The sequence below is a fragment of the Arthrobacter sp. B10-11 genome (genome assembly GCF_033142195.1).
In the GTDB taxonomy this organism is placed as follows: domain Bacteria; phylum Actinomycetota; class Actinomycetes; order Actinomycetales; family Micrococcaceae; genus Arthrobacter; species Arthrobacter oryzae_C.
The window spans coordinates 55,505-112,275 of record NZ_JAWMTH010000001.1; the positions used below are offsets into that span (position 1 = coordinate 55,505).

General features: G+C 65.7%; 53 protein-coding genes, 2 tRNA genes, 1 pseudogene and 1 riboswitch (2 of these 57 running past the window's edge). Of the genes and pseudogenes, 9 read left to right on the forward strand and 47 right to left on the reverse strand.

Annotation, left to right across the window (positions count from 1 at the left end):
• The 4 genes in view from RW112_RS00305 to RW112_RS00320 are tightly spaced (at most 36 nt apart) and all read right to left on the reverse strand, a layout consistent with a single transcriptional unit that may run on beyond the window.
• A protein-coding gene (locus RW112_RS00305; protein WP_317779936.1) for a dienelactone hydrolase family protein crosses the window boundary here: on the reverse strand, positions 1-526 show its 5' portion. Its footprint begins 458 nt before the window's first position; only the first 526 of its 984 coding nucleotides appear in the window; its start codon is at positions 524-526; its stop codon lies off the left edge, out of view.
• 29 nt (positions 527-555) lie between these two features.
• Complete coding sequence (locus RW112_RS00310) at positions 556-1,386, reverse strand: amino acid ABC transporter ATP-binding protein (protein WP_317779937.1); 831 nt, start codon at positions 1,384-1,386, stop codon at positions 556-558.
• Positions 1,373-2,038, reverse strand: coding sequence for an amino acid ABC transporter permease (locus RW112_RS00315; RefSeq protein WP_317779938.1), 666 nt, complete (start codon positions 2,036-2,038; stop codon positions 1,373-1,375). The genes RW112_RS00310 and RW112_RS00315 overlap by 14 nt, the downstream gene beginning before the upstream one ends.
• Before the next feature lie 36 nt (positions 2,039-2,074).
• The gene (locus tag RW112_RS00320) at positions 2,075-2,896 is read right to left on the reverse strand and encodes an amino acid ABC transporter substrate-binding protein (protein WP_317779939.1); all 822 of its coding nucleotides are present in this window, start codon (positions 2,894-2,896) and stop codon (positions 2,075-2,077) included.
• A 264-nt stretch (positions 2,897-3,160) separates the two neighbouring features.
• Here RW112_RS00320 and RW112_RS00325 point away from each other — a divergent pair, with 264 nt between their 5' ends.
• The 4 genes from RW112_RS00325 to RW112_RS00340 all read left to right on the forward strand — a co-directional run bounded on the left by RW112_RS00325 (position 3,161) and on the right by RW112_RS00340 (position 5,058).
• Positions 3,161-3,457 carry a hypothetical protein gene (locus tag RW112_RS00325; protein ID WP_317779940.1) on the forward strand — a complete coding sequence of 99 codons (297 nt, stop codon included), beginning with the start codon at positions 3,161-3,163 and terminating at the stop codon, positions 3,455-3,457.
• Between the two features lie 80 nt (positions 3,458-3,537).
• Entirely contained in the window at positions 3,538-3,963 is a 426-nt protein-coding gene (locus RW112_RS00330) for a VOC family protein (RefSeq protein WP_317779941.1), read from the forward strand.
• A 111-nt stretch (positions 3,964-4,074) separates the two neighbouring features.
• Positions 4,075-4,473, forward strand: a complete 399-nt coding sequence (locus tag RW112_RS00335) for a nuclear transport factor 2 family protein (protein WP_317779942.1) — start codon at positions 4,075-4,077, stop codon at positions 4,471-4,473.
• 72 nt (positions 4,474-4,545) lie between these two features.
• The gene (locus RW112_RS00340; RefSeq protein WP_317779943.1) at positions 4,546-5,058 is read left to right on the forward strand and encodes a DUF2087 domain-containing protein; all 513 of its coding nucleotides are present in this window, start codon (positions 4,546-4,548) and stop codon (positions 5,056-5,058) included.
• Positions 5,059-5,100: 42 nt separating this feature from the next.
• On the opposite strand, the gene RW112_RS00345 is transcribed toward RW112_RS00340, so the two are convergent.
• Positions 5,101-5,337 (reverse strand): hypothetical protein, encoded by a 237-nt coding sequence (locus tag RW112_RS00345; RefSeq protein WP_317780840.1) that lies wholly within the window; start codon positions 5,335-5,337, stop codon positions 5,101-5,103.
• Positions 5,338-5,361: 24 nt separating this feature from the next.
• Here RW112_RS00345 and RW112_RS00350 point away from each other — a divergent pair.
• A pseudogene (locus RW112_RS00350) lies at positions 5,362-6,249 on the forward strand (DUF222 domain-containing protein); the annotation flags it as partial.
• Between the two features lie 678 nt (positions 6,250-6,927).
• On the opposite strand, the gene nrdF reads toward RW112_RS00350, so the two are convergent.
• The 8 genes from nrdF to RW112_RS00390 all read right to left on the reverse strand — a co-directional run bounded on the left by nrdF (position 6,928) and on the right by RW112_RS00390 (position 16,175).
• A complete protein-coding gene (gene nrdF / locus RW112_RS00355; RefSeq protein ID WP_305941265.1) occupies positions 6,928-7,902 on the reverse strand; it encodes a class 1b ribonucleoside-diphosphate reductase subunit beta in 975 nt (324 codons plus the stop codon).
• 91 nt (positions 7,903-7,993) lie between these two features.
• A complete protein-coding gene (nrdE, locus tag RW112_RS00360; protein WP_305943641.1) occupies positions 7,994-10,150 on the reverse strand; it encodes a class 1b ribonucleoside-diphosphate reductase subunit alpha in 2,157 nt (718 codons plus the stop codon).
• A 2-nt stretch (positions 10,151-10,152) separates the two neighbouring features.
• Positions 10,153-10,581 carry a class Ib ribonucleoside-diphosphate reductase assembly flavoprotein NrdI gene (nrdI, locus tag RW112_RS00365; protein WP_317780794.1) on the reverse strand — a complete coding sequence of 143 codons (429 nt, stop codon included), beginning with the start codon at positions 10,579-10,581 and terminating at the stop codon, positions 10,153-10,155.
• Between the two features lie 111 nt (positions 10,582-10,692).
• Positions 10,693-10,938, reverse strand: coding sequence for a glutaredoxin-like protein NrdH (nrdH, locus tag RW112_RS00370; protein ID WP_011692201.1), 246 nt, complete (start codon positions 10,936-10,938; stop codon positions 10,693-10,695).
• 437 nt (positions 10,939-11,375) lie between these two features.
• Positions 11,376-12,644: a cyclopropane-fatty-acyl-phospholipid synthase family protein gene (locus RW112_RS00375; RefSeq protein ID WP_317779944.1), complete on the reverse strand. Its 1,269-nt coding sequence runs from the start codon at positions 12,642-12,644 to the stop codon at positions 11,376-11,378.
• Positions 12,641-14,080: a class I SAM-dependent methyltransferase gene (locus tag RW112_RS00380; protein WP_411709839.1), complete on the reverse strand. Its 1,440-nt coding sequence runs from the start codon at positions 14,078-14,080 to the stop codon at positions 12,641-12,643. The genes RW112_RS00375 and RW112_RS00380 overlap by 4 nt, the downstream gene beginning before the upstream one ends.
• Positions 14,077-14,808, reverse strand: a complete 732-nt coding sequence (locus RW112_RS00385; RefSeq protein WP_317779945.1) for a DUF1365 domain-containing protein — start codon at positions 14,806-14,808, stop codon at positions 14,077-14,079. The genes RW112_RS00380 and RW112_RS00385 overlap by 4 nt, the downstream gene beginning before the upstream one ends.
• Positions 14,808-16,175: an NAD(P)/FAD-dependent oxidoreductase gene (locus tag RW112_RS00390; protein WP_317779946.1), complete on the reverse strand. Its 1,368-nt coding sequence runs from the start codon at positions 16,173-16,175 to the stop codon at positions 14,808-14,810. Before RW112_RS00390 ends, RW112_RS00385 begins: the two co-directional genes overlap by 1 nt.
• A gap of 210 nt (positions 16,176-16,385) precedes the next feature.
• Between RW112_RS00390 and RW112_RS00395 the strand changes: the two genes are divergently transcribed.
• The gene (locus RW112_RS00395; protein WP_305941269.1) at positions 16,386-17,306 is read left to right on the forward strand and encodes a LysR family transcriptional regulator; all 921 of its coding nucleotides are present in this window, start codon (positions 16,386-16,388) and stop codon (positions 17,304-17,306) included.
• Here the strand turns inward: RW112_RS00395 and RW112_RS00400 are convergent.
• Positions 17,303-18,739 (reverse strand): aldehyde dehydrogenase family protein, encoded by a 1,437-nt coding sequence (locus tag RW112_RS00400; RefSeq protein ID WP_317779947.1) that lies wholly within the window; start codon positions 18,737-18,739, stop codon positions 17,303-17,305. The genes RW112_RS00395 and RW112_RS00400 overlap by 4 nt on opposite strands.
• Before the next feature lie 100 nt (positions 18,740-18,839).
• Between RW112_RS00400 and RW112_RS00405 the strand changes: the two genes are divergently transcribed.
• A complete protein-coding gene (locus RW112_RS00405) occupies positions 18,840-19,346 on the forward strand; it encodes a DUF2004 domain-containing protein (RefSeq protein ID WP_317779948.1) in 507 nt (168 codons plus the stop codon).
• A gap of 129 nt (positions 19,347-19,475) precedes the next feature.
• Here RW112_RS00405 and metE read toward each other — a convergent pair whose 3' ends face one another.
• The 9 genes from metE to RW112_RS00450 all read right to left on the reverse strand — a co-directional run bounded on the left by metE (position 19,476) and on the right by RW112_RS00450 (position 29,632).
• On the reverse strand, positions 19,476-21,821 hold the full coding sequence (gene metE, locus RW112_RS00410) for a 5-methyltetrahydropteroyltriglutamate--homocysteine S-methyltransferase (RefSeq protein ID WP_317779949.1): 2,346 nt from the start codon (positions 21,819-21,821) through the stop codon (positions 19,476-19,478).
• A 140-nt stretch (positions 21,822-21,961) separates the two neighbouring features.
• On the reverse strand, positions 21,962-22,933 hold the full coding sequence (locus RW112_RS00415) for a methylenetetrahydrofolate reductase (RefSeq protein ID WP_317779950.1): 972 nt from the start codon (positions 22,931-22,933) through the stop codon (positions 21,962-21,964).
• A 361-nt stretch (positions 22,934-23,294) separates the two neighbouring features.
• On the reverse strand, positions 23,295-24,197 hold the full coding sequence (locus RW112_RS00420) for a CPBP family intramembrane glutamic endopeptidase (RefSeq protein WP_317779951.1): 903 nt from the start codon (positions 24,195-24,197) through the stop codon (positions 23,295-23,297).
• 123 nt (positions 24,198-24,320) lie between these two features.
• Complete coding sequence (locus tag RW112_RS00425) at positions 24,321-25,112, reverse strand: hypothetical protein (protein ID WP_317779952.1); 792 nt, start codon at positions 25,110-25,112, stop codon at positions 24,321-24,323.
• Entirely contained in the window at positions 25,109-26,119 is a 1,011-nt protein-coding gene (locus tag RW112_RS00430; protein WP_317779953.1) for a VWA domain-containing protein, read from the reverse strand. The genes RW112_RS00425 and RW112_RS00430 overlap by 4 nt, the downstream gene beginning before the upstream one ends.
• Positions 26,116-27,129, reverse strand: coding sequence for a vWA domain-containing protein (locus tag RW112_RS00435; RefSeq protein WP_317779954.1), 1,014 nt, complete (start codon positions 27,127-27,129; stop codon positions 26,116-26,118). The genes RW112_RS00430 and RW112_RS00435 overlap by 4 nt, the downstream gene beginning before the upstream one ends.
• On the reverse strand, positions 27,120-27,644 hold the full coding sequence (locus tag RW112_RS00440) for a hypothetical protein (protein WP_317779955.1): 525 nt from the start codon (positions 27,642-27,644) through the stop codon (positions 27,120-27,122). The genes RW112_RS00435 and RW112_RS00440 overlap by 10 nt, the downstream gene beginning before the upstream one ends.
• Complete coding sequence (locus RW112_RS00445) at positions 27,634-28,530, reverse strand: DUF58 domain-containing protein (protein WP_317779956.1); 897 nt, start codon at positions 28,528-28,530, stop codon at positions 27,634-27,636. The genes RW112_RS00440 and RW112_RS00445 overlap by 11 nt, the downstream gene beginning before the upstream one ends.
• A 10-nt stretch (positions 28,531-28,540) precedes the next feature.
• A complete protein-coding gene (locus RW112_RS00450) occupies positions 28,541-29,632 on the reverse strand; it encodes an AAA family ATPase (RefSeq protein ID WP_411709840.1) in 1,092 nt (363 codons plus the stop codon).
• A 78-nt stretch (positions 29,633-29,710) separates the two neighbouring features.
• Here RW112_RS00450 and RW112_RS00455 point away from each other — a divergent pair, with 78 nt between their 5' ends.
• On the forward strand, positions 29,711-29,914 hold the full coding sequence (locus tag RW112_RS00455; protein ID WP_305941280.1) for a hypothetical protein: 204 nt from the start codon (positions 29,711-29,713) through the stop codon (positions 29,912-29,914).
• 8 nt (positions 29,915-29,922) lie between these two features.
• On the opposite strand, the gene RW112_RS00460 is transcribed toward RW112_RS00455, so the two are convergent.
• The 20 genes from RW112_RS00460 to RW112_RS00555 form a co-directional block, all read right to left on the reverse strand.
• Positions 29,923-30,753, reverse strand: coding sequence for a carbohydrate ABC transporter permease (locus RW112_RS00460; RefSeq protein WP_317779958.1), 831 nt, complete (start codon positions 30,751-30,753; stop codon positions 29,923-29,925).
• Positions 30,750-31,631, reverse strand: a complete 882-nt coding sequence (locus tag RW112_RS00465) for a sugar ABC transporter permease (RefSeq protein ID WP_317779959.1) — start codon at positions 31,629-31,631, stop codon at positions 30,750-30,752. The genes RW112_RS00460 and RW112_RS00465 overlap by 4 nt, the downstream gene beginning before the upstream one ends.
• Positions 31,632-31,634: 3 nt before the next feature.
• The gene (locus RW112_RS00470) at positions 31,635-32,990 is read right to left on the reverse strand and encodes an extracellular solute-binding protein (protein WP_317779960.1); all 1,356 of its coding nucleotides are present in this window, start codon (positions 32,988-32,990) and stop codon (positions 31,635-31,637) included.
• Positions 32,991-33,106: 116 nt separating this feature from the next.
• Complete coding sequence (locus RW112_RS00475; RefSeq protein WP_317779961.1) at positions 33,107-34,309, reverse strand: ROK family transcriptional regulator; 1,203 nt, start codon at positions 34,307-34,309, stop codon at positions 33,107-33,109.
• A gap of 138 nt (positions 34,310-34,447) precedes the next feature.
• Complete coding sequence (locus tag RW112_RS00480; RefSeq protein ID WP_317779962.1) at positions 34,448-35,596, reverse strand: class I SAM-dependent methyltransferase; 1,149 nt, start codon at positions 35,594-35,596, stop codon at positions 34,448-34,450.
• 119 nt (positions 35,597-35,715) lie between these two features.
• Positions 35,716-36,873 carry an NAD(P)-binding domain-containing protein gene (locus RW112_RS00485; protein ID WP_317779963.1) on the reverse strand — a complete coding sequence of 386 codons (1,158 nt, stop codon included), beginning with the start codon at positions 36,871-36,873 and terminating at the stop codon, positions 35,716-35,718.
• Complete coding sequence (locus tag RW112_RS00490) at positions 36,874-37,224, reverse strand: zinc ribbon domain-containing protein YjdM (protein ID WP_317779964.1); 351 nt, start codon at positions 37,222-37,224, stop codon at positions 36,874-36,876.
• A gap of 83 nt (positions 37,225-37,307) precedes the next feature.
• Positions 37,308-37,380 (reverse strand) — tRNA-Ala (locus tag RW112_RS00495).
• 204 nt (positions 37,381-37,584) lie between these two features.
• Positions 37,585-37,657: transfer RNA gene (locus tag RW112_RS00500), tRNA-Ala, on the reverse strand.
• 139 nt (positions 37,658-37,796) lie between these two features.
• Positions 37,797-38,198, reverse strand: coding sequence for a ribosome silencing factor (gene rsfS, locus RW112_RS00505; protein WP_305941288.1), 402 nt, complete (start codon positions 38,196-38,198; stop codon positions 37,797-37,799).
• Positions 38,199-38,301: 103 nt separating this feature from the next.
• Complete coding sequence (locus RW112_RS00510) at positions 38,302-39,594, reverse strand: hypothetical protein (protein WP_317779965.1); 1,293 nt, start codon at positions 39,592-39,594, stop codon at positions 38,302-38,304.
• 8 nt (positions 39,595-39,602) lie between these two features.
• Entirely contained in the window at positions 39,603-40,235 is a 633-nt protein-coding gene (gene nadD, locus RW112_RS00515; protein WP_317780796.1) for a nicotinate-nucleotide adenylyltransferase, read from the reverse strand.
• Positions 40,236-40,275: 40 nt separating this feature from the next.
• A complete protein-coding gene (locus RW112_RS00520) occupies positions 40,276-40,500 on the reverse strand; it encodes a hypothetical protein (protein ID WP_305941291.1) in 225 nt (74 codons plus the stop codon).
• Positions 40,501-40,580: 80 nt separating this feature from the next.
• The gene (locus RW112_RS00525; RefSeq protein WP_317779966.1) at positions 40,581-41,930 is read right to left on the reverse strand and encodes a glutamate-5-semialdehyde dehydrogenase; all 1,350 of its coding nucleotides are present in this window, start codon (positions 41,928-41,930) and stop codon (positions 40,581-40,583) included.
• 26 nt (positions 41,931-41,956) lie between these two features.
• The gene (gene proB, locus RW112_RS00530; RefSeq protein ID WP_317780797.1) at positions 41,957-43,054 is read right to left on the reverse strand and encodes a glutamate 5-kinase; all 1,098 of its coding nucleotides are present in this window, start codon (positions 43,052-43,054) and stop codon (positions 41,957-41,959) included.
• Positions 43,055-43,118: 64 nt separating this feature from the next.
• A complete protein-coding gene (gene obgE / locus RW112_RS00535; protein ID WP_305941293.1) occupies positions 43,119-44,708 on the reverse strand; it encodes a GTPase ObgE in 1,590 nt (529 codons plus the stop codon).
• 116 nt (positions 44,709-44,824) lie between these two features.
• On the reverse strand, positions 44,825-45,088 hold the full coding sequence (rpmA, locus tag RW112_RS00540) for a 50S ribosomal protein L27 (protein WP_009372867.1): 264 nt from the start codon (positions 45,086-45,088) through the stop codon (positions 44,825-44,827).
• 61 nt (positions 45,089-45,149) lie between these two features.
• Positions 45,150-45,458 (reverse strand): 50S ribosomal protein L21, encoded by a 309-nt coding sequence (rplU, locus tag RW112_RS00545; RefSeq protein ID WP_011692233.1) that lies wholly within the window; start codon positions 45,456-45,458, stop codon positions 45,150-45,152.
• A gap of 321 nt (positions 45,459-45,779) precedes the next feature.
• Positions 45,780-47,387: a bifunctional hydroxymethylpyrimidine kinase/phosphomethylpyrimidine kinase gene (gene thiD, locus RW112_RS00550; protein ID WP_317779967.1), complete on the reverse strand. Its 1,608-nt coding sequence runs from the start codon at positions 47,385-47,387 to the stop codon at positions 45,780-45,782.
• Positions 47,370-47,467: riboswitch (TPP riboswitch) on the reverse strand. (Overlaps the previous gene by 18 nt.)
• A 112-nt stretch (positions 47,468-47,579) precedes the next feature.
• Positions 47,580-50,975, reverse strand: a complete 3,396-nt coding sequence (locus tag RW112_RS00555; RefSeq protein ID WP_317779968.1) for an Rne/Rng family ribonuclease — start codon at positions 50,973-50,975, stop codon at positions 47,580-47,582.
• A 470-nt stretch (positions 50,976-51,445) separates the two neighbouring features.
• Here RW112_RS00555 and RW112_RS00560 point away from each other — a divergent pair, with 470 nt between their 5' ends.
• Complete coding sequence (locus RW112_RS00560) at positions 51,446-52,117, forward strand: vitamin K epoxide reductase family protein (protein WP_411709841.1); 672 nt, start codon at positions 51,446-51,448, stop codon at positions 52,115-52,117.
• A 97-nt stretch (positions 52,118-52,214) separates the two neighbouring features.
• Here the strand turns inward: RW112_RS00560 and ndk are convergent, their stop codons facing one another.
• The 4 genes in view from ndk to ileS are tightly spaced (at most 39 nt apart) and all read right to left on the reverse strand, a layout consistent with a single transcriptional unit that may run on beyond the window.
• Complete coding sequence (ndk, locus tag RW112_RS00565) at positions 52,215-52,634, reverse strand: nucleoside-diphosphate kinase (protein WP_305941296.1); 420 nt, start codon at positions 52,632-52,634, stop codon at positions 52,215-52,217.
• Positions 52,635-52,673: 39 nt separating this feature from the next.
• A complete protein-coding gene (locus tag RW112_RS00570) occupies positions 52,674-53,117 on the reverse strand; it encodes a DUF4233 domain-containing protein (protein WP_317779969.1) in 444 nt (147 codons plus the stop codon).
• A 2-nt stretch (positions 53,118-53,119) separates the two neighbouring features.
• Positions 53,120-54,478: a bifunctional folylpolyglutamate synthase/dihydrofolate synthase gene (locus RW112_RS00575; RefSeq protein WP_317779970.1), complete on the reverse strand. Its 1,359-nt coding sequence runs from the start codon at positions 54,476-54,478 to the stop codon at positions 53,120-53,122.
• Between the two features lie 3 nt (positions 54,479-54,481).
• A protein-coding gene (gene ileS / locus RW112_RS00580) for an isoleucine--tRNA ligase (protein WP_317779971.1) crosses the window boundary here: on the reverse strand, positions 54,482-56,771 show its 3' portion. 1,091 nt of this gene lie beyond the right edge of the window; 2,290 of the gene's 3,381 nt are visible here — the last part of the coding sequence; its start codon lies beyond the right edge, outside the window — the gene reads right to left on this strand; its stop codon occupies positions 54,482-54,484.

Genomic DNA, 56,771 nt, shown 5'->3' on the forward strand with positions numbered 1-56,771 from the left:
GGTCCAGGCTTGCCGTTCCGCCCTCCCTGCTCAGCAGGTCCAGCGCCAGCGCCGCATAGCCGGCTTTGGCGAAGCGCCGCGCCACGTCCTGGATGTGCGGTGTCAGCCCGCGGTTTTCGTGGCAGATGAGCACGGCGGGTCCGGCCTCGTCCCCGTCCGGCCGGGCCAGGTAAGCGCTGATGTCCGTTCCGTCGGACGGAAATTGCACCGTTGCGGTGACCAGGCCGGGCGCGCCCTCGGGAACGGACAGCGGGCTCTTGGCGCCGGCTACTGCGCCTGCGGGGGCGCCCGAAGCGGTGCCGGCCGAAGACCCGGACGGAGTGGGCGTCGGCATGGGGTCCGTGCTGCGCGGCAGTTCCTGGGGCGTGCAGCCGACCAGCGCCATGGCGGCCGCGGCGGCGGCCATGCTGCCGGTGATGAACGCCACCCTGCGCGTGAACGTGTGCCGGCTCATGGCACCGGCACGGTAATCGTCGAAGAATTCCTCAATCAGGTATTTCTCAAACTTGCCAAGCTGCTGCGTCATGGCGGGTCTCCTGCCGTTTACTCAATAGCCTAGAACGGGTTAAGCAGCCGGTCCACGAATTGGCGGGTGCGCTCCTCCCGCGGGTCGCGCAGCACGGTGTCGGGATGGCCGCGCTCAACGACCACGCCGCCGTCCATGAAGATGACTTCGTCGGCCACCTGGCGGGCGAACGCCAGCTCATGGGTGACCACCACCATGGTCCAGCCTTCGTCCGCCAACTCCTTGATCACGGTCAGGACGTCACCCACCAGCTCAGGGTCCAGGGCCGACGTCGGCTCGTCAAAAAGCAGGAGCTGCGGCCGACGGGCGAGCGCACGGACGATGCCGACACGCTGCTGCTGCCCGCCGGAGAGCTCGAACGGGTAGCTCTTCTCCTTGGCTGACAGTCCGACGCGGGCCAGAAGGTCCCTGGCTTCAGCGATTGCCTCCGCTTTGGGCCGTTTTTGCACCTGGACGGGGCCTTCGATGATGTTCTCAAGGACGGTCTTGTGCGGGAAGAGGTTGTAGTGCTGGAACACCATGGCGCTGCGGTCCCTTAAGGCGGCGAGCTGCTTCTTGGTCACCGGTGCGGAAAAGTCGACGGCGAGCTGGCCCGTAAAGTCCACCACGCCGTCGTCGGGTATTTCGAGTCCGTTGAGGCACCGCAGAACCGTCGTCTTGCCGGATCCTGAGGGCCCGATCAGGGCCACGACTTCGCCCCGGCGGACGTCCACGTCCACGGATTTCAGCACTTCATGGCTGCCGAATGCCTTACGCAGCCCGCGCACGGTGAGCAAAGCGGCGTCACCCGGGAGTGCTGGTCCAGCGGGCGAGGGTTCAGTGGGCGACGGTTCAGTGGGCGAGGGTTCAGTGGGCGACATAGCGGTCCAATCTCTTCTCCAGGACGGACTGCCCGCTGGCGAGGACCAGGCAGATGATCCAATAGATGACCGCTGCCTCCAGGTACAGGAGCATGAATTCCTGGCTGAAGGCCGCCACCTGCTGCGCCTGGCGGAACAGCTCGGTGACGAGGATCAGGGAAGCGAGCGACGTGTCCTTGACCAGGCTGATGAAGGTGTTGGACAGGGGCGGGACCGAGACGCGCGCGGCCTGCGGCAGGATGATGCGGACCAGCGACTGGCGGCGGGACATGCCGATCGTGTGGCCGGCCTCCCACTGTCCTTTGGGAACGGACAGGATGGCCGCCCGGATGACCTCTGCTGCGTAGCCGCCCACATTCAGGGAGAAGGCGATGATGGCGCTGGGCCATGGACTGATGGTGACGCCGACCGAGGGGAGCCCGTAGAAAATGACGAACAGCTGCACCAGCAGGGGTGTGCCTCGGATGACGGAAATGTACATTCGCGCAATGGCGGAAAAGACGGGATTCCGGCTGAGCCGCATCAGTGCGATCAGCAGGGCCAGCAGCAGTCCGAGGCCGAAAGACGCCAGGGCCAGCGGAATTGTGCCGGAAACGGCGCCGATGAGGATGGGCCCCAGTGAGCTCCATACGAGGTCCCAGTTGATAGTCATGCGCTGAAGCTGCGTCCGCCGCCGGCCTCCGATCCGCTACTTCGTGACGTCAGCGTCGAAGTATTTCTGGGAGATTTTGGCCAGGGTGCCGTCGGTCTGCAGCTCCCCCAGGGCCGTGTTCACGGCCTGGGCCAGGCTGGTCGATCCCTTGCGGAAGGCGAGGGCGCTGAGCGACTTGTCCGTCGTCTCGGCGGCGATCTTGATCTCGTTGTCCTTCGCGGTCTTCTGATAGTCCAGGTAAGTCAGTTTGTCGTTGATGGTGGCGTCCACCCGCCCCTGCTTGAGCAGGGTTACGGCCTGCGCCCAGCCCTCCACGGCCTCCACGTTCGCGCCGCTCTCCTGCGCCAGTTTGTACCAGTTGCTGGTCAGCGACTGCGCGGTGGTCTTGCCCTTGAGGCTCTCGAAGGAGCTGACGCTGTTGTCGTCGGCCTTGGTGACAATGACGCCGGTGCTCACCGTGTACGGCTCGGAAAATTCGTACTTCGCCTTGCGTTCGTCGGTGATAGAGACCTGGTTGGCCACGACGTCGAACCTCTTGGCCTCAAGGCCGGCGGAGATGGCGTCGAACTGGGTTTCCTGGAAGGAGGGTTTCACCCCGAGTTTCCCGGCGACGGCGGTGATGATCTCGACGTCGTATCCGGTCAGTTCGCCGCTGCCGTCCGCGTGGAAGGAGAAGGGTTTGTACGTGCCCTCCGTGCCGATCTTGAGCTCGCCTGCGCTCTTGACGTCGGCGAGGGAGGTGTCCGCTCCTCCGGCCGGCGCCGAACCGGACGGCGTGGTGGACCCGGACCCGCAGCCGGCCAGGGCGAGTGCTGCGGCGGCGATGAGGCCGAATGCGGAAAGACGTGTGCGCATCATGTTGAACCTTCGTCCTCTAGGCGGAAGGGCTCGCCAGCTGCACCGCACGCCGGCAGTCCACTTCAGACGATAGCAAGTTCCGGCTTCGGGGAATACAGGGTGTGGATTCCTTCCGTCCCCGGACGTGTGCTGCCGCCAGTTGCCGAATTGATGAATTCCTTAACTTACTTCCCGGTAAGGGTTATGCCTGCACGGCGCAGCGGCTAGCCTGTCATAGATGCCGGGGGGAGGTTCCCGGCTGGAGGCTACAAAGGACCAGCGAAAATGCCAAGCACAGTGACCTTTTCGGTGACAACCATGCCCAGCAGCGGCTCAGAGGGGCGCTTCCGGGAAATCGTCCGGAACCTACGGACGGACGAACTTGAGGACTGCTTCCTGACGGTCTTCCACGTTGGCGATTCGTACGCCCTGCTCAGCGGTGAAGCCATCCACAGCGCGCACACCGCCACCAACGATGCCCTGCGCTCGTACCTGCTTGGCCGCCTCTCGGGCAACGGCGCCGGCCTGGACTTCGACGTGAGGATCGACCGGGACTCAGAAGCGGCCCGCTCCCGTTCGTGACCCGGACGGGGCGCCTGGGACCCGAGGCCGGTTTGAGTTCGGGTGGCATAGTTGTTGCATCCGAAACGGAAGGCGACTCTGTGTCCTACTCGTTCCAAGTCACCTTTGACTGCCACGACATCCAGTCGATGACTCGGTTCTGGGCGGTGGCCCTGAATTACAGCATCCAGCAGCCGCCGGACGGATTTGCCAGCTGGCCGGAATTTGCCGCGGCACGAGGCATCCCGAGGGAGCTTTGGCGTGGAGCTGTCATTGACCCTGCCGGCCCGGGCCCCCGCTTGTTCTTTCAGCCGGTTCCCGAGGGCAAGACGGCAAAGAACCGAGTGCACCTGGACATCAATGTCACCGAGGGCGCAGAGTCGACGGCTGATGGACGCCTTCTGGCCCTTGCCCACGCTGACCGCTGCGTTGAGGCCGGGGCCACGGTCGCGGGGGTGTTCGACGGCGGGGTCGGCTGGCACATCTCGATGCTCGACCCCGAGGGGAACGAGTTCTGCATCCAGTGACTACGCTTCTCCCCTACCTCATAGTGTCCGGTCACCCGCGCCGGTTCCATGATTCAGAGGACCAATTTTGGCAGCCCTGTGCAACGCACTGAGCTGGATCCATACTGAAGTATGAGCGAGGCCGATGACTTCATAGCCTGGGTAAATTCTTCGCTGCGCCAGGCGGAAGTCGCGCTTCATGACGGCGACTCGGCGCCCCGCCGGGCGCTTTGGTCCCGGCAGGAGCCTGTGAGCATCCTGGGCGCGTGGCGGAATGCGTTTGGGCAGCAGGAGGTGGACGAGGCCTTCGCTGTCCTTGAGACAGCATTCTCCAACTGCACGTCCTACACTTTCGAACTGCAGGCCTACGACGTCGTCGGTGACATGGCCTATACCGCCGGCCTGGAGCATATTTCGACCTCCGTCGACGGTCAGCCGCGCAGTTACACCCTGCGCGTCACCCAGGTCTATCGCCGCGAAGACGGCGAGTGGAGGGTGGCGCATCGGCACGCCGACACCGTGGCTGAATGACGCCGACGTGTCTCTTTGCCGCCTTGGACCGCTGCCTGCACACAGGGTGGGGAGAAGGCTGTGACCGGAGGAATGAGGCATAGCGGACCGCACTGGCGGCGTGTCATGGCGGCCCTCGCCAACAACGACACGCGGACCGCATACGCCCGGATTGTGCTGGGCGCCAAACTCCCCGAAGCGGTCGCTGGTCTAAAGGATCACCGGCGAAACCGGGCCGCGTCCGCCCTTCTTGAGTCCGGGCTCGTTGACCGGAACGCTGCCGGCGAACTGGTGGCGTCCGAGGCGGTCTTCCGTGACCTTCTCACACAGCAACCACGGCGGCAGCCGCAGGAGGGCGTGGCCCGGTTTATGCGCTTGGGCAGGATCGACAGGTATCCGGCCAACAAGGCGGAGCGACGGGAGCTCCGGGCCTGGATCGTCAACGATTCCATCAAGGCCGGCGAAGACCTCACGGAAAAGCAGGTCAATGAACGGCTCCTCAGCTATTCCGACGACGTCGTGTTGCTTCGTCGGTACCTGGTCGATTTCGGCCTGCTGGAACGGACTCGCTCGGGGTCCTCCTATTCCCGGCCGGAAGAGACATAGTGCCCCTTGCGGCCGGAGGATCCTGCGATTCCAGCAACTGCATCAAAGGATGTCAGAGCCTCCTGAGATGCTGTGGGTATGGACAGCAGCACAGCTTGGAGTGCGGAGAGCAGGGAGGCCATGGCGGCCGTCGCCGCCTCCGCGGCCGTGCTTGCGTCGTATTTCGGCGTCGACACGGGAATCGCTGAAGTGCCCGACGGCGGCCTGCCGCCGGATGCCGATCCGCTGCGGGAACTGGCGGATGACTGCCTGGACGCCCTGGCCGAATTGGCCCGGCACGAGGCCGGGACCGCCGCCCTGAAGGTGAGGCTGACTGCCGAATACGTGGAGGCAAGCAGGTTGTTGGCATCACCGGCGGCATCCCCGCAGGACAGCACCGCCCAGGAAATGGCCACCGTTGCCGAGGTCGCCTGCGTCCTGACCGTCAGCGAACGCACCGCCGGTGCCCTCGTGTCCGATTCCCTGGCACTGACAACGAACCTGCCGCTGACGCTGGCGGCACTGCAGGCCGGGACGATCTCCTGGCAGCACGCCCGGATAGTGGTCGATGAAACCGCGGGCCTGGATCCCGCCGGAGCGGCCGCCCTGGAAGCGCACTTCCTGGACCCGGACGCACCAAACCCGGCCCGCGGTTGTCTGGCCGGGGACCTTGTCCCGGGACGCTTCCGTGCCAAAGCCCGCACCTGGCGGGAACGCCACCACCCGGTCAGCATCGAAAAACGCCACCGCCGCAGCCTCGCGGACCGGCGGGTCGAGTTAACCCCGGACCGTGACGGCATGGCCTGGCTCTCCGCTTACCTCCCGGCCGACACCGCCGCAGGGATCTGGGAACGGACCACCACCGCCGCCCGCACCCTCCAAGGCCCGAACGAAGCCCGGACCCTCACCCAGCTCCGCGCCGATGTCGCCGCAACCTGGCTGCTCACCGACACCACCGGCGTCACAGGCACCTCCGGCAGGGCCGACGGCGGCACGGGCCCGGACGGGGATAAAGCCGGGGGTGTCCCGACCCCGAGGGCGCAGGTCCTGATCACCGTCCCGGTGCTGTCCCTCCTGGGTGCCACGGATGAACCAGCCATGCTGGACGGCTACGGGCCGATCCCAACATCCATGGCCCGCCGGCTGATCGCCGACGGCGCCGACTCCTTCTACCGCGTCCTGATTGACCCACGTGACGGGGCACCATTGGAAATCGGACGGACAAGCTACCGCGTCACCAAGGCCCAGCGGCAATGGCTTCGACTTCGCGACGGGAAGTGTCCCTTCCCCGGCTGCAACAACCACTCACAGGACAATGAAGCGGACCACCTCCTGGCCTGGGCAGACGGAGGCACCACGGGCATCACCAACCTCGGCCAACCCTGCCCCAGGCACCACCGGCTGAAACACAGCTCCGCCTGGACACCAACCGGAGCCAGCAAGGACAACCCGCCAGGGTGGACCTCGCCGTCAAGCCAGCTCTACTCCAGCGAGCACCAGGACTGGGAACCGCCCCGCTGGCCACACGACGTTCTGGCCGCGGAAGAACCGTGCCCGGATTCCGAACCGGAACCGCCCCCGGACCCTTTCCCGGACTGGCACCATTTCTTACCAGGGCATGGATTTCCCTCCGCGCGGACGTTGACGGCCCGCCCTGGTCGGCACCCCTGGACGACTTCCTCCCGGAAGCGTTCATGCTTCAAGGAGTCTGATCATTACACGGATGTTCAACAAGGCAGTGCGCAGGGCAACGGGATCGCCACCGCAGGGCGAATTGAACGCGGTCCGGGACCCTTCCCTCAGCGCGATCCTGACGCGGGGATTAAACAACTCAACCCTCCCGCGCGCGTGCGTGAGAGAGCTGAGTTGACGACGGATGGACTGAGAAGACTAGAAGTCCCAGTCCTCGTCCTCGGTGTTGACGGCCTTGCCAATCACGTAAGACGAACCCGACCCCGAGAAGAAGTCGTGGTTCTCGTCAGCGTTCGGCGACAGGGCCGAGAGGATGGCCGGGTTCACATCGGTGACGGAAGCCGGGAACATGGCCTCGTAGCCCAGGTTCATCAGCGCCTTGTTGGCGTTGTAGTGCAGGAACTTCTTGACGTCCTCGGCGAGGCCGACGGAGTCGTAGAGGTCGTGCGTGTACTGGACTTCGTTTTCGTACAGCTCGAAGAGCAGTTCGAAGGTGTAGTCCTTGATCTCCTGGCGCTTCTCCTCGGAGACCTTCTCCAGGCCCTTCTGGAACTTGTAGCCGATGTAGTAGCCGTGCACGGCCTCATCGCGGATGATCAGGCGGATCAGGTCGGCGGTGTTCGTCAGCTTGGCCCGTGAGGACCAGTACATCGGCAGGTAGAAGCCCGAGTAGAACAGGAAGCTCTCCAGCAGCGTGGAAGCCACCTTGCGCTTCAGGGGATCGTCGCCCTGGTAGTAGTCCATGACGATCTGGGCCTTCTTCTGAAGGTTCTCGTTCTCGGTGGACCAGCGGAACGCCTCGTCGATCTCCTTGGTGGAGGCCAGCGTGGAGAAGATGGAGGAGTAGCTCTTGGCGTGCACGGACTCCATGAACGCAATGTTCGTGTAGACGGCTTCCTCGTGCGGGGTGAGGGCGTCCGGAATCAGCGAGACGGCGCCAACGGTGCCCTGGATGGTGTCCAGCAGGGTCAGGCCCGTGAACACGCGCATGGTGAGCTGCTGCTCGTCCGGCGTCAGCGTCGCCCACGACTGGACGTCGTTGGACAGCGGCACCTTCTCCGGCAGCCAGAAGTTGTTGACGAGGCGGTTCCAGACATCCACGTCCTTGTCGTCCTGGATGCGGTTCCAGTTGATGGCCTCGACGTGGCTAAGCAGCTTGACCTTTTCGGTCATGTCATCCCCTCAATGTTGGGTTGGTTCTTTAGTTAAAGCGTACGACGGCGGGCGGGCGCCCGCCGTCGTACTGTCACGTTTTAGTTGAAGATTAAAGCATGCAGCTGACGCAGCCCTCTACCTCGGTCCCTTCCAGCGCGAGCTGGCGGAGACGGATGTAGTAGATGGTCTTGATGCCCTTCTTCCAGGCGTAGATCTGGGCCTTGTTGATGTCGCGCGTGGTGGCGGTGTCCTTGAAGAACAGCGTCAGGGACAGCCCCTGGTCCACGTGCTGCGTGGCTGCGGCGTAGGTGTCGATGACCTTCTCGTAGCCGATCTCGTAGGCATCCTGGTAGTACTCCAGGTTGTCGTTCGTCAGGTACGGCGCCGGGTAGTACACGCGGCCCAGCTTGCCTTCCTTGCGGATCTCGATCTTGGACGCCACCGGGTGGATCGAGGAGGTGGAGTTGTTGATGTAGGAGATCGAGCCGGTCGGCGGGACGGCCTGCAGGTTCTGGTTGTAGATGCCGTGCTCCATGACGGAAGCCTTCAGCTCGCGCCAGTCATCCTGGGTGGGGATGTGGATGTTCTTGAACAGCTCCGCAACCTTCTCGGTCTGCGGCACCCACTCCTGCTCCGTGTACTTGTCGAAGAACTCGCCCGAGGCGTACTTGGACTTTTCGAAGCCGCCGAACGTCTGGCCGGTCTGGATGGCCAGTTTGTTGGAGGCGCGGACGGCGTGGAACACCACCGAGTAGAAGTAGATGTTGGTGAAGTCCAGGCCCTCTTCGGAACCGTAGTGGACCCGCTCGCGGGCCAGGTAGCCGTGCAGGTTCATCTGGCCGAGGCCGATCGCGTGGCTCTGGTCGTTGCCGCGGGCGATGGACGGCACCGAGGTGATGTTGGACATGTCGGACACGGCCGAGAGCGACCGGATGGCCGTCTCGATGGTCAGGCCGAAGTCCGGCGAATCCATGGTCTTCGCGATGTTCAGCGAGCCCAGGTTGCAGGAGATGTCCTTGCCGGTCTGGTCGTAGGACAGGTCATCGTGGTACGTGGTGGGCTGCGAAACCTGGAGGATCTCGGAGCACAGGTTGGACATGATGATCTTGCCGTCGATCGGGTTTTCCCGGTTCACGGTGTCCTCGAACATGATGTACGGGTAGCCGGATTCGAACTGGATCTCGGCGAGGGTCTGGAAGAACTCGCGCGCCTTGATCTTGGTCTTCTTGATCCGGGAATCATCCACCATCTCGTAGTACTTCTCGGTGACCGAGACGTCGGAGAACGGCATGCCGTAGACGCGTTCGACGTCGTACGGGGAGAACAGGTACATGTCCTCGTCCCGCTTGGCCAGTTCGAAGGTGATGTCCGGGATCACGACGCCGAGTGACAGGGTCTTGATGCGGATCTTCTCGTCCGCGTTTTCCCGCTTGGTGTCCAGGAACCGGTAGATGTCCGGGTGGTGGGCGTGCAGGTACACGGCACCGGCACCCTGGCGGGCACCGAGCTGGTTGGCGTAGGAGAAGCTGTCCTCGAGGAGCTTCATCACGGGGATGACGCCCGAGGACTGGTTTTCGATCTGCTTGATCGGGGCGCCGACTTCGCGGATGTTGGTCAGCGCGAACGCCACACCGCCGCCGCGCTTGGACAGCTGCAGGGCGGAGTTGATGGAACGGCCGATCGACTCCATGTTGTCTTCGATGCGGAGCAGGAAGCAGGAGACCAGCTCGCCGCGCTGCTTTTTGCCCGCGTTCAGGAACGTGGGGGTGGCCGGCTGGAAGCGGCCCTCGATGATCTCATCCACCATCTGCAGGGCCAGCTGCTCGTCGCCGCGGGCCAGGTGCAGGGCAACCATGCACACGCGGTCCTCGTAGCGCTCCAGGAACCGCTTGCCGTCGAACGTCTTCAGCGTGTAGGACGTGTAGAACTTGAAGGCACCCAGGAAGGTCTCGAAGCGGAACTTCTTCTTGTACGCCCGGTTGAAGAGCTCGCGGATGAAATTCATCGTGTACTGGTCGAGGGTTTCGCGCTCGTAGTACTGGTTCTTCACCAGGTAGTCGAGCTTCTCTTCCAGGTCATGGAAGAACACGGTGTTGTTGTTCACGTGCTGCAGGAAGTACTGGTGCGCGGCCTCGCGGTCCGCTTCGAACTGGATTTCGCCGTTCGGTCCGTACAGGTTCAGCATGGCGTTCAGCTCGTGGTAGCCCAGCCCCTTGTAGGCAGCGGGCAGTGCGGGCTTCTCTGCGGCCTTCTCGACGGCGGGCATGGTTACTTCTGTGTCTGCGACAGTAGTGTCCAAAACTTGTCCAATCCTTGATTTACCAGGCGGACGTCTTCAGGCGTCCCCATAAGTTCGAAGCGGTAGAGGTGGGGTATCTGGCATTTGAAGGCGATGATGTCACCCGCCATGCAGTAGTTGTCCCCGAAATTCGTGTTTCCTGCGCCGATCACCCCACGGATCAGGGCCCTGTTCTGCGTGTTGTTGAGGAACCGGATTACCTGTTTCGGCACTGAGCCCTCGCCGCCGGTCCCCCCGTAGGTGGGAACCACCAGGACGAAGGGCTCCGAGGCCACGAGTTCAGGTTCACGCTGATGCAGGGGAATCCGGGAGACATCCCGGCCCAGCTTCTCAACGAAGCGCCGGGTGTTCTCGGAGGCCGAGGAAAAATAGATGAGGTGACTGGAGGTCCGGGTCATGGGCGTCGTATTCGCAGCGTCTGCTGCGAGCGGCGCATCGGCAAGTGCCGGCGCTGCCATGGGAGTCACCTCATCTACGTAATGTTCTTTGCCGGAAACGGCGGATGCAGCCTAGGCCACGGAAGCAGCGGCGCTCAGCGCCAGCTCTTCGATCTTGTCCGGGCGGAAGCCTGACCAGTGGTCCTGGTCCGTGACCACAACGGGGGCCTGCATGTAGCCGAGGGCCTTCAGGCGCTCAAGGGCGTCCGCGTCCTGGGAGATGTCGACGCTCTGGTAGGTGATGCCCTTCTTGTCCAGCGCGCGGTACGTTGCGTTGCACTGAACACAGGCCGGCTTCGTGTAAACCGTAACGGTCATGGTTCCTGTCCCCTTTTGTTGAAGTCACTGCTTTGAAGTCTCTGGTACGTCGTTGCGGTAGACACTGCCCGGAACTGAAACCCCTCATCCGATACCGGTCCTGCGTCCCGCTCAATCTGTATGTCGATACTACATGTAGTGCACGGCCCCGATGAGGACCCCAACATGATGTATTACAAGTATGTCATTTAATGCACCGTTAATCCACAGGCGGGTAGGTGAAAAATGTCCGTGTTTCAGCTGTTTTCGAGGACGAAATCCACACCCTGTGGAGTAGTTAGCCACAATTAATCGCCCCGCGTGTCGCCCGGCAGACGGCGTGTCGCACCTGCGCGGCAGGCGTGTCGGACGGCACACAAAAGGGCCCTGAACGAAGTTTCAGGGCCCCCGATGTGATGAACGGAACGTCGTGTCGAGGCGGAGTTGCCGTGTCCGGTTCAGCTCCGGGCCGCGGGCCTGCTGCAGAGGATCTGTTCCACGCCCATCCTGCCCTCGGCGAAGCTGCGCAGGGCACCAACGAGGTACAGCCTCCAGACCCGGGCTATCTCCTCCCCCATCATGTCGACGGCGGCTTCCTGGTTCTGCTCGAAGTTGGCGTACCAGGCTTCAAGGGTCCGCACGTAGTCCTTCCGCATCGCCTCCACACCCTCGACTTCCAACCCCGCGTCCTCCAGGAACCCCACGGTCTCGCCGACCGGACGCATGTGCATGTCCGGGGCGATGAAGGATTCGATGAACGGCCCGCCTCCAGGGTGCTTTCCGCGCCGGGACATCTGCTGGACCAGCACCCGGCCGCCGGGAACCACATTGTTGAACAGCGCCGCGGCGTACACCGGGTAGTTTCGCTGGCCCACGTGTTCGCCCATTTCCAGGGAGGCAACGGCGTCAAACGGGCCGTCCGGAATCTCGCGGTAGTCCTGGACCCGGACCTCCACTGTTCCCTGTGGCCCGCGGCCGGCGAACCCGGTCTTCTCCAGGCCGCGGTCGCGGATCCGGGCGTCGATGAACGCCTTCTGTTCCCTGGACAGGGTCACGCCCACAACGTCGGCTCCGTAGTGTTGCGCAGCATGCAGGCTCAGGGATCCCCACCCGCAGCCGACATCCAGCAGGCGCATCCCGGGTTTGAGCCCGATCTTCCGACAGACAAGGTCCAGCTTGTCCCGCTGGGCGTCCTCGAGGCCGTAGGTCTCTGTGGAGTCAGTCCAGTACGCGCTGGAGTACGCCATCTGCGGATCCAGGATCAGGCCGTAGAACTCATTGCTGAGATCGTAGTGGTGGCTGATGGCGGCACGGTCACGCAGGAGGCTGTGCAGCTTTCCCTTGACCCGGGCCTGGCTGGCCGGCGGCTCGGGCGGAGTGCCGAGGGCACCAGCGGCCCTGGCAATCCTGCCCACGCCCGCCAGGACGGCGGGGGTGGGCCTGATGCCGGAAAGTTCGCGGTCCCGCACCACCTTCCAGAGGTGCTCGAACGCTGAGTTGAGGTCGCCGTCGACGTCCAGTTCTCCGGTGACGTACGCCTGTGCTGCACCGAGCTCGCCCGGCGCCCACAACAGCCGGCGGATGGCGTCCGGGGAATTCAGCCGGACCACCGGTGCGCCGAAAGGGCCCGCCTCACTGCCGTCCCACACCTTGAGCCGGACCGGAAGTTCCCCGCCGAGCACGGGGTGCAGGACCTCGGCAATGGTGCTCGCGAGCGGCGGGGTCATACTGCGGCTCCGCCGGCCGCACGCTTGGCAGCCGCATGGTCCAGGACAATCTGCTGGACGTCGAGGTAGCCCGTCTCGAAGCCCGCCCTGGAGTAGCAGAGGTAGAACAGCCACATCCGCTGGAAGACCGCGTCGAACCCCATGGCCGCAACCTCGTCGGCGCGCGACATGAAGCGTTCCTCCCAGAGGCGCAGCGTCTGCGCATAATGTTCGCCCATCGCGAGGCGTTCGCGGACCCGGAGACCGGTCTGCTTCTCGGTGATTTCCTCGATGGCCCGGACGGATGGAATGACGCCACCGGGGAAGATGTACTTGTGCACCCACGTGTAGCTGGTCCGGGTGGCGATCAGCCGGTCGTGGGCGATGGTGATGGCCTGGATGGCTACCTTGCCGCCGGGAGCCAGGACACGCTCGATCGTCTGGAAATACGTGGCCCAGTATTCGTAGCCGACGGCCTCGATCATTTCGACCGTCACAACGGCGTCGTACTCCCCTTCCACGGCCCGGTAGTCCTTGAGCTCAATGGTGACGGCGTCGGCGTAGCCGGCCTCGGCCACGCGCTGGCGGGCCAGTTCCTGCTGTTCGCTGGAAAGGGTGACCGAATAGACGGTGGCACCCCTGGCAGCTGCACGCAGCGCAAGTTCGCCCCAGCCGGTACCGATTTCCAGCACGCGCGTTCCCTCGCCGACACCGGCCTTGTCCAGCAGACGGTCGATCTTTGCCTGCTGCGCGGCAGCGAATCCGTCCCAGGCAACGGTCCGCAGCGCATCGCCCCTCTCCGGGAAAAGCGCACTGGAGTAGGTCATGGTGCTGTCCAGGAACGAGGAAAAAAGCTCGTTGGAGAGGTCGTAGTGCCGGGAGATGTTGGAACGGGTGTTCTGCTCCGTGTTGCGTTCCCTGCGCGGCTGGCGCGGGAGGTACAGGGCGCGCAGTTTCTGCAGCGGCTCGGGCACGAGGGTTCCCACCCTGGCGGCGAAGACTTCCATGACGGCGGTGAGGTCGTCCGCGTCCCAGTCTCCGGCCATATAGGACTCGCCCAGGCCGATCAGTCCGCCGTCACCGAGCCGGGCAGCGAAAGCCTCCGGGCGGTTCAGGGTCATGACCGGGTAGGGAGCCCCGGACCCGGATGCCGGGCCGGCCGCTGCCTTTCCAAGGACGGTGCCGTCCGGGTAGCGGACTTCGAGGGGAAGCGTGCGGACGGCGGCCTTGAAGATCGCGTCCGCAATCCGTCCCGCCACCCGGGCTTTGAGGCTGTCCGGCGTGGTGGCGATGCTGGGCCAGATGGCGGCGTCAATCACGGCAGGGGGTTGCGGCACGCTGTAGGGAACGGTGCTGTCGGCAACGGTGCTGCTGTGGGCGAGGCCGGCAGGGGCCGAGGTGGGACGCGGGTTCGCAGGCTGGCCCGCAGCGGATCCGGTTGCTTCGGTGATGGTCACTGTACTGCCTCCTGTGAGGGGTGGTGTGGTCTTTTGATGACGGGCAGCCTGCGTGCCCAAAGCTTGATGCCCTGCCAGCGGATCTGAGCGGAGACGCGCAGCGGCGCCAGCGGGACCGCGAGCGCGGCGGAGAGGACGGCCGGCACGGAAGCCTCGCGGCGTTCGCCATCGACGGTTGCGATGAAGGGCTTCTGCCCTTCGCGCTCCAGCACGATCGATACCGCCAGCCGCTCCCCCGGTTCCGGGAGTTTCATCCGGTACTGGCCTTCGACGTCGTTGAACGGGGAAACGTAGAACGCTTTGGGAACACTGGCCCGGCCGGCGTGATCCGTTTCGAGTAGATAGCAGTGGCGTTCACCGTAGGTGTTGTGAACTTCGGCGACGACGCAGCGCAGGTCCCCGTCGGCGCCATGGCACCAGAAGAGGCTGAGCGGGTTGAACACGTGGCCAAACACCCGGGCGCTGGCCAGCATGGTGATCCGGCCGCCGTCGAGCTCTATCCCGCGGGTCCGCAGGAACCGTTCCACGTTGCCGCGGAGCGAACCTTCCGGGTCGCCGAGGTGGTCGGAGGCGCGGAAGTCCGCGAGCGGCCGGAGCGGCCAGGGCAGGGAAGGCAACCGGTCGACGTCGACGTACCAGCTGTAGCTGCGGTACGTGAACGCGTTGTGCAGCGGAGTACGCCGTACGTGTGCGATGGAGGTGCGGTAGATGGCAGCCCTGGTTTTCATCAGGCGCCCTCCGCGGCAACGGCCTGAAGGAGGGCGCCGGCTACTGCGTCCCGCGGCTCCCAGTCCCGGCCAAGCCGGGCGGCCGCTTTGACTCCGGAGAGTGCGCCGTCCTCGTGGAAGCCCCAGCCGTGGTACGCGCCGGCAAAGGCGAGGCGTCCGTCCCCCAGGGCAAGGATCTGCTGCTGCGCCCGGAGCGAATCCGGCGTGTACTGCGGATGTTCGTAAACCATCCGGTCCAGCACGGTTCCATCGGAAATGAGTTCGGACTCCCCGAGGCTCACGATGTACCTTCCGCCGTCGGCAGGCTCGAGGCGCTGGAGCCTCGTCATGTCGTAGCTGACCAGCACCTTGTCCGGGCGTGCGTCGCAGGTCGGCAGCCGGTAGTTCCAGGACGCCCGGGCATCCGCGCTGCGCGGCAGGACGGCGTCGTCGCGGTGGAACACTGTCTGGTTGACCGAGTAGGGCATCCCGCCGAGCGCCTCGCGTTCCTCCGGGGAGGCATCGGCGAGCAGGTGCAGCGCCTGCGCAGGGTGCGTGGCAATAACGACGGCGTCGAAGGCCTCCGTTCCGTGCGGCGTGGTCAGTTCCACGCCCTCCGTACGGCGGCGCACCGACGTGACCGGGCTGGACAGCCGGACGTCCGGCAGCGTCGCGGCAAGCTTATCCACGTACGTGCGGGAACCCCCCTTGACGGTCCGCCACTGCGGCGATCCGGACACACCAAGCAGGCCGTGGTGGGCCAGGAAGGTGAACAGGTAGCGGGCAGGGTAGGCCAGCGCCGTGGTGGGGTCGCAGGACCACACCGCGCTCACGACGGGGGTCATGAAGTGCGAGATGAAGTAGCTGCTGAATTTCTCCCGGGCGAGGAACTCCCCCAGCGTCAGCTCCGGCTCCCCGCCGCCGGCCGCAGCCTTCGACGCCCCGGCCAGCAGGGCGCGGGCCCGCCGGTGGAAGCGCGTCACTTCGAGAAGCATCAGAAGGTACCGGCCGCGCAGCAGGGTTGAGGGCCGGGGAATGATGCCGCGCCCCCTGGCACGGGCACCGGCATATTCGAGGCCGCAGCCGTCGCAGCGGACCGACATGCTCATTTCGGAGTCCTGCGTCTCGACGCCCAGCTCCGCAAAGAGCCGCAGGAGCGTCGGGTAGGTGCGTTCGTTGTGGACGATGAAACCCGTGTCGACGCCCAGGACCGGGCCGTCCGCCTGCGGTACATCATGGGTGTGGGCATGGCCGCCCAGCCGGGAGTCGGCCTCGAAAAGGGTGACGTTGTCCCGCTGGTTCAGGACATAGGCTGCGGTCAGTCCTGCCACGCCGCTGCCAATGACGGCTACCCGCCTGCCGTCCGGAATCGTTGCTGCTTGCGACACTGATCTGCTCCTGTTGGCTTCGCCTGAATCGTCCTGATGAATCGTCTTATGGGCAATTCGTCACCGAAGGGCGCCCGGATGACTACGAATTCCAGCCGGGCGCCTTGACGCGATTCTTCCCCATGACCGCGGCCGGTCCGTGGCGACATTCCGGGGCCGCGGGGCGATATGCCACAATGAAGCGGGATTTTCCACGGCGAAGGGCAACCATTGATCAACCCTGTTCATCTGCGGACGCTCGTGGAGGTCACCCGCCTCGGTTCATTCGCCGCGGCCGCCAACCGGCTGGGCTATACGGCCTCCGCCGTTTCCCAGCAGATGTCCGCTTTGGAGCGGGACACCGGCGTGGATCTCTTCCAGCGCTCGGCCCGAAGCATCCAGCCCACCGAAGCTGCCCTGGTGATGACACGGCATGCGGCCAAGGTCCTCACGGACATCGAGGCCCTGATGGCCGCTGCCTCCAGGACGCACAACGCCACGCACCAGGAACTGAGGCTGGGAATTTTCCCGAGCCTGGCCACGTATGTGCTGCCCCGGATCCTGCAGAACCCGAAGTGGAAAGACCTCGGCATCGACCTCAGGGTGTCCGTGGCGGAGCCCTCGCAGACGATTCAGGGGCTGCGCACCGGCGGCGAACTTGATGTGGCGCTGGTCTATCAGGTGGGACAGTCCGGCCTGGCGTGGCCCCATACTGTTAACCGGCAATGGATCGGCGACGACGAATTCCGCGTGGTGCTGCCTGCGGCCTGGGGTTTCCGTGCCGACGCCAAAGTCGCGGCGGACCACCTCTCCGACATGCCCTGGATCGTCCATCACCCGGGCACCAGCGATGCGACGGTTATCGAACGGCTGTTCGCCAGCTGCAACCTGCACCCCCGGGTGGTGGCCTACAGCGACGATTTCCACGCCAGCCTCGAAATGGCCGCGGCGGGGCTGGGCGCCGCCCTGGTCCCCGAGCTTGCCCTGCGGCACCGTCCTGCCGGCGTGGTGGTGCTCGATGTTCCCGAAATCAGGCTTGCCAGGAACGTATTCGCCCTGCTGATCAATGACAAGCAGACGGCACGGGTCCAGCTGTTCGTCGAGCTCCTGGCGGACACGCTCCACAGCCTGGGGACCACCCGCAAGAATTAGCGGGTTTTGGAACCACGGGCCTCCGCGCGCCGCGCTTTGGAACGTCCGGGCGCCCGCGACGCCAATGACAGGAGGGCGGTCACCAGCGCGTCCCTCGCCGTTCCGTAGGGCGGATAGGCCAGGCGCAGGGTGTCCGGCCGCATCGGTTTATCCATGCAGGCCCGTTCATGCGAAAACGTCCGCACGGAATGTTCGCCGTGATAGGCACCCATGCCGCTGCCGCCAACCCCGCCGAACGGGAGGCCCGGGACCGCGAGGTGCGCCGCCGGCGCTCCATACACCAGGGCCCCTGACGACGTGTCCGCCGCAAAGGATCCGCGGACGCCGTCGTCGGCACTGAAGACGTACACAGCCAGCGGCTTGCCGCCCGCGTTGACCATCCGGATCGCTTCGTCCGCTCCGGATACGGGGACCAGCGGGAGCAACGGGCCGAAGATTTCCTCATCCAGGACGGCGTCACCCGGTGCGGGCCGCAGCAGGGTCGGGGCAAAGTACCGGCTTTCGGGATCCCGCTGGCCGCCATGGACCACGGTTGTGCCGTCCGCCAGTTCTGCGAGCCGTTCAAAGTGCCGGTCATCGACGATCCGGCCGTAGGAGGCACTGCCTGCCGGGTCCTTGCCGAACATGGCGGTGATGGCGTCTATGAGCAGCGGTTCAAGCGCGTCCAGAATGTCGGGGGCGGCCAGCACATAGTCCGGCGCCACGCAGGTCTGCCCGGCGTTCATGAACCGGCCCCATGCAATGCGCCCGGCCGTGGCGGCCAGGTCCGCGGTGGCGTCCACGTAGGCCGGGCACCTGCCTCCAAGTTCGAGGGTCACGGGTGTCAGGTGTTCGGCCGCAGCCCGCATGACCACGCGGGCGGCGTCTTGCCCGCCGGTAAAGAAGATGTGGTCGAAGCGTTCCGCCAGCAGCGCCGTGGTTGCCGGGATGCCACCGGGCACCACCTCGGCGGCGCCGCCCAGGTACTCCGGCACCCAGCGGACCAGGGCGGCTGATGTGGCGGGCGCGTGCTCGCTCGGCTTGATGACCACGGTGTTTCCTGCTGCAAGGGCTCCGGCAAGCGGCGCGAGGGTCAGCTGCAGCGGATAGTTCCACGTACCGATCACCAGCACCACTCCCAGCGGAGTCAGCTCGGTCCAGGCCCGGGCCGGCTGCGCCGGAAGCGGCACGTCCACCCGGCGGGGCCTAAGCCAGGCCGCCAGATGCCGCTCCAGATGGGCCACCTCCGCGGTCACAAAGCCGATCTCGGTCAGCTGGGCCTCGCTGCGGTGCTTGCCGAGGTCGCTGAGGAGGGCCCCGGCAAAATCCCCGCCGTGATCCGTGAGCATCCTGCGCAGATTGCCCAGCTGTTCGAGCCGCCACGCCAGCGGTCGGCTCACCCCGCTGTCGAACAGCTCACGGGATCGGGCAACGGCGGCAGCGGCAGTATGCATCCGATCAATGTACCCGTGCCGCGACGCAGCCGGGACGAAGGGCTCCAGATAAAAATCCCTGATGCTGGAATGCTCCGCTTTTCGGGTCTATGTTGAAGATATGAACAAGGTAGCGAGCCGGCTCTTTGGTGAGATCGAGCTTAACCACGGCCGGGACCACAACGTCGCAGCGAAGCATGAACTGGACGGGCAGCCGGTTGAGCTGGACCTCAACATCAATGCGCACGACCATTTCGACGAAGCGGCCATGCACAAGGTGGACTACCGGCTAAGGTACCTGCCCGAGCTCGTGGACCAGGTGCGGGACATGATCGCCGAGGAGCTGGAGCAGGAGGGCACCAGCCCCCAGGAGTACCGGCACTTCCACTGCAACGCCATCAAGGATGAGCACCTCAAGAAGGTGTTCGGCGTCGAGGACAAGAGCCAGTTGACGAATGCCGTCTTCCTGAAGGCCCTGAAACTGGGCCACGTGGGAATCTTCCCGGGCCAGCCCGAACGCTACTTCGTCCTGGACTTCACCCTGGGCGAGCACTTCACCGACGAAGTCCTGGTGGCGTCCGCGGACGAGGACGGCGTGGTGGACGACGAAATCGTCTGGGAGTCCTGAATCGACTGCTCCGTAGGCGCCCTTTTGAGCGTTGAAAAGGGCCGCTGCTCAGCAATCGATAGTTAAAGTCCGACGGCGCCCGGTCACCGAAAAGGTGACCGGGCGCCGTCGTGCTTCAGGCAGTTGTGGCTACTTTGCAGCTTCCAGCAGTTCAGCGCGGACCGTCTGGGTTGCCTTGACCAGGTTGCGCAGCGACTCTTCGGTCTCGGCGTAGCCGCGGGTCTTCAGGCCGCAGTCCGGGTTGACCCAGAGCTGGCGGGACGGGACGTGCTTCACGGCGGTGCTGAGCAGCTCGGTGACTTCCTGCTCGCCCGGGACGCGCGGCGAGTGGATGTCGTAGACGCCCGGTCCGACGCCGCGGCCGAAGCCGTGGGACTCAAGGTCGTGGACAACCTCCATGCGTGAACGCGCGGCTTCGATCGAGGTGACGTCGGCGTCCAGTCCGTCGATGGCGTCGATGATGGCGCCGAACTCGGAGTAGCACAGGTGGGTGTGGATCTGGGTGGAGTCGGCGGCACCGGCGGTGGCCAGGCGGAACGAGTTCACGGACCAGTCCAGGTAGGCGGCCTGGTCGGCCTTGCGCAGGGGAAGGAGTTCGCGCAGGGCGGGCTCGTCCACCTGGATGACCTTGATGCCGGCTGCTTCCAGGTCGGCGATTTCGTCGCGGAGGGCCAGGCCCACCTGGTTGGCGGTCTCGCCCAGCGGCTGGTCGTCGCGGACGAAGGACCAGGCAAGGATGGTGACCGGACCGGTGAGCATGCCCTTCATCGGCTTGTTGGTGAGGGACTGTGCGTACTCGGCCCACTTCACCGTGATGGGGGCGCTGCGGGTGACGTCGCCCCACAGGATGGAGGGACGGGTGCAGCGTGAGCCGTAGGACTGGACCCAGCCGTGGACCGTGACGTCGAAGCCTTCCAGGTTCTCGGCGAAGTACTGGACCATGTCGTTGCGCTCGGGCTCGCCGTGGACCAGGACGTCGTAGCCGAGCTCTTCCTGCAGCTCAACAACGCGCTTGATCTCGTCCTTCATGAGCTGCTCGTACTGCTCGTTGGTCAGGGCGCCCTTGTTGTTGCGGGCGCGGGCCGAACGGATTTCGGAGGTCTGCGGGAAGGATCCGATGGTGGTGGTGGGCAGCGGCGGCAGGTGCAGGGCTTCTTCCTGGGCGGCTTCGCGGACCGAGTACTCGGAGCGGTTGAAGTCCGCTGGGGTCAGGGCGGCGGCGCGTGCCCGGACGTCGGCGCGCTGGACGCCCTCGGCTGCGGCGCGGGAGGCGATGATCCGGGTGGCCTCGTCGATGGCCGGCTGCACGGCGGCGGCATCGGTCAGCAGGCCGGCGAGGTTGACAACCTCAACGGCCTTCTGGTCGGCGAATGCCAGCCAGCTGCGGAGCTGCTCGGAGAGCTGGGTCTCTTCCTCGACGTCGTGCGGGACGTGCTGGGTGGAGGTGGACGTGCTGACCGCCAGCTTTGCCACGGACTTCTTCAGTTCGGCGATCTTCTCCGCGGACGCGGCGAGGTCGTTGCGCCAGATGTTGTGGCCGTCCACGACGCCGGCAACCAGGGTCTTGTTTCCGAGTGCGGCGAGTGCCGCAGCGGACGGAACTGCACCTTTGAAGACGTCGACGTGGAGGGCGTCGATGTTGGTGGCGGCGAGCGTGCCAAGCTGGCCGTTCAGTGCACCGTACGGGGTGGAGACGAACAGCTGCGGGCGCCGCGTGGCAGCGGAAAGGACCTCGTAGGAGCGGGCGACCGCAGCCTGGATCTCCTCTGCGGTGGTGTCCTGGTCGACCACCAGGGCGGGCTCGTCCAGCTGGACCCAGCTGGCGCCGGCAGCGGCGAGCTTCTCCAGCAGCGCGGTGTAGACCGGCAGTACGTCCTCGAGGCGGGACAGCGGGCTGAAGCCGGCCGGAGCGTCGTCGGAAGCCTTGCTCAGCAGCAGGAAGGTGACCGGGCCCACGATGTACGGGCGGGTCTCCACGCCGTTGGCAAGGGCGTATTCGAATTCTTCGACGATGCGGTTGGAGGTCGGCGCGAAGTTGGTCTCCGGGCCGATTTCCGGAACGAGGTAGTGGTAGTTGGTGTCAAACCACTTGGTCATTTCCAGCGGCTGCTCGTCCTTGTTGCCGCGGGCCAGCGTGAAGTAGCCGTCGATGTCCAGCTGTCCCTCAGCGTTGAGGAGGTTGCCGAAACGGGCCGGCACGGCACCGAGGTGGGCGGCGGCGTCGAGCACCTGGTCGTAGAAGGAGAAGGTGCCCGGAACGGCCGCTGCTTCCGTCAGGCCCAGGCCCTGCAGGCGCTTGGCGGTGCCCAGCTGGATCTCCTTCGCAGCGGCGTCAAGCGCTGCGGCGTCGATCTTGCCGGCCCAGTATGCCTCGACGGCCTTCTTCAGTTCGCGGCGGCGGCCGATGCGCGGGTAGCCCAGGATCGAGGCGGACGGGAACGGAGTGGTCACGGCCGGGGTGTTCTGCTCAGTCATGTGGAATTCCTTGGAAGTGTGTTGGTGAAAATCAGGGGTAATTGCTGTTCGAAGGCGAAGGTGCCGACGCCAAAGGCACGCGCGCTAGACAGTGCGGCGGCGTCGGGCGGTAACGAAGCGGGCAGAGCGGAAGCGGCGTTTCAGCTCGCCATTTCCTTGTGGCGGCGGGCAATGGCGTTGAGCCTGCTCGCCGGACGCGCGGGGCGTGGCAGGGCCAGCTTGTCCAGGACCTCCAGCGCACAGGCGTGTTCGTTGAAGGTGTACAGGTGGATTCCGGGTGCCCCGGCGTCCAGGGCGGCGTTGGCCAGGTCCACTGTTGCCCGGACGCCGATCAGCCTGCGTTCGGCGTCAGTGTCCGCAGCGGCCAGGCGTGCCATCAGTTCCGGAGAGGGTTCGACGCCGGTCAGCTCACCCAGGCGGTTCAGCCTGCGCACGCTGGTCAGCGGCATCACACCCGGGATGATGGGGATCGTGACACCCGCCCGGCGTGCCCTGGTGATGAGGTCGGCGTACTGCTCGGTCTGGAAGAACACCTGCGTGATGGCGAAGTCCGCACCGGAGCGCTGCTTGGCCAGCAGCACCTCGACGTCGTGGGCCTCGGTAGGTGATTCCGGGTGCCTGGTGGGGTAGGCTGCCACGCCGACCGCCACCTTGCCCGCGCACAGCAGGGCCGAACGGCGCTGCTCCACGCGGCGGATCAGTTCGATGAGGTCCTGGGCGTACCGCAGGGAACCGCTGGCCGGTGCTCCGCCGTCCTTGGGCTGGTCACCGCGAAGGGCCAGGATGCCGCGGACGCCGACGTCGAGCAACTCACCGATGATGCCGGACAACTCCTCGGGCGTGTTGCCCACGCAGGTCAGGTGGGCCAGCGGTCGGAGCGTTGTCTCCAGCAGCAGCCGGTTAATGAGTTCGACGGCGGTGTCCCGGTTGGAGCCGCTGGCGCCGTACGTCACGGAAACGTAGTCCGGGTCCGTGGTTTCCAGCTCGCCGATGGTGGTCCAGAGCGACTCTGCGGCCGCCGGGGAACGCGGCGGGAACAGCTCATAGGAGAGCGCCACCGGAGCACTGTCGGAGAGATTCGGATGTGTGTCAATAAGGCTAGGTGGAGACATTTGCGTCCTTGGCTTTGGGCCATCGCCGGCAGCTGAACCGCGGTCCATGGGACCGTGGAGACACTGAACCGGCAATGAATTTGAGTTTGGGAACACGGAGAGAACTTCGGCAGGGCGCAGCCGCGACTGTTACGCCTGACAAGAAGTTGTCCGTGAGCAAATGTCAGGCCCACATGGGGGCACCCACACCCTCCTGAAGGAGGATCGCTGACACGTTACGTCGGTAACTTGTATACGACTCTAGGGCCCGCTTCCGGGGCGTTCAAGCTGGCCGCCGAATTAAGACGCACCTTTACGCTCTGTTGCGTCGCCGGGCAGAACATTGTTCGCCCAACGGGCCGCTTTCATCATCCGGTCTCCGTCAGGGCTGCCGCCGCGCCGCCTGCCGCGCCTTGCGGAGCCGCCGCCTGCCCCACCAGACTGCGGCGGCCATGAGGCCCAGGACGTCGGCGAATCCCAGGATCGCCTCCCACGGCAGCTCGATTTCTCCGGTGTTGAGGTTGTTGAAGAACGACCCCAGCGGAGTGAGCAACGGCCACAGGACCAAAACGTTCCTGACTAGGGCAAAGGCCACTGCGTACACCACGCCGAGGCCGAACAGGAAGGCCATTCCTTCCCCGCCCATCCCGTACCCGACGTGGTAAAGGGCGTACAGACCCGCTGCCAGCCCGATGCCGGGGATCCTGCCCAGGCTCGCGCAAAGGCGCGTTTGCACGAAACCACGGAAGAAGACCGTCTCGAAGGCGCCGACGGTCAGCGACATCACGAGAAGTGGCACCCAGTCCGCGGGGGCCGGCAAGGCATAGCCCAGGAGCGTGATCGAGAACTGGATTGCGGCCAGGACAAGGCCCAGTGCGGCAGCTTCTTTCCAGTTCCCCAGCCACAGGCCCAGATCGGACAAAGGCCGTCCCCGTCGCACCGTGTAGAACACCGGCCCGGCGACGCCCAGGACAAGTCCGGCGCCGAAACACAGGAAGAGGCCAAGGACGTTGGCAGGGGTGAAGACCGTGAAGGCAAGGCGGAAGAGCACGACGACGGCGACGTACAGCGCTGCTACGACAGCCAGGTCACGTTTATCAACTCTCTTCCTTCGGTTGCCCTGCCCCCGGATTTTGGGACCTGACAGGATGGCAAGCAGGAGTCCCGACGCCGGGATGACGACGCCGTACACAGTCAGGTCCAGCACTGCGAGCGATAGCATGGCCGCAATCAGCCATGAAGCCCAGATCCAGTTGAGCCGGCCTTCGGTTCCTGCCATCCTCATAACGAGCCGCCGCTCTATCCTTCGGCCTCCCCTGTCATCAGCTTGGGATGCGTCGAGGCGGGCCGCTAGGGTATTTTGCCCCCGTGACCGTCCGGACCCGCGGCGGCGGACCAGCAGGGCCTGCTACCAGGGCTTACCGGTGCCGAGCTCAGCGTCGGCGTTGTTCAAGTACTCGTCCCGCTGCATGCCGCCGTTCCGCTCCCGCTGCGCGGACTTGGCTGATTCCTCCAGCTTGTCGAGCTGGCTCTGCCGCAGTTCCGGATCGGGCTGCGGCTGTTGATCGCCGTCCTTACCGGATTCACCATCAGCCCCGCCGTTTCCGAGTTGCTCCGCCTTGGACTGCAGCCGTCCTTCGGTTTCCCGGAGGCGTTGGCCCTCACCGTCTGCCCCGTTGGGCCTGTCCTGGCTGTCTTCCGGGCTGAAGCACCCGGGCGGAGCGGCGTTGACCGCAGCGAGGCCTTCGTCGTACAGCCTGGCTGCTTCGGCGGCGGAGTCCCCCGGGTTCCCGGATTGCTCGGCCTCGGCGGCCTCATCCGCCAGCCTTTCAATCGTGAGCACCAGGTTGACTCGCACCTTGCACTCATCAGCCGGCGGGGCGTCGGCGAGCGATGCCTCAAAGAGGGACCGGGCGCCGGCAAAGTCCCCCCGGAGGACCAGGGCGTCGGCGGCGGCAAAGGGCGCCTTGTGCCGTTCCACGATGTTGGCCATGCGCAGGCCGGACGCCGCCGACGAGAGGCCCGCCTGGTCGCCACGGCTGAACGAACCGGCCGCTTCGCCGCCCAGGTAGCCGACGCTGAGCAGCTTGACGGCGAGCGCCGCGGCAAGCAGCACGGGCGCTGCCGACACCAGCAGCAACCGCCGTCTCCGCTGCCTGTGGTGAGCGGCCGCGGGTGACAGGGCCTGCTGCCGGCTCATGGGCGGGCCTCCGGTTTTCCGGGGCGGAGCTGCCTCAGCTGGCGGAACACCCGCAGGCTCTCCCACAGGGCGAGGATGAACGCGCCCAGGGCCGGCGCCCAGTAGAGTTCCGTCCTGCCCTCAAGTGAGTCGGGCGTTTCCTTCAGCGCCCCTGGCATGGCTGACTGCATCATCGGTCCTGCCGCGTCCCCGGCCGCTCGGTGGACGTATGGCACGCCGAGTTGCGCCGCGATCCCGCGCAGTGTCTCTTCGTCGATTCGGGACACGGCATCGCCGGCGCTTCCGCCGCTGCGGTCCTGGATGTATGCAGCGGCTTCATCGGACGAATAGCTGGATTTCTCCTTCATCCGCCCGCCTTGCGAGGTGCCGTAACCGAGAACGGCACCGCCGTTGACCAGCGACGCATCCAGCCGCATGGGCTCCGGTGCCTTGCCGCTGGTCTGCTCGCCGTCGCCGAGGTAGTACACAATCCGTGCCCGCTCAGGGTGGCTGTCCCGGGCCGCCCTCAGCCGGTCGTTGAGCACAGTACGGGCTGCGGTCACGCTGCTGCCCGTCGAGTACTGGGTGATCTGGGGTTCCAACACATCGGTCAGTGTGCCCAGGGCCGAAGTGTCCGTAGTCAGCGGCATCCGGACCACAGCCTGGGAGTCGAACGTAATCATGGAAAACCTCGCCCCGGCCAGCTCCGCAGCTATGGCCATGATGTCCTGTCGGACGCCGTCGAGCCTGGGGCTGCCGTTCCCGTAATCCTCGGCCGCGATGCTGCTGGTGGTATCCACGACGAAGAAGACGTTCATGTCGGCCGTGGCCGCCCGGACGCTGCCGCCCGGCACACCCGGCCGGAGTGCCGCCAGCAGGAGCAGGAGCACGAGGCCGGCGGGCACCAGGCAGGCTCCCGGTTCAGCGCCGCGGCGCCGGCTTCCTACGGACGTCCACGCCAGGAAAATGAGGGCGGCACCAGCGACGGGGACCATGATCCACCACGGCCAGATGGGATGGAACGTCATGACCTCAGCCTCCAGGTCGCGCCCACGAGCAACAGTCCGGACGCTAAAGCGACGCCCAGCGGGATCTCGGCGCGGTCTGCGACGGTGGCCTGCGGGGCGGCTTTGAAGGCGGTGGCCTCCGTGGACTCCACCTTGCGGATGATGTCGGGTACCGTGTCCGGGCTGTCCAGCGGGTAGTACGCGCCGCCCGTCCCTTCCGCCGCCGACCGCAGCTGGGCCCCCGGTTGTCCGGGGTCTGTCCCGTAGTCGAAATCTCCGGGGTTGAGGGCAAAGACGCGGACGTCCTTCGTCGTGGCCAGCGCCGCAGCTTCCTGCAGGGTGAAGATGGGTTCGCCTGAGACGAAGTTGTCGGTGGCCAGGATGACCGACCGTGACCGTTCCTCTGGACCGCCGCTTCCCGCGGGAGCTCCGGCACCGGTTGCCGGGAAACCCTGCACGCAGGAGGCCAGTCCGTCGCCGATCAGGGAGGAACCGGCGCCGTTCCAGGTGCCGTCCAGGAAGCCGGCGCTGCCGGGCGCGCCGTCAAACGCTTCCCTGGCCACCTCAAGCTGTTCCTGCACGAAGTCGTAATCGTCCGTCAGCGGAAAGACCTGCACGGCGCTGCTGTCGAAGACCGTCAGCCCCAGCCGTTCGCCGTCGAACCCCTCCGCCAGCCGGGCGAAGACGTCCACTACCGCCGCATCGGCGCTGCTCATGGATCCGGAGGCATCGAGGCACAGGATGATGTCGCGGTTGCGCTGTTCCGGGCTGACGGTACTTCGTTCGGCGGGCCGGGCTGCTGCCGCCACGGACGCTGCCATCAGAACCGCCCCGGCGACGGCGGCGACGGTGAGCCAGCGGCGGTGCCGCCGCAACGCTGCCTGGTACTCCGGCAAGTCGGTGAGCCGGTGGCCGTGGGCGACGGGCACCCGGGTGGCATTCTCGCCCCGCGCCCGTTTCCGGACCATCCAGTAGGTCCCGGCGCCAAGGATTAGGGCGGCCGGAATCATCCACCAGAAGATCAATTCCATGTCCGGACCACCTCCCGGGCCGTCTCTGCCGCGGCCTCGACAGGGTATCCGGTATGCCGGGGCTCAGTGTCCCGGTGTCCGGCATGCCGGGGCTCAGTGTCCCGGGGTTCAGGGCCGAACTCCGCCGGGTAGAAGCTGCCGACGGCCAGGGCGGCTGACGGAAAGTCCTGCTCGCGGAGCTCGGCCAGGGTCATCCGCGGAGCATCGATCCCGGCCATGTCGCGGACAAAACTCCTGATGAGCAGGCTGAGTTCCTGGTGCGAAACCCGTTCGGACAACCGGCCGGCCGCGGCGTCCGCCGCCACGGCATCGATGCGGCGCAGGTAATCCTTCTTCAGGCCGGACGGATCCGACGGCGGGCCGGCGGGTGATGCGGGCGAGGGTTCCCTTCGCTGCCGGGTGCTCAGGAAGGCATAAGCCAGCCAAGCGGCGATGAGCAGCAGCAGGCCCAGGCCGGTCCACGGCAACCAGGCACTGTACTCCAGGGGTGCGTAGAACCCTGTGTCATTTTCCACGGCGGTGCCGTTCCAGCAAGGTGAACACCGCGGACATCACATCATGGCTGCTGCCAGCATGGACGTGGGCGATGCCCAGCCGCCGCAGCACGGCCTCCCGCGCGGCGTCGCGCTGCTCCTGCGCCGCGGCATAGGCACGCATGACGGCTTCCAATGCTGCGAGGCTGCCGGGAAGGAAGCTGGAATCCGCAACGTCGTAGCGGTCGCCGTGCCGGGCCCCGGCTGACTGCGGTCCGGCCAGCTGCGCGTCACGGACGGTCAGCCAGAGGACCTCGTGCTGGGCGCGCAAACGGCGCAGCAGCCGCTCCATACCTGCATCCGGCACCAGTTCGTCAGCTACAACGAAGAGCAGCATGCGCTGGCTGAAGTTGCTTGCCACAAACGAGAGCTGCTCGCCGATGCCGCTCGCGGGCGAACCCAGCCCCGTGCGGTCGTTGACTTCACGAAGGAGGCGTTCCAGGTGCGCTTCGCCCGCCTTTGCAGGCACCGACCGCGACGTCGTCCCGTCACCGCAGACGAGCCCCACCGCGTCGCCGTGGCGGTGGGCCAGGTAGCCCACCACACCCAGTGCCATCACGGCAATGTCCTTCTTTTCTTCACCGCCGAGCGAAGCAGCAGCCATGTTGCGTCCGGTATCAGTGACCAGCAGCACGGTCTGCCGCCGCACGGCAACGTAACGTTTGATGAGCGGCGAGCCGTGCCGGGCGGAGGCTTTCCAGTCGATGTCACGGACTTCGTCCCCGGGGATGTAGGCCCGGAGGTCGTCAAAGTCCAGGCTGCGGCGGCCCTTGAAGACGGAGCCGTATTCGCCGTCGAGCATTCCCCGGGCCTTGCGGTGGGCGAAGATCGACATCTTCGATTTCACCCGGGTCAGGAGGCTGGACATGCCGGCGCGCTCAGGGTGTCTGGACGGATGCCACAACGGCATCGATAACCGCTTCGACCGGTACCTGTTCCGCCACCGCTTCGAAGCCGAGGATGATCCGGTGCCGGAGCACGCGGTGGGCCAGCGCCTTCACGTCCTCGGGAATCACATGGTCCCGGCCGTTGAGCAGCGCAACCGCGCGGGCGGCCTGGCTGAAGGCGATGCTGGCACGCGGACTGGCCCCGAATTCGATGAAGCCCGCCAGCCGGGCGTCGATGTACTGCGCCGCGTTCCGGGTGACAAACACCAGGCCCACGATGTACCTGACGATCGCAGGATCGATGTAGACGCGCCTCACCAGTTCCTGCACCTCCGTGACCGCTTCCAGCGATGCGGCGGCGGCGGGGCGCTGTTCGTCGGTGAAGACGCCGGAATCGATCCTGCGGATGATCTCAGCCTCCTCGGCCGGCGTCGGGTAGTCCAGGACGTCTTTGAGCATAAAGCGGTCCATCTGCGCCTCGGGGAGCAGGTAGGTGCCTTCCTGCTCGATGGGGTTCTGCGTCGCCAGGACAAGGAACGGGGTGGGCAGCCGGTGCACCACTCCTCCGATGGAGGTCTGCCTCTCCTGCATCGCTTCAAGCATGGCGCTCTGCGTTTTCGCACTGGACCGGTTGATCTCGTCCAGGAGCACGATATTGGCATGGACCGGTCCCAGTTGGGTGACGAACGTGCCCTTGGCGGCATCATAGATCTGCGTGCCCACGATGTCGCTGGGCAGCAGGTCCGGGGTGCACTGGATCCGCCGGAATTCGGCGCTGACAGCCTCTGCCACGGTCTGCGCGGCGGTGGTCTTCGCCAGGCCGGGGACGCTTTCGAGCAGGATGTGGCCGCCGGTCATGAGTCCGACCAGCAGCGATTCCCGCAGCCGCGCCTGCCCCACCACTTTCGCGTCGAAGCTGCGCGAGATGCCCGTCATGACCTGCTGCGCCCGTGCCAGTTCCGCCGCTTCGATCCGGACCGCGCCCGTCGTCTGAAGCACTCGAAATCCCCCTGGTTTCTGTTCCTGGCCGGCGGCTGCTGCTGCCGGTTGGCCGGCGGGCATAACATGTCCGCCACGGGCCATACTATCCAAGCCGTGCCCCGAAGATTCCACAATGGGGAGCCCTCCCCATTGTGGGCCGTGCAGGTCTATCCTGATGGCATGATTCAGCTTCCAGCCAGTTACCAGGAGTATCTCGCCGGCAAGAGCGAGAGTTTCATCAACACCGTCCGGCCGATCCTCATGCAGTCAGCGGCCGACAAGTTGCACGGCGTCAGGGTCCTGTACAACCCCGGCCCCACCGGCCACCAGGCCCACCTGGACGACACCATCCCGTTCGGAACCGTGGTCGAAGACATCGACTGAAGGCCGGCTTAGCCCTTCACCGCTCCGGACAGCGCAAATGATCCGCCGGCCCCCCGTGCCACCAGGACGTAGAGGACCAGGACCGGAACCGAATAGAGGATGGAGAACGCGGCCAGCTGGCCGTAGGCAATAGCGCCGTGCTGTCCGAAGAAGCTGAAGATCGAGACTGATGCAGGCTGCTTTGACGGCGACAGCAACAGGATGAACGGGACGAAGAAGTTCCCCCAGGTCTGGATGAAAACGAAGATGAACACCACCCCCAGGCCTTGGCGCATGAGCGGCAGCACCACGGCACGCAGGGCGGTGAGCCCGGAAGCTCCGTCCACCCACGCCGCTTCCTCCAGCGAAACGGGAACCGCGTCCATGAAATTCTTGGTCATCCAGATGGCCATGGGCAACGCTGTCGCTGCCATGAAGAGGACCGTGGCCGGCAGCGAGTCGAGCAGCCGCAGCTGGACGAACAGGCCGTAGACGGGCACCATGATGGCCGTGACCGGCAGGCAGGTTCCGCAGAGGATCGAATACATGAACGGCCGGTTGAACCTGGACTGGAAACGGGACAGCGGGTAGGCAGCCAGTACGGCAGCCGCCACGGTCAGCGTCGCCGTCCCGCCGGAAAGCAGGAGGCTGTTCCAGAGCGGCCTGAGCAACAGCTCCGGCGTGAGGACGGCCGAGAAATTTGTCAGCGATGCGCTGGCCGGCAGCCGGGTCTGGTACCCCGCCTCTGCGTCCAGCGAACCAAACACGAGCCACAGCAGCGGCAGGATGAAGCAGGCGCCGATCAGCAGCAGCGCTGCATCTGCGGGACCCCGTGCCCGGCGGCGGCCCACCGTCGTCATCGTTTGTCGCCTTTCAGCAACCGCACATAGGCAATGCCGAACACGAGTCCCAGCACAATGAGCACCGTGGCAATGGCGGTGCCGTAGCCGATGTCGCCAAACTTGAAGGCCTCCTGGTAGGCCAGGACAGGCAAGGTGGTGCTTGCGTTGGACGGTCCGCCGGCCGTCATCACCCAGATCAGAGTAAAGACTGCCAGGGTCTGCAGCGTCACCAGCATCAGGTTGGTGGCGATGCTGGACCTGATCAGCGGGAGGGTGATGAACACCAGGCGCTGCCAGCCCGCGGCGCCGTCCATGAGGGCGGCTTCGGAGATGTCCTGCGGCACGTCGGCGAGGGCCGCCCGGTACACGAGCATGGAGAACGCGGTGCCGCGCCAGATGTTGGCCAGCACCACGGCCACCATGGGGTAGGCATAGAGCCAGTCGGCCCCCGCACCCCCCGCCCCGCCGAGCAGCTGGTTGAGCGTCCCGTCCTTGCTGAAATAGGCGTAGGCGGCGAACGCGGCGACAATCTCGGGGAGCACCCAGGCCGCCACCACCGCGGTGCCCACGGCAGCTGAGACGGGCTTCCGGGCGCGGGTCATGAGACCGGCGATCAGAAGTCCCAGCAGGTTCTGGCCCACCACCGCGGATGCCACAACAAAGACGATTGTGAGGACGACTGACGCCGGGAAGGCGGAGTCACTGAGCAGCCGTGCGTAATTCTCGACGCCGATCCAGGCCGGGTTCCTGGCGTTGCGTCCGGTGAGAGCAGCATTGGTGAAGGAGGCGTGGAATGACCACAGAACGGGCGCCGCCAGGAATAGGAGGATCAGCAGGACCGACGGCACAACCGGCAGCAGCCGGAGCTGCTGCCGGACCGTTTTTCGTTCACCCATGCGTTATTTCTGCAGGACCTTGGCGTCACCCACCTGGTCCCTGACGGTCTTGTCGTACTGCTCCGCAGCCTCCTGTGGCGAGAGGGCACCGGTGATCACGGCTTCCGTGGCAACCTGCACCGCGACGGAGATCCGTGGATAGTCCGCTGTGGCAGGGCGGTAGTGGGTGACGGAGACGAGCTCGGATACGTCCTTGACGAACGGGTTGGCCGCCAAATATTCGGGTTCGGCCGCGACGTCGGTCCGGACCGCGATCTGGGAACCCGACACCGTGAATGCCAGAGAGTTTTTCTTACTCAGGGCCTCGGTAAGGAACTTGAACGCCAGGTCCGGGTTCTTCGAGTCCGCCCCGACGGCCAGGGTCCAGCCGCCGGACATGCTGACGCCGCCGGGTTCCTGGCCCCGCTGGGTGGGGAACCTCGCCACGCCCATGTCCTCCCCGTAGCCGGCCCACTCGTAGTTGCCGCCCTTCTGCCAGAACGACGGTGTGTAGGAACCCTCCACTGTGGCCCCCATTTTGCCTTGCGGCAGCCACTCGCCGAAGACCTTCTTCCAGACGTTCGCGTCGAGCGCCTCGGCAGGAGTGACGGCGAGTCCTTCGTCGTAGAGGGTTTTCAGGAAGGTCAGTGAATCCTTGAACCCCTGTGAGCCAATGACCCACTTCTTCTCCTGCTGGTCATACAGTTCACTGTCCGTACCGTAGAGCAGTTCGTAGAAGCTCTGCATCACGGTGCCCTCGCCGGTGGCCTTGCCGGCATACATGTGGAACGGGACCAGTGAAGGGTCCGCGGCCTTCATCTTGCGGGCGGCGTCCAGGATTTCGTCCCAGCTCCGGGGCTGCCACGGAACGGCAATGCCTGCCTTTTCCAGGACCTTCTTGTTGTACCAGATGGCACGGGTGTCGGTTCCGAGCGGCACCGCGTAGATGCCGCCGTCATCCCCGGTGCCGGCAGCCTTGGCGGCCTCGTTGTACAGCTTCCAGTCGTCCCATTTTTCGAGGTAGCTGTCCAGTTTCAGGAGGTACCCGGCGTCGACGTCGGACCGCACTTTGAACGTGTCCTCGTAGAAGACGTCAGGGGCTGTCTCGGGCGACCTCAGGGCCAGCGCCAGCTTGGTGCCGTAATCGTCGTCGTTGGCCTCGATGGGCTGCAGTTCCACCGTGGTGCCCTGGTTGGCGGCTTCGAAGTCCTTCTTGGCGTCCTTGAACAGCGTGTCAAGGGCAGTGAACGAATCGGTCTTTTGGTAGACGATCTTCAGGGTCCGGTTTTCGGCGGCGGGCTGTTCCGCGGAACAGGCTGCTGTGGCCAGCAGCGCTGCCGCCGACAAAAGCGCTACAAGGATTTTGGCAGGGCGGTGCATGACGCTCCAATCTTCGAGCGGCTGCAGCCCCCAATGTCCTCCAGCTGGCCCCAGCCTTTAGCTGATATGCAATTTCAGGTTAGTGCTTACTGCAGACAATGTGGCGGGGTGCGGCTTCAGCCTTCCAGCAGCAGCCGCTGGGCGCGTGGAGCCAGCGTATGCTCGAGCACCAGGCAGGCAGCCCCGATGGCACCCACATCCTCCCCCACGCCGGTCCCCACAACCTCTACATCGTGGATCTGGCGGGCCGCACTGTTCTCCTCCACCAGCCGGGGAACGCGGTCCAGGTACCTTCGTGACAGGAGCGACCAGAAGGGCCCGCCGAAGACCACCCGCTCGACGTCGAGGGTGTTCGTGACCACGGCCACCGCCCGGGCCACAAGTACCGCGGAGTGGTCAAGGATCTCCCCCGCTTTGCCGTTGCCGGCGTCGGCTTCGTCGCAGAGCCTCGCAAAGCTTTCCTGGATATCCAGGGCTCCGGAGGGATGGCGGACAACGTCAAGCACGCCGGCGGCTTCAGCCTGCGCCACGAGGACCTGCGGGATGGCGGTCGATTTCACGCAACCCCGTAGTCCGCAGTCGCAGGGCGCACCGTCCGGGTCCACGATGATGTGCCCGATTTCACCGGCGTTGCCCGAGGTTCCGCGGACCACTTCGTCGTTGAGGACGATGCCGCAGCCGATGCCGGTGCCCATGTACATAAAGACGAAACTTCCGGAGCCGCTGGGACCGCCCGCCCAGGTTTCTGCCACCGCGGCGCTGGTGACGTCCTTATCCACGAGGGTGGACAGGCCGGTGGCCTCCGCGAGAGCGTCACGCAGGGGCACACGGTCCCACCCGAGCAGGAGGGGCGGATCTACGACAGTGCCCTCTTCCAGGTTGATGGGGCCGGGTGCGGCCACGCCAAGTCCGGCAATCTTGTCCGGGTCCACTCCGGAGACAGCCACGAGGTCCTTGATTTCGGCGGCAATGGTCGCGATTATCCCGTCAGGGTCGCTCCCGCCGGGGGTGTTGATCCGCGAGTGCCGGACAACGGACCCCACGAGGTCAAGGACCACGAACGTGGTGACGGCAGGATCCAGATGCACACCAACGGCGTACATTCCGGCGGGGTTCAGCCTGAGGATGGTGCGGGGCTTCCCTGGCCCGCTCCCTTCCTTCCCGGCTTCGACTATGAGGTTTTGGTCCAGCAGGCGGCGCGAGATGTTGGAGATGGTCTGCGGGGAAAGTCCGACGATCTGGGCGAGTTCCACCCGGCTGAGTCCCCCCGAAGAACGCCTGATGGCGTCCAGAATCACCGTGAGATTGAAGTCCCCCATACGGGGCAAATTTGTTCCGCGCCTCGGCGATGGCGTGCGGATCTCAGTCACGGATTCCCCTAAACTTCTTCGGTTATGCACTGCTGATGGTTGAATCGTACGTTACCTGCGGGCGCGGCGGTACGCCCACACGCGGACTTAAGCCACACCAGGTTCCGTGCGTCCCGTGCTGACCGCAACCGTGAACTTGGCGTTCCTGCCCGCGACCCGGGTGGGACCGACAAAGCGTTCCAGTGCCGGAAGGTATTGCAGGTGGCTGTTGTACACGGTCCAGAGCTCTCCGCCCGGCGCCAGCACCCTTCCGGCGGCCCGGAACATCTTGAGCCCCGCCCCGGCATGGACGCTGGCTCCGAGGTGAAAGGGCGGATTCAGCAGGATGAGGTCGGCGCTTCCGTCCGGCAGGGAGCCCATGGCATCGTCCTGGAGGACGGTGATCCGGCCGGCAAGTCCGTTGGCCTCCGAGGTGGCCCGTGCAGAGTCGACGGCGGCCGCTGACTGGTCCGTGGCCGTCACCTTCGATTCCGGATGGGTCCTGGCATACATGGCGGCCAGGATGCCGGTCCCGCATCCGAGGTCCACGACGTTCCCGGCCGCCGGCATGTCCGGCAGGTACCTCAACAGGAACCTGGTCCCGATGTCGAGTTTGGTGCCGGCGAATACTGCCCCGCGGGCGCACACGGTCAGGTCCAGTTCGCTGTTGCGGTCGGCCACCGGGAACGGCGGCGGGCCCGTGACGGGCCGGGCGTCCCGGGCCAGCAGGACCCTGGACTTCTGCCGGGCCAGCTGCGGCTGGACGTCGGCGAAATACCGTTGCAGCACGCTGTTCATGCCCAGGCTCATGTGCTTGACCCTGCCCCCGGCCAGCAGAACCGTGCCCGGAGCCGCGTAGCGGGCTAGGGCATCGGCCGTTTCCTCCAGTTCCGCGAGCGTCTTGGGCAGCTGCAGCAGCACCACATCGACGTCGTCGAACAGGACCGCACCGAGCGGCTGCTGGTCAAAGCCGGAAGTTATGTTGAGGTTTGCGGCGTTGTTGCGGAGTGCCCGCTCCCCCGTGATGAGGTCCTGGTGGACCTTCACGTTCCGGACCCCGTAGGCGGTAAGCGCACCCAGCGTCAGTGCCCCGTAGCGGTCCCCGATGACCGTGACGCGGCTGTCCGGCGAGAGCAGGTCGGACGCCGTTTCGAGCAGCAGCTTGTCAGTAGCATCCCAGGCCTGAAGGTTGGAGGCTTCAACATCCGGGAACCGGCGCAGGCCGGAGAGGATGGTGTCCAAGCTGTTGTCCGCCACGTGCAAGCTGCCGCCTTCTTTGTCCGGGTTATTCCGCTGGCCGGGAGGGTCCTCCGGGCGAAAAGTTACCCAGCAAACCTACCGTGAAACGGCACAGCCCGGGGCCGGGCAGCACCCCTTCAGGCCGACAGTGCTCCATCGGGTCCGAGGCGCGCCAGCATCCGCACGATGCCGGCCACTGCAGCCCTGCCCGCCCGGTTGGCGCCGATGGTGGACGACGACGGCCCGTAACCCACCAGGTGCACCCTTTCCTCCGCTGCCACCTGCGTCCCGTCCATGGCGATGCCCCCTCCGCTGCCGCGCAAGTGCAACGGGGCAAGATGCTCCAGCTCGGCCCGGAAGCCGGTGGCCCAGAGGATCACTCCTGCGGCCAGGAAGCGTCCGTCAGCCAGCCGGACCCCGCCGGGTTCTATCTCCGTAAACATCTCCCGACGGTCCAGGGCGCCGCGCGCGGCGGCTGCACGCAGCGACGGGGTCCAGATCAGTCCTGTCACCGACACCACGCTCTGTGGAGGAAGCCCCTGCCGCACCCGCTCTTCAACGAGGGCGACGGCGTCATGCCCCGCCTTCTGGTCAAAGCCGGCCTCGCGCCACACAAGTTCCCGGCGTGTGAACCAGCTTGTGGTGGTGACCTGGGAAATTTCATCGAGCAGGCCAACCGCCGATATGCCGCCGCCCACCACAATGACGTGCTGGCCCCGGAAATCCTCTGCCGCCCCGTAGTCGGCCACATGCAGCTGACGGCCCCGGAACGTGGACTGGCCCGGGTAGATGGGCCAGAACGGCCTGGTCCAGGTGCCGGTGGCGTTGATGACTGCCCGTGCAGACCAACTGCCCGCAGAGGATTCGATCCTGAGGCGTCCAGAGGGGTTGTTGTCTTCACGGGAAACCGAGCGGACCTTCACGGGCCGCAGGATGTTCAGCCCGAGCCCCTCCTCATAGTCGCCGAAGTAGCGTGATAGGAATCCTGAACTTGGCTCGGCCGGGTCGACGACCGGCTTGGGAATGCCGGGGAGGTCGCTGATGCCGTTGACTGTGGCCATCCGGAGGCTTTTCCAGCGATGCCGCCACGCGCCGCCGGGTCCGGCTTCGGCGTCAAGGACAACGTAGGAGCCCGGCGCATCCTGCACAACCGCATCAGCGGCGGCTTGTCCTGCGGGGCGGAAGCCGCGGCGCTGCAAATGGTACGCCGCGGACAAGCCGGCCTGGCCCGCGCCAATCACCACTACATCCGCGGCACGCAGTACCGCCGCCCGGGCGTCAGCGATTTCCGCCACCTAGACTTTCTTGACCACGCTGGACTTGAGTTGCATGGGACCGACGCCGTCCACCTTGCAGTCGATGTCGTGGTCTCCCACGCCGTCCATGAGCCGGATGCCCCGGACTTTCGTCCCCACCTTGATGACCGTGGAGCTTCCCTTGATCTTGAGGTCCTTAATGACCGTGACCGTGTCACCGTCCGAGAGGACGTTCCCCACCGCGTCCTTGACGACAGCTGCTGCCGCTTCGGAAGGTTCCGCGGCATCGGCGGACCACTCGTGGGCGCACTCCGGGCAGACCAGCAGTGCTCCCATCTCATAGGAGTACTCGCTGGCGCACTCAGGGCAAGGGGGAAGGGATTCGTTCACGGTCCCATATTAGTCGAGCGCTAAACAGCAGAAGCCGCGCCGGCCCGTCAGGGGCTGCGCGGCTTCTGCTGTTGAGATATGGGTGGAGCTGAGGGGACTCGAACCCCTGACCCCCTGCATGCCATGCAGGTGCGCTACCAGCTGCGCCACAGCCCCAAACTCGTGTTTCTTCCGGAGCGATCTCCGTAAGCAACTTGATTATCTTAAACCACAATCGTGTAAGACGCCAATTCGGCCCCGGTGCGCGGCAGCCCGCGGCCGTCGACCGCCACGACTGCACACAAAAGCGCCGGAAAGCCACGGAATCAGCGTGGAACAAAAAAGTCCGCCGGAATCTTTCGATTCCGGCGGACCATTCGGTGGAGCTGAGGGGACTCGAACCCCTGACCCCCTGCATGCCATGCAGGTGCGCTACCAGCTGCGCCACAGCCCCGAATTTTCATTGCTCCGGCACCTTCAGTTTTCACTGGAGGGCCCGGTTCTGCGTCCGGATCTCTCCGAAGCAACTCAAATATCTTAGAACAGCCGTTCCGAAAATTCCAAATCGGGCATATTCGGTGGCGTCTCCGCGGCTATTCGCTTTCGGAAGAGACAGCTGCCTTGGCCGACGCGTCATCCCCGAGCTGCAGGTCTACCACGGGGCAGTCCTTCCAGAGACGCTCAAGCGCGTAGAACACGCGGTCTTCCTCGTGCTGGACGTGGATAACGACGTCGGAGTAGTCCAGCAGGACCCAGCGTCCGCCGGAGCGGCCCTCACGGCGGACGGGCCGGAGATCCTGCTTGCCAAGTTCCTCTTCGATGCCGTCCACAATGGCATTGACCTGGCGTTCACTGGGCGCCGAAGCGATCAGGAACACATCGGCCAGGGCCAGCCGCTCGCTGACATCCAGGCCGACGATATCCTGGGCTATTTTGTCTGCAGCGGCACGCGCGGCGACGCGGGCTATGGCGATGGATGAATCTGTTGCAGTCACGGGACTCCTTGTAGTGTTTTAAAGCTATGTTTGTCCGGCACTGAAGGAATCAGCGCCGTAATGTCGGAAGGGCAGCCGCAGGGTGATGCGCCGGTGCGTTGGATCAGGGGGCCAGGCCGCTGATAATCATGGTGACGCCGGCAATCAGCGCCACTATCCCCAGCGCGAGGACTGCCAGCTGCAGCAGCCGGATACGATGCGCCCGGCCCAGACCGGCGGTGACGGCGTCCAGCGGTTCGAGTCCGTAGGCCGTATTTGCGGCCACGCGCGGCCGGTCAACGAAATTCTCGCCGGCTTCTGCCGACCAGGAATCAGCAGGCTCGGCGGCAGCGGCTTTGGCTGCCGTGGGATCGGCCGCGGCTTTGGCTGCCGCTTCAGCCCGGGCAAGGACGCCTGCACGGCCTGTCACCGGCCCGGGAGTCCGCCTCGTCGGGCCGGCTTTACGTGAACCCTTGGGGCCGGACGGCTGCAAGCGCGGGCCGGGATTGGTCACCACGGGTACATACGACGTTGCCGGTTTCTTCATGACCGGCCGGTCAATCCCCGGAACCTTCTCGAACTCCAGCGGCGTGACCATCGCAAGGTTGCTGACGGCCGAAGGCTCCGTCTTTGGGTTCGCAGGCTGGCTGGCCTGTTCGGCCAGCTTTTGCTTGGCCATGGCCCGCTTGTTCAGGATCGCAGCGCGCTCGGCCAGTGCGATCTGCTCCGCGAGGATTTCCGGGTCCACCGCTTCGGGATCCGTCGCCGCGATGTGCTCCATTTTGGCAATCTGGTTCCTTGCCTGTTCGGCGATGAGGGAACGCGCCGCGAGGGCTTGTTCGACGGTCATGCCGTCAGGAAGGTTGCTGTCCGGGTTTGCCTGAGGGGTCCCGGACCCGGCCGCTTCCGCCTGATGAACGGCCGACGGCGGCGCCGATTGACCCGGACGGGCCTGCGGGGCCGGCTGTCCCGGACGGGCCTGCGGCACGGTGCGCTGGGCGGCGGTGCGCGCCTGCGGAACAATCGGGTTCGCGGCAGTGGCCGGTGCGGCCTCGGCCTGAAGCTGCTGGAGGCGGAGCTGGCGCCGTGTGGGCGGACCGCCGCCGGACAGCCGCTCTTCCTTTTGGGCCAACTCCTTGATGGTGCGCAGGGCGGCGCGGTCCCTCGCCCGGCTCTGCGAGGAACGTTCGGATCCCGAGGGAGTCCGCACGGAGTCCACAGGCCCCGGGGCTACGCGGCGGATGCGGCCCGTGCCGTCCTCCCGGGAACGAGCGGGCGTCCCGTCGCCGGGCAGTTTGGAGGCAGGGGGAACGGGACCCGGCGCCGAGGGCGCCGTATCCTGCGGTGATTCCACGCGCTCATCTCGGGCCTGCCGCAATTCGCGACGGCTACGGAGGGGAGGCTGTTCCTGGCTCATCTAACAACTCACTCGGTACTGGCTGGTTCGTGTAACTCGGTAGGTGCGGCCTTGTTGTCCGGGTCGGACTGCCCGGCATAGAGGCCGTATTTCGCAATGTACTGGACCACCCCGTCGGGCACGAGGTACCACACGGGGTTGCCGGCCGCCACGCGCGTCCGGCAATCAGTGGACGAGATTGCCATGGCGGGCACTTCCAGGAGACTGACGTCTTTCCTGCCCATCCCGTCGAGGACGTGCCCCGGCCGGGTCACACCGACGAAATGCGCCAGCGACCACAGTTCATCGATGTTCTTCCACGACAGGATCTGTGCCATGGCGTCCGCGCCGGTGATGAAGAACAGATCAGCATCCGGCCGCTGCGTACGAAGGTCACGCAGGGTGTCGATCGTGTACGTGGGGCCGGGACGGTCAACGTCAACCCTGCTGACGGTGAACCTGGGGTTGGATGCCGTGGCAATGACCGTCATGAGATACCGGTGCTCCGGTTCGCTGACTTGTTTGTGCGTCTTTTGCCACGGCTGCCCGGTGGGTACAAACACCACTTCGTCGAGGCCGAACTTCGCCGCGACTTCGCTGGCCGCGACAAGGTGGCCGTGATGGATGGGATCGAATGTCCCGCCCATCACACCCAAACGCAGGCGGCGCTTGGCGCCGCGCCGCTTCAGGACCGCAGTGATGTTAGTGGCCTTGACCGTGATCGTGCTTGTTCGGGTGCTGGCGGTGGGGATCCGAGTGCTCCTCAACGGCTTCGTGCCGGTTGCCGAGGTTGCTGTAGGACAGCGTCACAAACATCATGACGAGCATGATCGCAAAAATGGCCACGCCGAAAACCCATGGTTCGGCCCACAGCGGAGCCAGTTCTTCATGTTCGGCGACGGACGCGCCAACCTGCTGCAGCAGCATTTTCTCCCCTAAAGAGTTCACACAATGACGACGGCGGGCATTCCCGCCGTTCCGGACTTCTGTTCCATGTTACAGCGTTGCTAGCTGCGGATCTGGCCCTCGCCCTGCACTATCCACTTGGTGGTAGTGAGTTCGGTCAGGCCCATGGGACCGCGGGCGTGGAGCTTCTGGGTGGAAATACCAACCTCTGCGCCCAGGCCCAGTTCCCCGCCGTCCGTGAACCTGGTGGAGGCGTTGACGATGACCGCTGCCGAATCAATTTCGGAAATGAAGCGTTCGGCGTTCGCGAGGTCGTTGGTGATGATGGCCTCAGTGTGCCCGGTCGACCAGCGGCGGATGTGCTTCACTGCCTCATCAAGGTTGTCCACCATGCCCACCGCCAGGTCCAGGTCCATGTACTCGGTGGCCCAGTCCTCGTCGGTGGCCGGCACTGATTCCACCGACGCAGGCAACGCGGCGCGGACCCTCTCATCGGCGTGCAGCGTGACTCCGGCTTTGCGCAAGGCCTCGGCGACTGCGGGCAGGACGGTGGATCCGGAATGCACCAGGAGGGTCTCCACCGTGTTGCAGACGCTGGGCCGCTGGGTCTTGGCGTTGAGGAGGATGTCCACTGCCATGTCTTCACTGGCGGATTCGTCAATGAAGATATGGACGTTCCCCTCGCCGGTCTCGATGACCGGTACTGACGAGTTGTTCACTACGGTCTGGATCAGGTCCCGGCCGCCGCGGGGAATCAGGACGTCCACCCGGCCGCGCGCCCGCATGAGGACGTTGGCGCCTTCACGGCCGAACTGGTCGACGCTCTGGACGGCGTCTGCAGGCAGCCCGACCGACTCGAGGGCTTCACGGAGGACACGGATGAGTGCCTCGTTGGTGGAGGCAGCGGCAGTGCCGCCGCGCAGGATGACCGCATTGCCGCTTTTCAGCGCCAGTCCGGCGATGTCCACCGTCACGTTGGGGCGGGCCTCGTAGATGGCTGCGACGACGCCCATGGGTACGTTGATCTGGCGCAGGCGCAGGCCGTTGGGCAGCGTCTGGCCGCGGACCACGTTCCCCACCGGGTCAGGCAGGCCCGCAAGGTTCTCCAGCGCGGCTGCGAGGGCATCGATCCGTGCGTCGTTCAGCGTCAGGCGGTCCAGAAGGGCCGCGGACGTTCCGTTCGCGCGGCCGGCCTCCACATCCTTGGCGTTGGCGGCCAGGATGCGGGCTTTGCTCTCGAGCAGGGCAGCGCCGATGGCGCGCAGTCCTTTGTCTTTCCAGGCGCGGTTTGCGCGTGCCATGCTGCGGGAAGCGTGGCGGGACCGGTCAGCGATGGAGTGCACGGCAGCCTCGACCTCAGCCGGGGACAGCTGGGCATTTTCGGGCGCGACAGATACTTCCGTGGAGTCGTTGGATTTCTCGGCGGCTTGGTGAATCAGTGCCTCAGTCATCATTCAAGTCTAGGCGAATCAGTCCCCTAGACCAGAACCAGGTCATCAACGTGAACAACTTCACGGTCGAAGCCACGTCCCAGCGACTCCCCCAGTTCCACTGTGGAACGCCCCAGCATTTGCGGCAGTTCATCCGAGGAGTAGTTGACCAGGCCCCTGGCGATGACCGTACCGTTCGGCGAAACCATTTCGACGGCGTCGCCGGATTCAAAGGTGCCTTCAACGGCCGTAATACCGGCCGGGAGCAGCGAAAAGCGGTGGTCACGGACAGCCGTGACGGCGCCGTCGTCGAGGATCAGCCGGCCCTGCACGTGCGCCAGGTGCGCCAGCCACATCATGCGCACCGATTTGCGGCCGCTGTTGACGGAGAACCAGGTTCCCACGTCCTCGCCGTTCAGGGCGGCGGCGGCATTCGCTGTGGACGTGACCAGTGCGGGGATGCCCGAATCGGCGGCCATCGTGGCAGCCTCCACCTTCGTCTGCATGCCGCCGGTTCCGACACCGGCCTGGCCGGGTTTGCCGATGTTGACGCCCTCGAGGTCCTGGGGGCCGTCAACCTGCGGAATCCGCTTGGCGCCCTTCGAGGGAGGCCCGTCATAGAGCGAGTCGACGTCGGAGAGCAGCACCAGGGCATCGGCCCGGACCAGGTGCGCCACCAGGGCGGACAGCCGGTCGTTGTCACCGAAGCGGATCTTGTGCGTTGCCACGGTGTCGTTTTCGTTGACCACCGGCACGACGCCGAGGTTCAGGAGACGGTTCAGGGCACGGAAAGCGTTCATGTGGTGGCTGCGCCGCATGAGGTCGTCCGCGGTCAACAGGACCTGGCTGACCGTCACGCCGTGCGCTGCGAAGGCGTGCGTGTAACGGGCCATGAGGAGTCCCTGGCCTACGCTGGCGGCTGCCTGCTGGGTGGCGAGGTCGCGCGGGCGCTTCACCAGGCCCAGAGGAGCCAGGCCTGCCGAGATGGCACCGGAGGACACGAGGATGATCTCGGTGCCGTCGTTGTGCTTGGCAGCCAGCGCATCGGACAGCTCGATCAGTGCTTCTTCGGAGATTCCACCCTTGAGGCTGGTGAGCGACGACGATCCGACCTTGACGACGATGCGGCGCGCCCTGGCGAGCATGCTGCGGTCGTCGGTGCGGGGTTCCTCGATGACAATTGCGGAATTATCGGTCACGTGTGCGGGTTCACTCCTCATTTTCGGTGGTCAGTCCGCTCTCCTTGAGCGGCCGTGCGGCACGCCGCCCGCTGACTGATTCGGTCCAGATCCCGGCCTTGCGCTCGGCTTCCAGCTCGGCCCGGGCCGCAGCCTTGGCGTCGCGGCGCTCCTGCTGCTCGTCGCGCTTCTGCCCGCGGGTGGGGCGGTCGCCGATGTCGGCGAAGCGGACGTCGGTGCCACGGGGCGAGGCGAGCAGTTCGGCGCCGGCCATCATGGTGGGTTCCCAGTCGAACACCACGCCGTCGTCTTCACCGATCACTACGGTGTCGCCTGGCTTGGCGCCCTGCTTGAACAGCTCGTTTTCCACGCCCAGTTTGGCCAGCCGGTCGGCGAGGTAGCCGATGGCTTCTTCATTGGTGAAGTCGGTCTGCTTGACCCAGCGCACGGGCTTGTCGCCCAGGACGCGGAACAGCGGCTCCAGGTTCTTTTCCTCACGGCGGATCTTGAAGCCGGACTCGTTGACTGCCCGCGGGCGCAGCACTGGTGCATGCACCTTCGGCGGCGTGGCGGCCACCGAGTCACGGGCGGCCTTGACGATCTCCGCCATGGCGAAGCCGAGCTGGCGGAGGCCTTCGTGGCTCGTGGCGGAGATCTCGAATACGCGGTAGCCGCGGGACTCAAGTTCGGGCCGGACGAACTCGGCCATGTCCTTGCCGTCAGGCAGGTCGACCTTGTTCAGGGCCACCAGCCGCGGCCGGTGGTTCAGCGGGACAACCTCGCCGTCGGAGCCGGCGTAGCTCATGTCAACCGCGTATTTTTCAAGCTCGGCTTCAATGATGGCCAGGTCGGAGAGCGGATCGCGGTCGGCTTCGAGCGTACCGCAGTCCAGTACGTGAACCAAAGCTGCGCAGCGCTCAACGTGCCGCAGGAAGTGGTGGCCGAGGCCCTTGCCTTCGCTGGCTCCTTCGATGAGTCCGGGGACATCGGCGATGGTGAAGCGTACGTCGCCGGCCTGGACGACACCCAGGTTGGGGATCAGCGTGGTGAAGGGGTAATCGGCGATCTTGGGGCGTGCCGCGGACATGGCGGCGATGAGGCTGGACTTGCCGGCGGACGGGAATCCCACCAGGGCGATGTCCGCGATGGACTTCAGTTCCAGGACGATGTCGCTGGACTCGCCTTCGATGCCGAGCAGGGCGAAGCCGGGAGCACGGCGCTTCTGGGAGGACAGTGCGGCGTTGCCCAATCCGCCCGGTCCGCCGGCGGCCGCGACGAACTCGGCGCCTTCGCCGACGAGGTCAGCCAGGACCCGGCCGTCTTTGGTCTTGACGACGGTGCCTTCCGGAACGGGAAGGATCAGGGTTTCGCCGTTTTTGCCGCCGCGCCAGTCGCCCATGCCCGGGCCGCCGTTGGTGGCGTGGCGGTGGGGCGCGTGGTGGTAGTCCAGCAGCGTGGTGGTCTGGGGGTCAACGCGCAGGATGACGTCGCCGCCGTCGCCGCCGTTGCCTCCGTCGGGACCGCCCAGGGGCTTGAACTTTTCGCGGTGGACGGAGACACAGCCGTGGCCGCCGCTACCGCCGGATACGTGCAGTACTACCCGGTCTACAAAGCTCGCCACGTGAATCTCCTCTGTGCTTAACCTGACCGTCTTGGACGCCCAAATTGATTGTAATGCGGTTAAAAGAACAGTGGAGCGGGCCATCATGGCCCGCTCCACCGGTTTAGATCTTGGTGTTACTCTGCAGCTGCAGCAGCAACGATGTTCACGACTCGACGTCCGCGGCGGGTGCCGAATTCGACGGCGCCGGGGGTCAGTGCGAACAGGGTGTCGTCGCCGCCGCGGCCTACGCCGGCACCCGGGTGGAAGTGGGTGCCACGCTGGCGAACGATGATTTCGCCTGCGGAAACTACCTGGCCGCCGAAGCGCTTGACGCCGAGGTACTGGGCGTTGGAGTCACGACCGTTGCGAGTGGAGCTCGCGCCTTTTTTATGTGCCATTTGAAATGCCTGCCTTAAAAATTCTGGGGAATCTGCTGAAAACCTGAAAAGTAGCGGAAGGTTACTTGATACCGGTGATCTTGACCTTGGTCAGTTCCTGACGGTGACCCTGGCGCTTCTTGTACCCGGTCTTGTTCTTGAACTTCTGGATGACGATCTTCGGACCACGAAGGTCCTGGAGGATCTCAGCCGTAACCGTTACCTTGGCCAGGTCCGCAGCGGCAGACGTGACTTTGTCACCGTCCACCAGGAGCAGTGCGGGCAACTCAATGGTGCTGCCGGCTCCACCGGGGACGCGGTTCAGGGTAACGAAGTCTCCAACGGAAACCTTCTCTTGGCGGCCGCCTGCGCGGACAATCGCGTACACCACTGGGGAACTCACTTCTCTCGACGTTTATTACTAGATTTGCGTGCGGAACCTGGGTCCAAATTGTTTGGCCTGGTTCACGCTGTGCCTCAACGCCGGTGGGTTCCCCGGGGGAACCCATGAGTTATCCACGGACAATGCGTTTGGAATCCAAACGGACCGTCCTGAGGTTATAACCCAAGTGTTGGCGTAAGCACCGAAGATCTAGAATACGCTAATTTTGCCTTCGGCCGCAAATGAGGCTGGCTCCGGTGGCAGTACGTGATAGGCGCCACTCTGTGTAAAACAGGCTGGTGCTGCAACGACTTCCGGAACCGTGCCCCACTATCCTACCGGCTGCGAAACCCTCTGCGGTGCAGCATGCAGCCTCGGCGCGTCGAAAAAGTCCACCTCGTAGCGGCACGACTGGCGGAAGGCCGTCCGCATGGCCTGCCGTTCCGTCCCGGACGCCGCCCGGGCCGCAGCGTCGGCGATGCGGACCGCCTCCCTGGTGGCTGCGGCGAACTCCTCGTCCGCGTAGGTACGGAGCCACCCGGCGTAAGGGTGGCTGGCCGGCGAGCCGGCCGCCAGGAACTGTCCGTGAAGTGTGGCGCCCACCTCGGCGTACAGCCAGAAGCACGGAAGCACCGCGGCAACGAGCACCCCGTAGCTGCCGGAAACAGACGAAGCGAGGAGATGGTCCACGTAGGACTTGGTCACGGGCCCCAGGCCTGCGTCCACCTTCCGGGTGCTGAGCCACGTCCGGTGCAGTTCGGACTCGACTTCGAGGCATTGCTGGGCCGCGCGCGCCCAGAAAAGCTGTTCGGCCTCGGTGGGGGCAATGGCGGCGGCACGGGACAGGACCCTGGAATAGCCGTTCAGGTAAATGGCGTCCTGGGCAAGGTAATACGCAAAGTGCTGCTCGGTGAGGGTGCCGTCGGCCAGGGCGCGGATGAAGTCCAGCCCGTAGATGTCGTCCAGGTCCGGCCCGGCGTCCTGCCGGAGCACCGCAGCGAACTGCCCTTCGGCCGGCGCGTCCGCGCCTTTGGGCGCGAGATGGTGGAAATGGTGGACCGGGCCGTTGCCTGTTCCCACTTCCAGTGCTTCGGCTTCCCGGAGCGCTCCCTGCAGCCACGGCTTCACTTCCCGCAGGGATGCTTCCCAGTCCCCCAGCCGTGCCTGCGCAGTTGCCATCGCCGAGGACAGCGAACAGCCGGTGCCGTGGCTGTTCCTGGTGGTGATCCGCTCGCCGGGGACTACCACAACGTCCTGGCCGAGCAGCCCTTCGGTGTTGACGAGCGCGTCGGGGCAGGCACCGCCGTCGAGATGTCCGCCCTTGACCAGGACGGTGGTGCCCGCCTGGGCGGCGAGGCGCTTGCCTTGGGCCAGTGCCGCTTCCCAGTCGCCGGCGAGGGGTTCGTTGAGGAGCATCGCCAGTTCTGCCAGGTTCGGAGTGACGAGGTCGGCAAGGGGCAGGAGTTCACGCAGTTCCGCCTCGGCCGCCTCCTGCAGGAGCCGGTCCCCGCTGGTGGCGACCATTACGGGATCAAGAACGACGACGGCGGGACGGGACTTCTGCAGCCAGCCGCGGACGGCGGCAATCACCGCAGAGTCACCCAGCATGCCGATCTTGACGGCGTCAACGCTGATGTCATCACTGATGGCCTCAAGCTGGGCGGTCAGGAAGTCCGCCGGGGGCACGTGGACGGCACGGACGCCGCGGGTGTTCTGCGCCGTCAAGGCGGTGATGGCAGCCATGCCGTATCCGCCGTTGGCGGCAATGCTCTTGAGGTCCGCCTGGATCCCGGCCCCGCCGGACGGATCGGAGCCGGCGATGGCCAGCACCCGCGGCGTACGGCGAAGGAGGGCGCCGCCGGATGATGAGCCGCCGGACGCTGAGGGGGTTGCCGTGGAGGCAGGCGTGGGCAGGAATGATATTGCCAAAGGAGACATCCCTTCGCCGGTGCTAACCGGACAGGTTCAACGGGTGTGGATCTCAGCCGGCCCTGTGCGCGGCACCCCGTGTCAGTCCCCCAGCCTACTGTTTCCCCGCAACGAACTCGCGGGTGCGGCCCGAAACCGGCGTATTGCTACGCCTGCCTCGGACCCCACCCGCGATGTCAGTTTGTGGAACCTGCCCTGAGATCAGAGCTCGGAGGCCGGGACACCTACGCCGAGGATGATCGGTTCGTTGGCGGGTGCCTTGGCAGGCGCGTCCTTCTGAGCCGGCTCGGGTGCCTTTGCTTCGTGGGTGTGACCTGACGCAGGTACCGGAGCAGCCTCGTGGTGTTCCACGGACGTCTCGTTCGCTGCGCCCTGGGCACGGCTGGCGCTCCGGTTGCGGCGGGGGCGGCGCGCCCGGCCCTGCACCGCAGTGTGATCGGTGTAGTCCGCTTCAGCAGCATGCGCTGCCGGCACCTGGGCAGGTGCCTGAACCGCAGGCTGAGCCGCAACCTGCTGTTCGGCAGGTGCCGCCGGAGTTTCGGCCACGACAGGCTCGCCAAGGTGCGCGAAGGCTTCAGCCAGCCGGTCAAGCGTCAGGGAAGCTCCCGGGGAAGGCGCTTCTCCGCCATGCTCAACGAACGGCAACGCCACCTTTTCGCCGCCGAAGGTCAGGACCGCCGCGGGACGTCCGGCAGCAGCCACCTCGGTTTCCGATGCCTTGGACGGGCGTACCGCGGCAGGAGCTGCCTGCGTGGCAGCGGGCTGCGCCGGCGCGGACCCGGGCCTGGCCGGAGTCCCGGCCTGCCCGGAGGGTGCCTGGCCGGAGGATGCCTGGGCTGCCAGTGCCTGGCCTACTGCCTGTGCCGCGGCTGCTGCGGCCGGGGCCGCATGGCCCGCTTCGGCGTCGTGCAGGTGGGCTGCGTGCGCGGCCGCGGCGATGTTCGCCAGCGCCACGCGGGTGGCCTCAGCCTTGGCGTGGCGTTCGGCTTCTGTGGGCTCGTGGTGTGCCGGAGCGGGCGCCGACGGGGCTGCCTCGGAAATCGGCTGGCCTCCCTTGCCGCGGCGGCGGCTCTTGCGCTCCGTCCGGGGCTGCTGCTGCTGGATCTCGGTCCGCTGCACGTGGTGCTCGGCGGCAACGGTGTTGGCGCGGCGGTGCTCCACAGGCTCGTCGTGGGTGACGATGCCGCGGCCGGCACAGGCCTCGCACTGTTCGCCGAAGACTTCCAGCAGCCCGGTGCCCATGCGCTTTCGGGTCATCTGCACCAGGCCCAGCGAGGTCACTTCGGCAACCTGGTGCTTGGTCCGGTCGCGGCCGAGGCACTCCACCATGCGGCGCAGCACCAGGTCGCGGTTCGATTCCAGCACCATGTCGATGAAGTCGATGACGATGATGCCGCCGATGTCGCGGAGGCGCAGCTGGCGCACCACTTCCTCGGCAGCTTCCAGGTTGTTTTTGGTGACGGTTTCCTCGAGGTTGCCGCCGCTGCCGGTGAACTTGCCGGTGTTGACGTCCACCACGGTCATGGCTTCGGTGCGGTCGATCACGAGGGAGCCGCCGGAGGGCAGGAAGACCTTGCGGTCCAATGCCTTGTGGATCTGCTCATCGATCCGCCACGCCGCGAAGATGTCCGTGTCCTTGGTCCACTTTTCGAGCCGGCCCACCAGGTCCGGAGCCACGTACGTCACGTACGCCTCGATGGTGTCCCAGGCTTCCTCGCCGGAGACGATCAGCTTGGAGAAGTCCTCGTTGAAGACGTCACGGACCACCTTGATGGTGAGGTCCGGTTCGCCGTAGAGGAGCTCCGGGGCAAGGATCTTGGTGGACGTGGCCTGGCCTTCGATGCCTTCCCACTGGGCGCGCAGGCGGTTGATGTCGTGCGTCAGCTCTTCCTCGGACGCGCCCTCGGCCGCGGTGCGGACAATCACGCCGGCGTCCTCCGGCAGGCGGTCCTTGAGGATCCGCTTGAGGCGGTTGCGTTCGACGTCGGGCAGCTTGCGCGAGATGCCGGTCATGGAGCCCCCGGGCACGTACACGAGGTAGCGTCCGGGCAGGGAGATCTGGCTGGTCAGGCGGGCGCCCTTGTGGCCGACGGGGTCCTTGGTGACCTGGACCAGCACGGAGTCGCCGGACTTCAGTGCGTTTTCGATCCGGCGCTGCTTGCCCTCGAGATTGACGGCGTCCCAGTTGACTTCACCGGCGTAAAGGACTGCGTTGCGGCCGCGCCCGATGTCGACGAAGGCAGCTTCCATTGAGGGCAGCACATTCTGGACCTTGCCGAGGTACACGTTGCCGATCAGCGAGTCCTGCTGCGTCTTGGAAACGAAGTGTTCCGCCAGGACGCCGTCTTCCAGGACACCGATCTGGATTCTGTCGTCGCGCTGGCGGACGATCATCTGGCGGTCCACGGATTCACGGCGCGCCAGGAACTCGGCCTCGGTGATGACGGTGCGGCGGCGGCCGGTGTCGCGGGATTCGCGGCGGCGCTGCTTCTTGGCTTCAAGCCTGGTGGAGCCCTTGACGGAGGTGACGCGGTTGTTGACCGGGGCTTCGCTGATGGCGCGCGGCGCGCGAACGCGGGTCACCGTGTTGGGCGGGTCGTCATCTCCCCCGCCGGTCAGCTCAAGGTCCTGGTCGCCGCGGCGGCGGCGGCGGCGACGGCGGGAGGTCACGCCGTCGTCCGCGGTCCGGGTGGACTCCTCATCGGTGTCCTCGTCATCGGCAGCACCTTCGGCAGGTTCGGCCTCGCCGGCAGCTTCCCGGTCAGTCACGCGGCTGCGTCCGCGGCGTCCGCGGCTACGACGGCGGCGGGAGCCACCGGCCTCGCCTTCCTCGCCGTCGTCTTCTGTGTCTTCCTCGTCGATTTCCTTGGCTACGGCCGGCGTGGCTGCCGGCCGGATCACGGTGCTCAGGTCCGGGGCCTGGAAGATCATGGAAGTGACCGAACCGGGCTCAAGGAAGAGCGCACCGACGGGGCTGGCGGTTTCGGCTTCGGCAGTCTCATCAGGCTGGGTAGCCGCCGGTGCAGCGGGCGCTTGGGCCGTGGATGACTCCCGGACAGGAGCTTCCCGGGGTGCAGATTCCTGGTCCGTCGCGGCAACTTCTACCTCGGCTGTTGAGGCTTCGGCAACGGGCGCTGCGTTCTGCGCGGCAGGCTCGGCCGGCGCGGCGTCGGCTGCCTTAGCGGGGGCCTTGGCACGTGAGGCGCGGCGACGGACCGGTTTTTCAACGGCGGCGGCTTCGGCCGGTGCTGAGGGTCCGGCCTCCCCTGTTTGGCCCGCCTCAGCCAGGGCATCACCCTGCGTGGCGGCGTCGTCGGCGAACACCGGAAGCGGCTCGGCGGGCTCCACCTTCTTGCGTGAGCGGCTGCGCCGGGCCGGGGCCTTCTCCTCCACAGCCTCCGGCGCAACGGCTTCGGCTGCCGGGGTCTCGACCGCCGGGGCTCCGTCAGCGTCCGCGGGTGCGCCGGCTTCGACAGCCTCCGCCTTCGGAACGGCCTTGCGCCTTGTCCGGACGGCCCTCCTGGGCGGTTGGGGCGCTGCTGCCTCTTCGCTAGCAGCGGATTCTTCGTTAACGGCTAGGACCTGGTCATTATCCATATGTAGCGACACTCCTGCCCCTGACGCACCGCCACATCCGGCACCCTTGGGGGCACATATTGTCAAAACCCGCAGGCGTTGACAGAAGTCAATTGGATACCCTCAGGTTCGCACCGGCAGTGGGGTGCGGCAGCCCTGGAGGGCCGGCGGCGTTGTTCTGAAACCCGTTGTTCCTGAAAGCCACAACCAGGTGCCGTCCAATGGCATTGCGGGGAGGCCGGGATCTGTCGTGGATCCGGACCGTGCCCTGCTCATCATTGGCGGTCTTACAAACAAGCCACCGGACCGGAATTCGAATGTGGGTCGACTTCCAGCCAGCTTCATTCTCTCATACGGACACTCAAACACGGTGGAAGCGGGGACATCCGGCGCACAACCAGGGCGCCGCCGGCCGGAGTCTGTGCCCGCCTTCCAGCCTCCGGCGTTACAATCAGGGCGAGGAGCCCTCGAGAAAAAGGACGCAACATCCCATGCCCAGCATCTCCAATTCCATGCAGAACAACTTGGTGGACGGCGACCTCCGCGAGCGTGAAGCGGCCGGGGAGAGCCTGCCTCCCATGACCAGGGACACCCAGTTCGGCTGGCTGCTGGTCATTACCGGCGTTATCGGCTGGCTCGCTTCGGGCGCCCTGGTCCTGGAAAAGCTCGCGGTGCTCAAGGATCCGAACCATGTCACCGCCTGCGACGTCAACCCGTGGGTCTCCTGCGGTGCCGTGATGCAGACCTGGCAAAGTTCCCTTTTCGGCTTCCCCAACATGTTTATCGGCATCGTGGCGTTCGCCGTCGTGATCACCACCGGCATGGCGGTGCTCTCCGGCGCCAAGTTTGCCCGCTGGTACTGGCTTGGCCTGCAGGCCGGCGTGACCCTCGGCTTTGCCTTCGTGGTGTGGCTGTGGTCGCAGGCGCTGTACTCCATCCACATCCTGTGCCCGTTCTGCATGGTGGTCTGGGCCGCGATGATTCCGCTCTTTGTGTGGGTCACGGTCCGGAACATCACGCACGGCGTGATCAAGGTTCCCGCCGGCGCGGCGAAGATCGCCGGCGACTCCGGCTGGATTGTCACCGCCCTGCTCTATGTGGCCGTCATCGCCACGATCTTCTTTGCCTTCATCCAGGTGTTCATCGGAACGTCCGGCTACTAAGGCGGCGACTAGGGCAAAGAAAAAGCGCGAGCGTACAGCTGAGGCCCCCGTTTCTTCGGAACGGGGGCCTCAACTGTACGCTCGCGCTTACGGGTGCTTAGTCCTGGAACCAGATCTTGATCTCGCGCTCGGCGGACTCGACGGAGTCGGAACCGTGGACAAGGTTCTGCTGGACCTTCAGGCCCCAGTCGCGGCCGAAGTCGCCGCGGATGGTGCCGGGCGCCGCCGTCGTGGGGTCCGTGGTGCCGGCGAGTGAACGGAAGCCCTCGATCACGCGGTGGCCCTCGAAGATTGCCGCGACGACCGGTCCGCTGAGCATGAACTCGACGAGCGGCTCGTAGAACGGCTTGCCCACGTGCTCCTCGTAGTGCTGCTCCAGCAGTTCGCGGCTGGCGTCGACCTTCTTGAGCTCGGTCAGGGTGTAGCCCTTGGCTTCAACCCGGCCAAGGATGGCGCCGGTCAGGTTGCGGGTCACGCCGTCGGGTTTGATCAGGACGAGGGTGCGCTCAATGCTCACAGCTGCTCCAATGTGTTGGGGTGGGATTCGGAAATAAGTCTAGTTGCTTTGGTCTTCGGGGTGCGCGGCTTCCCATTCGGCCTGTTCCCGTTCGCGCTGCCCGGCCTCCCGGTCAATCCGGATCCCGGTCCTGATGCCGTACCACCAGGCAACGGCAAAGAGGATCCCCACCACGAACATCATGGGTTCAATGAATCCTGCGAAGATCAGGATGAGCTGCAGGATCCAGCCCAGGCCGACACCCCACGGCTTGGAAAGTACCGCGCAGGTGAGCACCAGCACCAGGCTCAGGCCGATGCCCGCAGAGAGGATGAGAGCCGGGGGGAACTCGTCGCGCCGGAGTCCGAAGACCGCCAGCGTGGCGAAGAACGCGACGAACCCTTCGAGCACCAGGACCGTGGACGCGAACATGACTTTGGTGGAGCGCCGCTTCTTGGGCATGCCCGGCCGCCACTCCCGCTGCGCCTTAGTGAGTCGAGCCATGGTCAGGCGTCCGCCTTTCCGAGCAGGATCCGGGCTTCCGCCACGAGCGTGATGGAGCCGGTCACCAGGACGCCGCCTGCGAGGTCCTCGTTGGATTCGGCGTGCTCCACAGCCCATTCCAGGGCGTCGTCGAGCTTTTCGGCAACATGGATATTATCCTCGCCGAAGCCCAGGTCCAGCGCGATTTCCGCGAGGTCCTCGGCCGGGACTGCCCGCGGCGAGTTGGACTGGGTGAAGCAGTATTCAGCGGCGAGATCGCCCAGGGACTCCTTGAGCTGGCGGAGGATCTCCTCGGCGTCCTTCTCTTTCAGGACACCCACCACCACCACCAGCTTGGTGAAGCTGAAAGCGTCGTGGATCGCCTCGGCGGAGACGCGGATGCCCTCGGGGTTGTGGGCAGCATCCACGATGATCGTCGGGGCCGTCCGGAGCACCTCCAGCCGGCCGGGGGACGTCACCGTGGCAAACGCCTCCTGGAGGACGTCGGCGTCGAGCGCCTTCTCCCCGCCGAAGAAGGCCTCCAGCGCAGCGACGGCGACGGCGGCATTCTCCGCCTGGTGCGCTCCGTGCAGCGGCACCAGCAGTTCCTCATACCGGCCCGCCAGGCCCTGGATGGTTACCACCTGGCCGCCGACGGCGACGGTCCGGGATTCCACGCCGAATTCCACGCCTTCAAAGCGGTACGGCGCCTGGACTTCGCGGGCCTTTTCGAGCAGCACCTGGGCTGCGCCGACCGGCTGTGCGGCACTGACCAGGAAGCCGCCCGGTTTGATGATGCCGGCCTTTTCGTAGGCGATGTCCTCCGTGGTGTCACCCAGGAGGTCGGTGTGGTCCAGCGAAATTGGAGTAACCACCGCAACCTGGCCGTCACCGACGTTGGTCGCATCGGTGATGCCGCCCAGGCCCACCTCCATGACGGCCACGTTGACCGGCTGGTCGGCGAAAACGGCGAAGGCAAGGATGGTGAGGCACTCGAAGTAGGTCAGCCGGGGCTGGCCCTCGGCTTCAAGCTCGCTGTCCACGATCTGCAGGTAGGGCCGGATCTCATCCCAGATCCGAACGAAGGTCGCATCCGGCACGGGGGCGCCGTCGATGCTGATCCGTTCGGTCACCTTGGACAGGTGCGGACTGGTGTAGCGGCCGGTGCTGAGGCCGTGGGCGCGGAGCCCGGCTTCGATCATCCGGGCCGTGGACGTCTTGCCGTTGGTTCCGGTCACGTGGATGATCGGGAACGCCTTGTTGGGCTCCCCCAGGACATCCATGGCCCGGAACAGCGGTGCGAGGCGCGGCTCCATTTTGTTTTCCGGCGCCCGGCCCAGCAGTTCGGCGTAGACGCTCTCCACGGAAAATTCGTCGGTCATGTCCTAGGCCTCAATCTTCTCGACGGCGACCTGCAGCTCGGTGCCGTCTCCATTGGAGTACAGGCCAAGTTCCAGGGTCAGGGTTTCGGTGACCACAAGGTTTTCGTGTGCCTTCACCGCGTCCACAACATCCATCGGGGCTGTCACGCTTGTCCGGATCCGGTCGCTCACGTTCAGCCCGGCATCCTTGCGCGCCTGCTGGATGGCGCGGACCATGTCGCGCGCAATGCCTTCAGCCTCGAGCTCCGGCGTGACTTCGGTGTTGAGCACCACGAACCCGCCGCCGGGCAGCACGGCAGCCGCCCTTGTGGCAGGACCAGCTCCTGCACCCTCCGCGGCGTCGGCCACGACGGTTTCCAGGGTGTATTCCTGCGGTTCCAGTTCCAGCCCACCTGAGGTGACCACGCCGGCGTCGGAAACCGACCAGTCACCGGACTTGGAACCCTTGATGGCCTGCTGGACGTTCTTGCCCAGGCGGGGGCCCGCGGCGCGGGCGTTGACCACGAGCTTCTGCTCGATGCCGAACTCCTCCGGGGAGGCGCTCTCGGCGTCGAGCAGGCGGACCGAACGGATGTTCAGTTCATCGGCGACGACGGCGGCAAACCCTCCCATCGCATCCGCGCCGGGTGCCACGACGGTGAGTTCCTGCAGCGGCAGGCGGACACGGAGGTTCGCGGCCTTGCGAAGCGAGGATCCGGTGGAGCAGATCTGCTGGACACGGTCCATGGCTTCCACCAGGGCAGGGTTGGCCGGGAACAGGTCCGCGTCCGGCCAGTCGGCCAGGTGCACGGAGCGGCCGCCGGTGAGGCCGCGCCAGATCTCCTCGGAGACCAGCGGCAGCAGGGACGCGGCCACGCGGGAGACGGTTTCCAGCGCGGTATAGAGCGCGTCGAAGGCGTCCACGTTCTCGTCGAAGAAGCGCTGGCGGCTGCGGCGGACGTACCAGTTGGTGAGCATGTCCAGGTAGCCGCGGAGTTCGTCGCAGGCGCCGGAGATGTCGTAGCTGTCCAGCTGTGCGGTCATGTTGCGGACCAGGTCGCCGGTGTTGGCCATGAGGTACTGGTCCAGGGTGTCGGCGTAGCCGTCATAGCGGAGCTTCGCGTCGTAGCCACGCCCACCGTCCGCGGCGTTCGTGTACAAGGTGAAGAAGCTATAGACGTTCCACAGCGGCAGGATGACCTGGCGGACGCCGTCGCGGATCCCCTGTTCGGTGACCACCAGGTTGCCGCCGCGCAGGATGGGGCTGGACATCAGGAACCAGCGCATGGCGTCGGAGCCGTCGCGGTCCAGGACCTCGGAGACGTCCGGGTAGTTGCGCAGGCTCTTGGACATCTTCTGCCCGTCCGAACCCAGCACGATGCCGTGGCTGATGACGTTGCGGAAGGCCGGGCGGTCAAAAAGTGCCGTGGACAGGATATGCAGCATGTAGAACCAGCCGCGGGTCTGGCCGATGTACTCGACGATGAAGTCCGCCGGGTTGTGCGTGTCGAACCATTCCTCGTTCTGGAACGGGTAGTGGACCTGGCCGTAGGGCATGGACCCGGAGTCGAACCAGACATCCAGGACGTCCTCGACGCGGCGCATCACGGACTGGCCCTCTTCGGGGGTGCGGGGGTCGTCCGGGTTGGGCCGGGTCAGCTCGTCGATGAACGGCCGGTGCAGGTCAACCTGGCCGTCCTTGTTCAGCGGGAGCCGGCCGAAGTCGGCCTCGATCTCGGCAAGCGAGCCGTAGACGTCGGTGCGCGGGTATTCGGGGTCGCTGGACTGCCACACCGGGATGGGGCTGCCCCAGTAGCGGTTGCGGCTGATGGACCAGTCGCGGGCGTTGGCGAGCCACTTGCCGAACTGGCCGTCCTTGACGTTGCCGGGGATCCAGTTGATGTCCTGGTTCAGCTCGGACATGCGGTCCTTGAACTTGGTGACCTCCACGTACCAGGAGGACACGGCGCGGTAGATCAGCGGGTTGCGGCAGCGCCAGCAGTGCGGGTAGCTGTGCTCGTAGCTGGCCTGGCGGACCAGGCGGCCCTGGGCGCGCAGCACCTGCGTGATGGGCTTGTTGGCCTCGAACACCTGCAGGCCCACGATGTCGTGCAGGTCGCCGTGCGAGAACAGCGGCAGGAACTTGGCGCCTTCGTCCACGGACAGCACCACGGGGATGCCGGCCTCTTCACAGACCTTCTGGTCATCTTCACCGTAGGCGGGTGCCTGGTGGACAATGCCCGTGCCGTCGGTGGTGGTGACGTAGTCGGCCACGAGGAAGCGCCAGGCGCTCTCCGTGCCGTACTTTTCGGCG

Bases quoted from the DNA above. Each gene is read 5' to 3' on its own strand.
- RW112_RS00470 (WP_317779960.1), bottom strand. From the start codon at position 32,990: ATGCACCGCCCTGCCAAAATCCTTGTAGCGCTTTTGTCGGCGGCAGCG.
- proB (WP_317780797.1), bottom strand. From the start codon at position 43,054: ATGCTCGCCAGGGCGCGCCGCATCGTCGTCAAGGTCGGATCGTCGTCG.
- nrdH (WP_011692201.1), bottom strand. From the start codon at position 10,938: ATGACCGTTACGGTTTACACGAAGCCGGCCTGTGTTCAGTGCAACGCA.
- RW112_RS00450 (WP_411709840.1), bottom strand. From the start codon at position 29,632: ATGGCCCGTGGCGGACATGTTATGCCCGCCGGCCAACCGGCAGCAGCA.
- RW112_RS00435 (WP_317779954.1), bottom strand. From the start codon at position 27,129: ATGGAATTGATCTTCTGGTGGATGATTCCGGCCGCCCTAATCCTTGGC.
- RW112_RS00325 (WP_317779940.1), top strand. From the start codon at position 3,161: ATGCCAAGCACAGTGACCTTTTCGGTGACAACCATGCCCAGCAGCGGC.
- RW112_RS00570 (WP_317779969.1), bottom strand. From the start codon at position 53,117: ATGGCTCGACTCACTAAGGCGCAGCGGGAGTGGCGGCCGGGCATGCCC.
- thiD (WP_317779967.1), bottom strand. From the start codon at position 47,387: ATGTCTCCTTTGGCAATATCATTCCTGCCCACGCCTGCCTCCACGGCA.
- RW112_RS00385 (WP_317779945.1), bottom strand. From the start codon at position 14,808: ATGAAAACCAGGGCTGCCATCTACCGCACCTCCATCGCACACGTACGG.
- RW112_RS00375 (WP_317779944.1), bottom strand. From the start codon at position 12,644: ATGACCCCGCCGCTCGCGAGCACCATTGCCGAGGTCCTGCACCCCGTG.
- RW112_RS00415 (WP_317779950.1), bottom strand. From the start codon at position 22,933: ATGTCTCCACCTAGCCTTATTGACACACATCCGAATCTCTCCGACAGT.
- RW112_RS00420 (WP_317779951.1), bottom strand. From the start codon at position 24,197: ATGAGGATGGCAGGAACCGAAGGCCGGCTCAACTGGATCTGGGCTTCA.
- RW112_RS00465 (WP_317779959.1), bottom strand. From the start codon at position 31,631: ATGGGTGAACGAAAAACGGTCCGGCAGCAGCTCCGGCTGCTGCCGGTT.
- RW112_RS00340 (WP_317779943.1), top strand. From the start codon at position 4,546: ATGAGGCATAGCGGACCGCACTGGCGGCGTGTCATGGCGGCCCTCGCC.
- nrdI (WP_317780794.1), bottom strand. From the start codon at position 10,581: ATGACCCGGACCTCCAGTCACCTCATCTATTTTTCCTCGGCCTCCGAG.
- RW112_RS00335 (WP_317779942.1), top strand. From the start codon at position 4,075: ATGAGCGAGGCCGATGACTTCATAGCCTGGGTAAATTCTTCGCTGCGC.
- RW112_RS00510 (WP_317779965.1), bottom strand. From the start codon at position 39,594: ATGAGCCAGGAACAGCCTCCCCTCCGTAGCCGTCGCGAATTGCGGCAG.
- RW112_RS00310 (WP_317779937.1), bottom strand. From the start codon at position 1,386: ATGTCGCCCACTGAACCCTCGCCCACTGAACCGTCGCCCACTGAACCC.
- RW112_RS00475 (WP_317779961.1), bottom strand. From the start codon at position 34,309: ATGGGGGACTTCAATCTCACGGTGATTCTGGACGCCATCAGGCGTTCT.
- RW112_RS00320 (WP_317779939.1), bottom strand. From the start codon at position 2,896: ATGATGCGCACACGTCTTTCCGCATTCGGCCTCATCGCCGCCGCAGCA.
- RW112_RS00460 (WP_317779958.1), bottom strand. From the start codon at position 30,753: ATGACGACGGTGGGCCGCCGCCGGGCACGGGGTCCCGCAGATGCAGCG.
- nrdF (WP_305941265.1), bottom strand. From the start codon at position 7,902: ATGACCGAAAAGGTCAAGCTGCTTAGCCACGTCGAGGCCATCAACTGG.
- RW112_RS00315 (WP_317779938.1), bottom strand. From the start codon at position 2,038: ATGACTATCAACTGGGACCTCGTATGGAGCTCACTGGGGCCCATCCTC.
- nrdE (WP_305943641.1), bottom strand. From the start codon at position 10,150: ATGCCCGCCGTCGAGAAGGCCGCAGAGAAGCCCGCACTGCCCGCTGCC.
- RW112_RS00405 (WP_317779948.1), top strand. From the start codon at position 18,840: ATGAACAAGGTAGCGAGCCGGCTCTTTGGTGAGATCGAGCTTAACCAC.
- RW112_RS00445 (WP_317779956.1), bottom strand. From the start codon at position 28,530: ATGTCCAGCCTCCTGACCCGGGTGAAATCGAAGATGTCGATCTTCGCC.
- RW112_RS00520 (WP_305941291.1), bottom strand. From the start codon at position 40,500: ATGCTGCTGCAGCAGGTTGGCGCGTCCGTCGCCGAACATGAAGAACTG.
- RW112_RS00560 (WP_411709841.1), top strand. From the start codon at position 51,446: ATGCCCAGCATCTCCAATTCCATGCAGAACAACTTGGTGGACGGCGAC.
- RW112_RS00430 (WP_317779953.1), bottom strand. From the start codon at position 26,119: ATGACGTTCCATCCCATCTGGCCGTGGTGGATCATGGTCCCCGTCGCT.
- RW112_RS00555 (WP_317779968.1), bottom strand. From the start codon at position 50,975: ATGGATAATGACCAGGTCCTAGCCGTTAACGAAGAATCCGCTGCTAGC.
- metE (WP_317779949.1), bottom strand. From the start codon at position 21,821: ATGACTGAGCAGAACACCCCGGCCGTGACCACTCCGTTCCCGTCCGCC.
- rpmA (WP_009372867.1), bottom strand. From the start codon at position 45,088: ATGGCACATAAAAAAGGCGCGAGCTCCACTCGCAACGGTCGTGACTCC.
- RW112_RS00525 (WP_317779966.1), bottom strand. From the start codon at position 41,930: ATGACTGAGGCACTGATTCACCAAGCCGCCGAGAAATCCAACGACTCC.
- RW112_RS00400 (WP_317779947.1), bottom strand. From the start codon at position 18,739: ATGCATACTGCCGCTGCCGCCGTTGCCCGATCCCGTGAGCTGTTCGAC.
- RW112_RS00425 (WP_317779952.1), bottom strand. From the start codon at position 25,112: ATGAGCCGGCAGCAGGCCCTGTCACCCGCGGCCGCTCACCACAGGCAG.
- RW112_RS00575 (WP_317779970.1), bottom strand. From the start codon at position 54,478: ATGACCGACGAATTTTCCGTGGAGAGCGTCTACGCCGAACTGCTGGGC.
- RW112_RS00455 (WP_305941280.1), top strand. From the start codon at position 29,711: ATGATTCAGCTTCCAGCCAGTTACCAGGAGTATCTCGCCGGCAAGAGC.